This window comes from Mycetohabitans endofungorum, from assembly GCF_037477895.1.
Taxonomy (GTDB): Bacteria; Pseudomonadota; Gammaproteobacteria; order Burkholderiales; family Burkholderiaceae; genus Mycetohabitans.
The window spans coordinates 1787819-1845489 of the sequence record NZ_CP132744.1 but is presented as its reverse complement, the minus strand read 5'-3'; the positions used below and the strand labels follow the sequence as shown (position 1 = coordinate 1845489).

The following is a 57671-nucleotide window of genomic DNA, read 5'->3' as shown; positions in this document are numbered from 1 at the left end:
GCTTGTAACCATCGTAGCCTGCGCGTGGGCCACGCTCACAACTCGACTGCAACATACGCCCGTCCAGGACCACCGCACTGGGCTGACCTTGGCGACCCTGCGCAACACGCAGCACCGAACGCAAATCCTGAACTATCGCTTCGAAGCAGCCCGCTCGCAGCCAGCGTTGAGTTTGCTGATACACCGCCTCCCATGGCGGAAAGTTCGTCGGCAGCATGCACCACGCAGCGCCCGCACGAGCTAGCCAACGCAGTGCGTTGAACAACTCGCGCAATTCATACCGTCTTCGCGGTGCATCTGGCCCCATCAACGTTAAATACGCAGCAGCGAAGCGCCATTCTTCGTCCGTCACGTTGCTCGGATAGGGTCTGCGTTTCTCCATCTCGATTCGATTTTGAGCCTTGCTGAAAGTGCATAACACGCTCTAGGCGATGAGGTGGGGCGGCCTGTCGGCATCAAAAATCGTTTGGCGGAGAGCGAAATCGCGTCCACGCAATTAACTCGTGCAGTTTTTGCGGTTGCATCCTCTGGCGCAGAGTAGCAAACCAAAAGTGGTTGGTTGCTTGTGCGTTTGACAAATCTGCACGCGTTGCGCTGGGCTTTGCAAGGCGGGTGTTAGATGCAGCAATATATTTTGCGATCTGCTGAAATAAATTAGGCGGACGGGGCGCCCATTGGCTACTCGTTAAATTTTGTTCGGGCTCTCCTGTTTTTTGGGCAGTGGTAAACATGCCGGGTTTAAAATTGTCCACCTTACCCGATACTTGCATTTCAGGCATGCCATAATTATAGTTCGCTTCAAATAAACGTCGTCCGCGAGGTGTCGGTGTTGACTTCTCTGTGACCGGCATATCGAAACCCGTAGAGACTCGGCCATTTCCTTTGCCGTGACCGAGCCGGAGATTGCCGGTAGAGTCGAACGTATTAGCCATAAAATTTTTATAGGCTTGGAGTCGATCCGCCGGCGTTTTTCCCTCAAAAGCCCTTTGGATGTCGGCAGCCATCCGGTTGCGTTTTAGGATATTGGCATTGTAATCGGTGGCAACCCACACATCACGTAATTCAGTACCATAACCATGGCGAGTATATTCATCGGCCAAAATCGCACGGCCGAACCCGCGTAGCCGGCCCATCGCTGCCGCCTGCTTTGCCAGTCCCGCCCGTTTTTGTTTCCAGATAGATTTAGCCTCATCCTCTCCGATATTATCATCTTGCTGATTTTGCGCTTTTTCCGCTTCTTCGAACTGTTGCGCGCCCGCTCTGTACAGTAATGTCATTTGATTCATCAAATGCTGACCGGTTGCGCTCGCAATGAGGTGGTTAATGCTTGTTGATCCAGGGTCTTTGCCTTCATTCACTGCAGCTTCCTGGTGGGTTAGTGGGCGACCCGTTTGTTGTGCTGCCTCGGCATAAAAAGGTCGTTTCGAGTTATATTGAGTGTAGCGCTTACTAACATTTTCACCATAATATTGCTTAAGCCACTGCTTATCTGTGTCACTAATAGCGGCCGCAGGCCCATATTTTACCTGATAAACGATATCAGGCCTGTTAGCATCGTGCTGATCATCATAATAGAAGCTTTTTTCTTCCAGCTCGGGTAATCGACGCTGCGGTGGCTGGGCGAAACCCGCTAGGCTTTTGCGGACTAATTCGATGGTACGCTGATGAAAATCGCGCTGCTGCGCATCTTGTAGCGCATCTGATGCCAGCGTGGGCTCCGAAAGCTTGCGTTGCCGACTTCGCTCTGTCCAATGTCGAGCGCGTTTATTCGGCAAGGCGTGTATCGGTTCCGACTCTGAGTATGTCCGTTTCCGCTTCATTTCCCCTCCTAGTAGAGGCGACTATGTATCGCTTTTTCGCTGCCCGGCCGTGGCTTAAAAACTGCGCTCGCAAGTTTGTGTCAAATTTCTACGCTGATACCAAGTAAGATATCGTCGATGTACTTGACGATCAAGCGCTAAGCGGTGTTCGACGAAAAGAAGTGGCCGCGGTGTGCGGACAGTGTTTTAAGATTTTAAGTGGAACATCCGGGGCAGTCATGCTGCCGATTTGATCGCAGGCAGCGTCGCGAAGTATGCATCAACCGGCTAGATTTGAATCCAGCCGGCTCGTCGCATTGTCCACGTACACCAGCAGCGTGCACTGTAGCGCGCGCTCCTCAAACCACGAATGCTCGCTGCCGTCAATCTGGATCAGCTCGCCCAGGCATGCGTGCCGTACCCGCGGCTACTGAAGCGCCGGTTAACAAATTCGATCCCAATGCCTTTGACCTTGATTTCGCAAATCAGCGGTTCTTCGAGGCCAAGTTTTGATCGTCAATGCGGTCTCAAAATGCCGTTTACGCTTCTCCATGGTTGGAGCGCCTTTTTCGCAGGTCGACCATTGAGTTTAGGCTAAGTTGCTCAACAAGCGCTGGCGGTTCTACAACGGACCACGACCGCCTAACGCCCATCATTACCCAACCTTCTGCCATGGCCCGTCGAGCCTAGTTGGTGTCCGACCGTATCGACTTACGGTTCATTGCCCGAGTGATCATTAAATTCCGCCTTGGGTCACCCGCATCGTAGGCTGTTTCGCCGCGGGCGGAAACACTTGCCATGAGCCGTCGTCGTGCCTGAAAAAGAACACGGTCTGCACGCCTGTCGGCCTTAAGGCTTCTATGCATACGTAGCGCCGCTGATTGGAATGCATGCGGCTGAAGCGTGCAATTCGAATGGACGTCTCAAGAGTGGGCGAGAACCATTTATCGATAAGCAACCGCAATGACATCCCGGCGTTATTCACGATCTCTAGTTTTATTGAACGCTTATTGCATCATCGTTTTACGGTTTACTACAAACTCTTGGTGAACTCCGTCTTAAGCCATCCTCTGTATACGGGCGGGCGCCGCGTCCATCTTGAAATCGATGGGTACAGACACCCGATGGTAGAACATGTCGAAAAACATGCTTCTTTAGCACGGAGATAGCACGGCGCCCAAGGCCCGGTCCGTCAAAGTTCGCATGCAGCTTTTTTGTTCCTTGCAATTCCCTGTTGAAGGCGGGATTCGGTTTACATCGCGGCTTCGAAGATTGCGATGACTTGGGCGAGGGTTGCTTTGCGAGGATTGGTCAGCATGCATGCGTCCTTCTGCGCATTGCTAGCCATAACTTCATGATCGTGTGCCTTCACGCCCAGGCTAGCCAGGCCCGACGGGATACCGACGGACGCGGATAAGTTCCGGATCGCTGTTACAGCAGCCCGCGCAGCGTCGACTGTACTGAGCCCGGTGGTATTTACGCCGAGCAGCGCAGCGATGGTGGCAAAGCGCTCTGGCGCGGCGATAAGGTTAAACTCGCACACGTGCGGCAGCAGGATCGCATTGCAGACTCCGTGCGGCAGGTTGTAAAACCCGCCGAGCTGATGTGCCATCGCATGCACATAGCCGAGCGACGCATTGTTGAACGCCATGCCGGCGAGGTACTGCGCATAGCACATTGCGGCACGTGCTTCCATGGATTCGCCGTTCGCCACTGCCTTCGGCAGCCATGCGCCGATCAGAGCGATTGCCTTTTCGGCGCACGCGTCGGTAATCGGTGTGGCTGCGGTGGAGACGTAGGCTTCCACTGCGTGGGTCAACGCGTCCATGCCGGTCGCAGCGGTCAATGCCGGTGGCATCGCCACCATCAGGCGCGGATCGTCGATCGCAATGAGCGGAGTACAGCGCCAATCGACGATGGCCATTTTGACGTGGTTGCTTGAGTTGGTGATGATGCAGAATCGCGTCATCTCTGCCGCAGTGCCGGCCGTCGTGTTAATAGAAATCAACGGCGTCATGGGCACCGTTGATTTGTCGATACCTTCGTAGTCGCGGATATGTCCGCCGCCGGCGGTGACCAGCCCGATGCCTTTTGCGCAGTCGTGCGACGAGCCGCCACCCAGCGAGACGATGAAGTCACAACCTTCTTGCTCGAACAGCTTGACACCGTCGTGGACATTGATGTCGGTCGGATTGGGTTCGGCACCTGGAAAGATCACGGCTTGAAGCCCAGCCTCACGAAGGTAGCCTGAGATGATCTCGGAGATCCCCATCTTGTGCAGGCCGGTATCCGTCACGATAAGCGCTTTTTTTGCGCCGAGCGACTTGGCTCGAGCACCGGTTTCGCGTGCACACCCCGGTCCGATGAGGGTCACGCAGGGAATGAAAAAGCTGTCGGTACGATCAGCGATGTTTAGGTAGCTCATTGCGTCTCCGAGTTTTTGGGGGGCTTACTATCTTGTGGCCAAAGGGTTGACGCACGAACCGTACCAGCGTCCGAATGGACGATTTTTCAAGCGCTCTCCTTGGGATGTGTCATGCGCATTGTTGTCATTTGAGGCAATGTGTTGCGTTATGGAGCAGTCCAATCCGCTTGTCCGCGCTGAGCATGAAACAATGGCCACTGCGGAAAACACGGCCACGCCCCAATAATCATTTTTATTTGAAATTGTCGACTTGGAACCAATCTGGCGAAAATCTCGCGAAGCTTGCCACCCGTCGTTCACGGCTTCCGGGGTATTACACGTCGGTGGTCGCGTGACCGTGAGCAAGCATCTGCCAGGCGAGCTTGCTCACCAGCGCTCACAGTGGTTCGAAATTGAGCGCAATCGCAATCTCCTGCTGGCCCTCGGTCCGGGTGGAACGTCTCTGGCTTGCGTATCAACTGGCTTCGTCGTCAGCCAGAGGGTATCAATGCGGGCCATCGCAGTGGGGTCGGCGCTGCCCACCGCCTGACTGCCTGACTACGTGCGCGGCCCGGCGTCGGTTGCCGCGGCCGGCATGACCACCACCGTGCAGGTCGTGCCGGCGGACAGAATCAAGCCGTCGGGCACCTGATCGATATGGATGCGTACTGGAACACGCTGCGCAAGACGGACCCAGTTGAAGGTTGGATTGACGTCGGCAAGCAGTTCGCGGCTCATCGGGTTATCGCGGTCGGCGATGCCGCGCGAGATCCCTTCGACATGGCCTTTCAATACCGCGCCGCTCATCAGTCGCATCTCGGCCGGGTCGCCGATTTTAAGCAGCGGGATCTTGGTTTCCTCAAAATAGCCGTAGACCCAGAACGAGTGGCTGTCAACGAGCGCCAGCTTAGGCTGCCCGGCGATGGCGTAATCGCCGCGATAGGCATTCAAGTTTGTCACATAGCCATCCACTGGCGCGACCACGGTCGTGCGCTCCAGGTTCAGCTTCGCCGCGGCGAGCTGCGCGAGCGCCTGTTCATATTGGGCCTGGGCGCTGGCGGCTTGGATCACAGCATTTTCGCGGTTTTCCTTCGAAACAACCAGTGCGTCCAGATCCCGGCGTCGGGCGGCATCGTCACGGCGCATCTGTAGATCCGCCTTGCGTGCCGCGACTAGTGCCTCGGCTTGCTGGACGGCGATGCGGTAATGGTTCGGATCGATGCGCATCAGGACGTCGCCGCGATGCACGAACTGATTGTCCCGCACCGGAAACTCGACAATCTGCCCCGATACGTCCGGCGCGATATTGATAATCTCCGCTCTGACACGTCCATCGCGGGTCCAGGGCGAATCCATGTAGTGGACCCACAACGCGCGACCGAGCAGCACGGCAATGGCGAAGATCGCGATAGTCGCAAAGAAGCTGAAGATACGGCGAAGTTTCATGTCCGACTCTTTTTGAGTTCAACGATAAACGGCGAGCCCGAACAGGCAGACGATACCGGTGAGCAGGCTCGCGCGGGCGAGCGACGGGTGCCAGAACAGACGATACACGCCAAAGTAGGCCAATACGCGATCAAGCACCCACGTCAACGCGGTGCCGGCCAGCGTAGTGAGCAGGAGCATGGGTACGTAGGCGTCGAACAATGCGATGTCACGCGGCATGGGTAGTCTCTCGTCGGTGAGGGCCATGCGGGCCGGGCGTCAGCTCGCTGAGCGGAGATTGAGCATCGAGCAGAGCGGTCCGGATGAAATGCAAATAGCTCAAAGTACGTTGCAGCCTGTGCCGGTCATCGCGCGACCTAACGACACTGCGCAGCATGGCCAGCGCTGCGTTAATACTGGCCGCGGTCGCCTCGCGTGCGTCGGCGAGCCGTCGATGGCTGGGTGCGGAGAACAAGGCAGCCAGTGTGTTCAGCATGTGCTGCGTGGCCTGCCGCCACGGCATGTTGGCCGAATAGCGGGGGTCGGCGGGGAGTCGGTCGAGTTCCGTGCGTAATTCGATTACGGCATGACCGACTTCGAGCACGGTAAAGGTCCACGATAGCATCCGCATTTGCAGGTCCGGACGATCCGCGGTGACTGCGTTGGCTTGGTGCAGCAAGTCACGCGTGCCGCTTTCCAAGTATTGGCGGGCCCGGCTCAGTCGAGCGTTGCATGCGTCCACGACCTGGTGCAGCAGGGTCCGCTGCAGTTGCTTATGCAGCCACGGACTGGCCGGCGGCAATAGTACGGCACTGATCAGCGCGACGACGAGCATCGCGGCAATTAGCGCGATGGCATCGTTTATGTACGAAGAAGGGTCGTAGCGCACGACGTTGTCGGGGCCAGCCAGGAAGCAAAAGAATACGCAATAGCCCATGCCAAACGCGGCCCAGCCTGGACGCGTGGACATCAATACGCCGAACATCAGCAAGGGGGCAAGGGCGGTGCACAACAACACGTAGCCGTCCAGGTGCGGGAAGAGGCCGAACACCGCGATGAAACCGGCGAGCACCGCGACCATCGTACCCATCGCCATCTGCGCGGCGCCCTTGGCGGGCTGCGGCATTGATGCGACCAGCGCGCTCGTGGCGGCTGCGTTCAACACCGCCATGCCGCCGCTGGGCCAGGCGGTCTCAATCCAGAATGCAGCGAACACCAACATCGCGATGGCCGATCGCACGCCAGCCACGCCCGCCGCCACGGTATGGGTGCGCGGGATGTAGCGTTGTGCATCGTACTCGCGCTCGTGAAGGTCCGTGCTCAGCGACGCGTACGTGAGCGCGTACGCGTGCATCTCTTCGACGAATCGGTACAGCAACTCGGCTGCGGTGTCGAAGTCCAGCAGCGCGATGCCTTCACGCTGTTCGAGCTGCGCTCGGGTATCCCGTATGCGGCGCGGCAACGTCTGCTTGAACGCCTGCAGCTGTGTCGCCACGTGCTGTGCATCCTCGGCGCTGCGCACGGGTTCGCCGCTTTCCTTCAGCAGTAGCGGCGCGACTTCGCGAAAATACGGTTCGATTGCCTCGACAATCTGAACCTGGCCGCCTGCCCGGATCCGGTTCATCAACTGGTGTAACGCATGAAAGCGTGTCGACGCATTCATGAACTCGGTGTTCAGCCTCGACAGCCGGCCACTGCGCATTCGGCTGCGCGGATCCTCGAACACTGCGAAGCTGCGCATCGCTTCTAAACCGACGACATCGGCGGCAAAACGTGCGTTGGTGCGTTCGGCGCGAGAGCGGTCAATCCGGCCCGCCAGCGTGTCCGATACAAATTCGACGAACGCGAGGTATCGCGCCTGGACCGTGGAGCGAAGCGCGTCAGCGGTGTGCTGGGGCAGCACCAGCGCGCTGACGGCGCCAGCGCACAAGATGCCCAGCGTAACCTCCGTGACCCTTGTCACGGCCGCCATGAACGCGCCGTCTGCATGCTGGGCGGCCGGAATGCCCACCAGCGCGGCGGTATAGCCGGCGAGCACAAACCCGTACGAGCGGAAGTTGCGGTTGCGTGCCGCGCCAAAGGTGCAAATGCCCACCCAGAGCGATACGGATAGCAAAAACAGTTCACGCTGTTGCGCAAATAGTGAAACCAGCGCGATCGTCACGACCGAGCCAACCACGGTCCCCACGATCCGGTAAAAGCTTTTGGCGAGCACCATCCCGCTTTGCGGCTGCATGACAATGAACACGGTCGTCATCGCGGTACGCGGTTGCGGTAAGTCCAGCTTCATGGCCACGCCCAGCGCAAGCAACGCGGCGCCAACGGTCTTGAATAGATAAATCCATACCCGGCCGTCGATGCGTAACCAGTCGCGCACCGTGTCGCGCCATGCGGACGATGACGTTAACCGAGCCAGCGCGGATGGGGTGCTGCTCATTGCGATGCCTGCCGGGCGACGGCCTTGGGCACGCGTGGATCCTCGTCGGACGGGCCGTCGCCCGGATCGACCCGTCCGCCACCCAGCGCGGCCGTCAACGACGCGCGCGCCGCCAACTTCGATGCGTGGATGATCTCGGCGTCCTGTTGTGCCTGCAATAATTGGGTTTGCGCGCTCAATACGGACAGGTAGTCGGTCAAGCCGCGCCGAAAGCCGGTGGAGGCCAGATCGTAGCTGCGCTGGGCGACGGCGACCGCGCGCTGCGCTGCATCCTGCTGGATATCGAGCGATTTCAACGTGACGATCTGGTCCGCGATGTCCTTTAATGCGTCAACCAGCGTTTGATTGTATTGATCGACGGCCAGGTCATAGCCGGCGCTGGCGGCATCCAGCTGGGCGCGCAGCCGCCCGCCGTTGAAGATCGGCAGGGATATTGCTGGCCCCACCGTGGCAGCATGCGCTTGGGACAGCAAAAAGGCCAGCGGCCCGCCGCCGACGAACATTGCGCCGACCGAGGCCAGCAGATTGACGTTCGGATAGAAGGCGGTCCTGGCAACGTCGACACCCGCGGCGTTGGCGGCCACGCGCCAGCGCGCGGCGACCACGTCCGGCCGATGACCGAGCAACTCGGCAGGCAAGTTTGATGGCAGGCTCACCGGCGTCTGGAGCGAGAGCGTCGGACGTTGCAGCGCGGCGCCCGCTCCCGGGCCTTTGCCGGCCAGCGCGGCAAGCTGGTTGCGTAGGAGCGCGATCTGTTCGTCGAATGCCGCGATCTGGCGTTCGCGTTGAGGCAGCGGAGCTTGTGCCTGCGTAAGTTCCAATTGGGTACCGATACCGCCTTGCAGCCGCCGTCGCGCAATGTCGACAATCGACTGCTCGTGCGCCAGCGTCTGCGCGGCGATGTCCCGTTGCGCGAACGCGAGCGACAGCTTGATGTAGGCGCGCACGATGTTGACCGCGAGTTCAAGTTGCGCCGCCCGGGCATCGACCGCCTGCATGCGCGCCGCGTCGAGTGCGCGTTCGGCGGCCTTCTCATCGTGTCCCCACAGGTCTAGGCTATACGACAACGACAGTCCGATCGTGTTGTTCCACGTATCGGCGTGCGCTAGCGGCCCAGGACCGTAATACACATTGTCGGGCCAGTGCTGCCGCGTTATCGACAGATTGCCGTTGAGTTGAGGCGAGAGATCGGCCTGCGCAACGCCGGCTATCGCCTGCGCCTGCCGTACGCGATCCCGAGTCATCGCCAAGCTGGGCGAGCCGGCCAGCGCGTCGGCGATCCACTGATCGAGCTGCGGATCAAGGTACATTTTCCACCATTGCTCGTTCGGCCACTGTGCATCGACGCTTGCCGCACGCACGGCCTGGGACACATCGAGCTGACCGGCGTCAACCGGCTTGGCATGAGGAGCAATGCCATGGGTACTCGCACAGCCCGCAATAATCAAGTAACTTGCAAAAATTACGGGAGTCAGCGTGGTGAAACGTCGGACGGATCGCACGGCTATCTCGAAACACCCCGAAATGACTGGTCAGTAAAATTATATTTTTGAAGCAATTTCTGAATAAGCGACCAATTTGAGATAATTCCTTACCAAAAAAGTAATAAACGCTCTTGCGAAATGTGCAACAATTTTTTGATCCGCACAGGAAGCCCGTTATGGATACGCTGCAAAACATGAGGGTGTTTGTCCGCGTTGTGGAGGCGAAGAGCTTCACGGCCGCGGCGCAGCAAATGAATACGACGACGGCGTACGCATCGCGGGCCATATCAGATCTGGAGGCGCATCTGCGCACCCGATTGCTGAACCGTACGACGCGGCGCATCGCGCTCACGGAGGCGGGGGAGCGATACTTGCAACGGTGCGAGCAGATCCTTGCCTACGTTGATCAGGCCGAAGCCGAAGCTGCCGACGCACACGCACGACCCTCGGGCCGGCTCAGAATCCATGCGACCACCAGTTTCGGTCAGTATTATGTGGTGCCTGTTGTCACGCGTTATCAGGAGCGTTATCCGTCTGTGTCGGTCGATCTGACGCTGTCGCAGCACGTGCCGGATCTACTCGATGAAGGCTACGATGTCACGCTGCAGGTCAGCGCAAACGAACTGCCCGATTCCGGATTGGTATCGCAGCGGCTTGGCGACTCGTATAGCGTGCTATGCGCCTCTCCGGCCTATTTGGAAAAGCGTGGCACGCCCCGCAACGTCCGGGATCTAGCCGGCCACACCTGCCTGCGCATCGTGACATCGATTTTTCCCGGTGATCATTGGCGCTTCGACGGGCCGGACGGCATGGAGACGATCGAGTTGCCGGCGCCGACGTTCCAGGTCAATGTGTCGGACGCGCTCGCGGTGGCACTGCGCGAAGGAATGGGCATTGGCGCGCTGCTCACGCCTTCAGCGTTGCCGGCGCTGCGCAATGGCACGCTGGTGCGCGTGTTGCCCGACCACAAGATGCAAAAGATGACGATTTACGCGATGTATGCGTCGCGGCAATATTTGGACGCGAAGATCCGGACCTGGGTCGAATTCCTGCGCGAGCATATTTCGAAGGCACTCGCGGCCGACGAGGCCGCGTTGCAGACCTTCGGGGTGCGCTAGTCATGGACCGCAGCGCAGCACTTTTCCGGGATTGAATACATTGCCGGGATCGAGTGTCGCCTTTAACGCACGCATCAATTCGAGTTCCACAGAAGATTTGTAGCGTGCCACGTCGTCGATCTTCAATTGCCCGACGCCATGTTCGGCGCTGATCGTGCCGTGGTGCGCATGGACGCTATCGTAGACAATCCGGTTCACGCGCGCCTGGTGCTCGGCCAGAAAGGCCTGCGGATCCACACCCGCGGGCGCCTGCACGTTGTAGTGCAGGTTGCCGTCGCCTAGATGCCCGAAGGTGACCATCCGCGCGCCGGGCACGGCTGCGGCGATCGCCGCGTCGGTGGTGTCGATGAACTCGCCGATGTGCGAGCTTGGCACCGCGATGTCGTGCTTGATATTGAGCCCTTCGTTGGCTTGCGCGAGCGGGATGTGCTCACGCAGTGCCCACAATGCGTTCGACTGCGCCAGGCTTTGCGCCACGAGCGCATCGTCGACGATACCGCGCTCGAACGCCCGCTCCATCAATCTCTCGGTGAGCTGGCTTGCGTGCGCCTCGCTTTCGCCGTCGGATAATTCGAGCAACACAATCTGCGCATGCGGGGCGGCGAACGGGTATCGCTGCGACGGGAAATGGTGGGTGACCAGCCGCAGGCAGAAGTCGGACATCAACTCGAAGCCGCTCAGCAGCGCGCCGGCGGTGTCGCGGGCCAGCGCCAAAAGCTGTAGCGCGGCGTGTGGCGAGGCAACGCCGGCCAGCGCGGTGATGCGCGCGGTCGGTTGCGGATAGAGTTTCATCACGGCTGCCGTGATGATGCCCAGCGTGCCCTCGGCACCGATAAAAATATCGCGCAGGTCGTATCCAGTGTTGTCCTTGCGCAGCCCGCGCAAGCCGTTCCAGACCTCGCCCTTCGCGGTCACGACTTCCAAGCCCAGGCACAGTTCGCGCGCGTTGCCGTAGCGCAGTACCGCGGTGCCGCCGGCGTTCGTCGCTAGGTTGCCGCCCAACGTGCAGCTGCCTTCGGCCGCCAGGCTGAGCGGGAATAAGCGGCCGGCGTCCGCCGCGCGAGCTTGCACCTGGGCGAGGATGCACCCGGCTTCTGCGGTGATCGTGTCGTTGATCGGGTCCACCGCGCGCACGCGGTCCAGTCGGCGCAGGTTGAGCACCGCCTGCCGTCCGCTGGCGTCCGGCGTGGCACCGCCGGCCAGCCCGGTGTTGCCGCCTTGCGGCACCAGCGCAACACCGAATTGGGTGGCCAATCGTACCAGCGTGGCGACTTCTGCCGTGCTTGCCGGACGCAGCACCGCGCAGGCGCGGCCGACGTACCGGCGGCGCCAATCTGTCATGTAGGGCGACATGTCGTCCGGGTCATCCAAGACCTGGTCTGCGCCAATGGCTTGCTGGCAAGCTTGCAGGAAGGCGGGCAGTGCGGCGGTGTCGTGAGGCATCGTCAGTGTTCGGCGGAAGAGTCAGCGGCAGCGGTGACGTGCCGGGCAGTGCGCTTGAATGGTGCGAGATAACCGAGCACGCTGACGAAGTAGACAAGGGCGAGCACGGCCTCGATCCAGCCTAGGGGCGCACTGGCGCCCGCATCACTGATTGCGCGCACGATTCCCTCCGCGAAATAGGCAAGAATCAGCATGGCCGACCATTGCATCGTGTACAGCCTGGCGCGCAGCAGCCCGGGCAAGACCAGCAGCAGCGGCAGCGCCTTGAGGGCTAGCGCTGAGCCGCCGGGATGCAACGGCGCGAGCCAGATTTCCCAGCTTACGGCCAATACCACCAGTGCGAGCAGCGTGGCGATCGCGATCATTAACAGCCGGTGCAACCGCTGCGCGTTCCGTAGCGCCAGGTTGCCAGGCTGCCGGGTCATTGCCCGCCTGCCAGCGCGAGCGCAGCGCGGGCGAGCCGCGCGCCGAGTGCGTGCGCCAACGTTTTCTCCTCCGACGACAGCGGGGCTGGATCGTTGCTGCCGCTCACCCCGGCGACGTGAGAGGCACCGTACGGCGTGCCGCCGCTTGTCGTGCTCATCAGCGCGGATTCGGTATAGGGTAGCCCGACGATCAGCATCCCGTGATGTAACAAGGGCAGCATCATGGACAGCAGTGTGGTTTCCTGACCGCCGTGCAGGCTGCCGGTGGACGTGAAGACGCAGGCGGGTTTGCCTGCCAGCGCGCCGCTAAGCCATTGCGGCGTTGTGCCGTCCAGGAAGTACTTCAGCGCCGCGGCCATATTGCCAAAGCGCGTTGGCGAGCCCAGTGCGAGCCCGGCGCACTCGGCTAGGTCGCGCAACTCTGCGTACGGCGGGCCATCGTCGGGAATATCCGGCCTGGTGGCCTCGCAGACCGTGGAGACGGGTGGCACGGTGCGTAGGCGTGCCTGTGCGCCAGGCACACTGTCCACGCCGCGGCCGATGGCCCGCGCGAGTTCCCGGGTGGCGCCGTTGCGGCTGTAGTAGAGAACGAGTATGTCTTTCATGACCTGGGAGGTGAACCGTTATTATAGAAGACGTAAGGAGGGTTAGCCTTTGACGAAGTTCGATATCGATCTGGATGCGCTGAAGCGGCTCGCGCGCTTTGCCGCGACCCGCAGCGCCGAGGACCGTATCCCGCAGGTGGCGGGTAGTCTCACGTTTACGACCGTACTGTCGCTGGTGCCGCTGGCGACGGTGGCCTTTGCGCTGTTCACTGCGTTTCCGATCTTCGCGTCATTCCAACAGTCGCTACAGGGCTTCCTGGCCGACCATCTGATGCCGGCGCAGATTAACAGCCAAATCTTCAAATATTTGAACCAGTTTGCGGAAAAGGCGAAAGGGCTGACGACGGTCGGGATGATTAGCCTCGTGGTCACGTCGGTTATGACGATGATGATCGTCGAATCGGCGTTCAACACGATCTGGCGCGTACGTAAGTCGCGGCCGCTTGCGCAGCGCATCCTAGTGTATTGGGCAGTGATCACGTTGGGGCCTCTGCTGATCGGCGTGAGCCTATCGGTGTCGTCCTACCTGTTCACGCACTCGATGCTTGCCAACACGGTCGCTAACGTGGCCGGCGCAGCCAGCGCGGCATCGGGCGCCGCGTCGCGCGTGATGCCGACGTTCGTCGAATGGGCGTTGACCGGCGCGGTGCTGCCGCTGTCGGTACTGGCGTTCACGCTATCTTACGTCTATTTACCGAACTGCCGCGTGGCGTGGCGCGACGCGTTTGTCGGCGGGCTGTGTGCGGCGATTGCGTTTGAGCTCGCCAAGCGAGGTTTCGGGTTCTATATTCGGCGTATTCCGACCTATACGGCCGTGTATGGCGCATTTGCGACGATCCCGATTTTTCTGCTGTGGGTCTACCTGAGCTGGCTAATCACGCTGTTCGGCGCGATGTTGACGTCCGCGTTGCCAGAGATCCGGCTCGGGCACTTTCATCGCGTCGATTACGCAGGCAGCGACCTGCTCGATGCGCTGGAGCTGATCGCGTGGCTCAACGACGCCCGCGATGCGGGCCGTGCCGGCTACACGCTGCATGAACTCGCGCGGTTGCAGCGTTGCGGGTTGCAGACGGCTGCCCGACTGCTGGACAAGCTCGAGGCGATCGAGTGGGTCGCCCGGATACAGCGCGAGCATGACTCAGACCGCTATGTGCTTCTAGTGAATCCGCGGCACGCGAGCCTGCGCCAACTCTATCAATTGTTCGTCATCGATCGCAACGAGCTCACTTATCAGCTCAATCTCGATACCACGCACGTCGATGGCCCGACGCTGCTCGCTGCGCTCGACCATCGCGGCCTGGATGTGTCGCTCGCCGCGTTGTTGGCCGTGCGCCGTCGTCGCGGCGCCCAAGCCGAGCGGGCCAACAGCAGGCGCGCCTCGCCGGTGGCGGCCGCTTAGCGCGCAACTGTCACCGGCGGCGTGGCGTCGTGACCGCCATCGCGACACAGCCGATCACGCCGAGCGAGCCGATGAAGTGCAGCCGCCGGCAGACCTGGTTAACGCGGCCGAGACTGTCATCGGATAGGCGGTGGCCCTGAGCGCCCATGCACGTCTCTGTGCGGCCCGCGAGGCGGCCTGCAGTACAATCAGCGAGCGCATGCTATGGCCGACCAGCACGACGGGGCAGGCCGACACGGCGTCCAGCAGCGTGTGTGCCGAGGCGGTGCGCCGGTATCGTAGCATCGAGGCGCGAGCGTGTGGCGCGCCGCTGCAGTATGCTTTCCTTTTACCGGTCTTTCCGCTACGATCGGTGCACAAAGCCGCGCAGTGCAAGGAGGAGGCCATGCGAGTCAGCGACATCCTGAAGGTTAAGGGCAATACGCTCTACACTGTTACGCCCGATACGCCGTTGCACGAAGCGATTCAGACGATGGCTGAGCACGACATCGGCTCGCTAGTCGTCATCGAATTCGGTGATCTGGTTGGCATGCTGACGTTCCGCGAGATCATCCTGACGTTGCGTGACCACGGCGGTTCAGTCGGTGCCGTGACGATTCGCAAGGTAATGGATGATCATCCGCTCATTTGTACGCCGGAGACAGATGTCAACGAGGTGCGGCGCATGATGCTCGAGCGCCACGCGCGTTATTTGCCCGTAATGGAAAAACGCATGCTGATGGGTGTGATCTCGTTCTATGACGTGGCTAAGGCGGTGGTCGAGGAACAGGGGTTCGAGAACCGGATGCTTAAAGCTTATATCCGCGATTGGCCGGAGGATGAAGGGGCGCGCGAAGCGCGCTAAAGCCGTGGTGGGGCCGGCGTCCGGCCAGCCGCCGAATCCTGCAACGAAGCCTCTGTCACGTGTGTTTTTTGATCCGCATGACAGAGGCTTCGTCGCACACCAAGTCATCCATCTGTGCACGGCCGTGCGAGGCCAGCGCGCCATCGTTGCAGTTCACGCTGTTGCGCGAGCGCTGCTTCGCCCCGTTTTTCTGCGCCCAGTTCCTCGAGATGGACACCTTTGTTGCCGCGGTGCGCGCCGTGACAGCACTGGCATAATAATAGTTTGAGCAATTTTCGGGCAACCAGCATGTCGGGCAACACTTTCGGTACGCTTTTCACGGTGACGACTTTCGGGGAGTCGCACGGTCCGGCCATCGGCTGCGTGATCGACGGCTGTCCGCCAGGACTGGCGCTGGCCGAGGCTGATATACAGATGGAGCTCGATCGCCGTAAGCCGGGCACGTCGCGCCACGTGACGCAACGCCAGGAGGACGACCGGGTAGAGATCCTATCAGGCGTGTTCGACGGCGTGACGACCGGCACGCCGATCGCGTTGCTGATCCGCAATACGGACCAGCGCAGCAAGGATTACGGCAACATCGCGGAAACTTTCCGGCCCGGCCATGCGGACTATACATATTGGCAAAAATATGGTGTGCGCGATTACCGTGGAGGCGGACGCGCGTCCGCGCGGCTGACTGCGCCGAATGTCGCGGCAGGGGCGGTGGCGAAGAAATGGCTGCGGGAGCGCTTCGGTGTCCAAGTGCGCGGCTACATGAGCGCGTTAGGCGAAATCGACATCCCGTTTGTCGATTGGGCGCACGTGGCCGACAATCCCTTTTTTGCACCGAATGCGCAAATCGTGCCGCAGCTCGAAGCCTATATGGATGGGTTGCGCAAGGACGGCGACTCGATCGGCGCCCGGATCTCGGTGACTGCCTCCGGCGTGCCGCTCGGATGGGGCGAGCCGTTGTTCGACAAGCTGGATGCGGACATCGCCTATGCAATGATGGGGATCAATGCGGTGAAGGGTGTAGAGATTGGCGCTGGATTTGACAGCGTGCGCCAGCGTGGCTCGCTGCATGGTGACGAGTTGACGCCTGCCGGCTTCGCGGGCAACAATGCCGGCGGCGTGCTCGGCGGCATTTCGACCGGCCAGGACATCGTCGTGTCGATCGCGATCAAGCCGACCTCGAGCATTCGCACGCCGCGTCGCTCGATCGACAAAGCCGGCGAGCCCGTGATGGTCGAGACGTTCGGACGCCATGACCCGTGTGTCGGGGTCCGAGCGACACCGATTGCCGAAGCGATGCTTGCGCTGGTGCTGATGGACCATGCGCTGCGGCACCGCGCACAGTGTGCAGACGTCAAGACGTCGACGCCGACGATCGCCGCGCGCGCCCCGGGCGCGTGATTTCGGAGTGTGCCCCGGCGGGCGACGGCGCCGCGTTGTGCACCGTCACATGTTCGGGTAGTTGGGGCCGTCGCCGCCCTCGGGCGTGACCCATACGATATTTTGCGTCGGATCCTTGATGTCGCAGCTCTTGCAGTGCACGCAGTTCTGCGCGTTGATTACCAGCCGCTCGCCGCCACTTTCCTCGCGCACGAACTCGTATACCGCCGCCGGACAGTAGCGGCTCTCCGGGCCCGCATACTCGTGCAGGTTGATGCGCACCGGCACGCTAGCGTCCTTGAGCGTCAGGTGCGCCGGCTGGTTTTCCTCATGATTTGTGTTCGAGATGAACACCGACGAAAGCCGGTCAAACGTGAGCTTGCCGTCCGGCTTCGGGTACGTGATCGGTTGGCACTGCGACGCCGGCTTGAGCCGCTCGTGATCCGCATGCCGGTGATGCAGCGTCCACGGCACGCGCCCGCCCAACAGCTTCTGCTCGATGAATACCATCGGCGAGCCTACGTACAGCCCCTTGCTCATCCACTGTTTGAAGTTGCGCGCCCGGTACAGTTCCTCGTGTAGCCACGAGCGCTTGAACGCCTGCGGGTACGCGAGTAGCTGATCGTGCGCACGGCCTGCTTGCAACGCCTCGAACGCCGCCTCGGCGGCCAGCTTCCCGGTCTTGATCGCCGCATGGCTGCCCTTGATGCGTGAGGCGTTCAGAAATCCCGCCTCGTCCCCCACTAGCGCCCCGCCTGCAAACGTGAGCTTGGGCAGCGACATCAGCCCGCCCGCGGTGATCGCGCGCGCGCCGTACGAGACCCGCTTGCCCCCTTCCAGGAACGCGCGGATCGCCGGATGCGTCTTGTAGCGCTGGAACTCCTCGAACGGTGACAGGTATGGGTTCTCATAGCCCAGCCCCACCACAAACCCTACTGCCACCTGATGGTTGTCCAGGTGGTACAGGAACGAGCCGCCGTAGGTCTTCGCATCCAGCGGCCAGCCCGCCGTGTGGATCACCAGCCCCGGCTTATGCCGCGCCGGCTCCACCTCCCACAGCTCCTTGATGCCGATGCCGTATACCTGCGGATCCACCCCCTCGCGCAGCCCAAAGCGCTCCTGCAACTGCCGCCCCAGGTGCCCGCGCGCGCCTTCGCAAAACAGCGTGTACTTCGCGTGCAGCGCCATGCCCAACTGGAAGTGCTCTGTGGGCTGGCCATCCTTGCCAACCCCCAGGTTGCCGGTGGCCACCCCGCGCACCGCGCCGCGCTCGTCGTACAGTACCTCGGCCGCGGCAAAGCCCGGGAAGATCTCCACCCCTAGCGCCTCGGCCTGCTGGCCCAGCCAGCGCGTCACGTTGCCCAGGCTCACCACGTAGTTGCCGTGGTTCTTGAAGTTCTCTGGCAGCGCCCAGTTCGGCGTCTTCAGCGCCCCCGTGCGGTTCAGAAACAAGAACCGGTCCTCTACCACTGGCACCGTTAGCGGCGCACCGCGCTCACGCCACTGCGGAATCAGCTCGTCCAGCGCGCGTGGGTCCATCACCGCTCCCGACACAATGTGCGCGCCAATCTCCGAGCCCTTTTCCAGCACGCACACCGCCAGCTCCACCCCTTGCTCCACCGCCCGCTGCTTAAGTCTGATCGCCGCCGACAGCCCCGCCGGCCCGCCGCCCACCACCACCACGTCGTACTCCATCGATTCGCGTGGTCCGTACTGCTCGATCCAGCTTTGCGGGGTCATGGATGTCCTCTCCGTTAGAATGCGTTTTAGTCGGGTGCCATTGTCCGGGAAGCGACCGGGGGCCGCAACCAAAGGACGGTGAATTAGCACGATCGTTCTATTTATGAGAACGTATCGCGCATCGCGTGATACGTTCTGTACTATTCACCTGAACAAGGAATTTCAATGGGTCGTTCGATCAATCTTGAAGGCAAGGTCGCGCTGATCACCGGTGCGTCGAGCGGTCTGGGCAAGCGTTTCGCGCAGGTGCTGTCGGGCGCGGGCGCGAAAGTGGTGCTGGCGAGCCGCCGCACCGAACGTCTAAAGGAGCTGCGCGCCGAGATCGAGGCGTCAGGAGGCGCGGCGCACGTGGTCACGCTGGACGTGACCGACTATGGCAGCATCAAGGCCGCGGTCGCGCACGCCGAAACCGAAGCGGGCACGATTGATATTCTGGTCAACAATTCCGGCGTATCGACGACGCAGAAGCTGGCTGATGTGACACCAACCGACTTCGAATACGTGTTTGGCACCAACACGCGCGGCGCATTTTTCGTGGCGCAAGAGGTCGCCAAGCGCATGATCATGCGGGGTAATGGCGCAGCGGGCGCGAAGCCATGCTACCGGATTATCAACATTGCTTCGGTTGCCGGCCTGCGTGCGTCGCCGCAAATTGGACTGTACGCAATGAGTAAGGCCGCCGTCGTGCATATGACCAAGGCGATGGCGCTCGAGTGGGGACGTCATGGCATCAATGTCAATGCGATCTGCCCCGGCTACATCGATACCGAGCCCAACCATCATCAGTGGTCCACGGAGCACGGGCAGAAGCTGCTCGCGATGCTGCCGCGCAAGCGGATCGGCATGCCAGAAGACTTGGACGGGTTGTTGTTGTTGCTCGCGGCCGACGAGTCGCAATTCATCAACGGCTCAGTGATGGCCGCCGATGACGGATTGGGGTTGATCTGATGTCTTCCAACGAGTATCGCCACGCGTTCGAGATGGTGTTGCCGATCCGCTGGGGGGACATGGACGCGTTTCAGCACGTGAACAATGTCGTCTATTTTCGCTATATGGAACAGGTGCGAGTTTCGTGGTTCGAGACGTTACGCTTGCCTGTGCCGGATGAGAACGGGTGTGGCCCAGTGATCGTCAGCGCGCATATGAATTTTCTGCGCCAGCTGCGTTATCCAGGCGACGTACGCGGTACGATGTGGGTCGGTAAGCCGGGACGCAGCAGCCTGGACTCGCGCTTCGAATTGACGCGCACCGACGCGCCCAACGAGCTTATCGCGCAAGGGGGCGCAAAGATCGTTTGGGTCGATTACGACGCAGGCAAGTCGGTGCCATTGCCCAAGGCGCTGCTCGCAGCGCTCGAGTAGTCGCGTTGGGCAGGGCGAGCCCCGCGCGTTACCTGTGTTCACGGGACGCGCGCTACTCAGCCGGCTTCCGGCCCATGGAGCAATCGGCAATCCGCCCGGCGTGCGCAGCCGAGCAACCGCTGGGCTTGTGCCGTAACATCCGCTCAGCGTAACCGTAACCTTTGCGCACCCGATTGGGCGTCGTGCCGCGGCCGTAGCACCGGACCCGGCGTAGCACTCGCACCGAAGCGGGACATCCATAGAGGAAGGGACAGCGACATGAACAAGCTTTATCCGAGCGGCCAGGCGGCGCTGGCGGACATCGTCAAGGACGGCCAGACGTTCGCGGTCGGCGGTTTCGGCCTGTGCGGGATCCCCGAGGCACTTATCGCCGCGCTGCGCGATTCGGGCGTCAGGGACATCACCTGTATCAGCAACAATGCGGGCGTGGATGGGTTCGGACTGGGCCTGCTGCTTGAAACGCGACAGATCAAGAAGATGATCTCGTCGTACGTGGGCGAGAACAAAGAGTTCGAGCGCCAATACTTGGCAGGCGAATTGGAACTGGAGTTCACGCCGCAAGGCACGCTGGCCGAGAAGTTGCGCGCCGGTGGCGCCGGCATTCCGGCCTTCTTCACCCATACCGGTTACGGCACGGTGATCGCCGAAGGCAAAGAGACGCGGCAGTTCGGCGACAACCACTACGTGCTCGAGCGTTCATTGACTGCCGATGTCGCGCTCGTCAAGGCTTGGAAGGCCGACAAGGCGGGCAATTTGATTTATCACCGTACCGCGCGCAACTTCAATCCGCTGTGTGCGATGGCGGGCCGAATCACGCTCGCTGAAGTCGAGGAGATCGTCGAGACTGGCGAACTCGATCCGGATGCGATCCATACGCCCGGCATCTTCGTGCAACGGTTGGTGCTCAATGCCCACCCGGAAAAGCGCATCGAACAACGCGTCGTGCGCCAGAAATAAGCGCGCAAAGGAGACTGAAATGGCCTGGAATCGAGATGAAATGGCGGCGCGCGCTGCGCAGGAACTGCAAGACGGCTTCTATGTGAACCTGGGGATCGGGCTGCCGACGCTGGTTGCCAACCATGTACCGGACGGCATCGAAGTGTGGCTCCAATCCGAGAATGGATTGCTTGGCATCGGTCCGTCGCCGACCGAGGACGAAGTCGATGCGGATCTGATCAACGCCGGCAAGCAGACGGTGACGACATTGCCCGGCTCTTCGATCTTTTCGTCTGCCGACTCGTTTGCGATGATTCGCGGCGGGCACATCAACCTGGCGATCCTGGGCGCGATGCAGGTCAGCAAGGGCGGCGACCTCGCCAATTGGATGATCCCCGGCAAGATGATCAAGGGCATGGGCGGCGCGATGGACCTGGTGGCCGGCGTCAAGCGGGTGGTCGTGCTAATGGAGCACGTGGCTAAGGGCGACCAGCACAAGATCCTCGAACAATGCACGCTGCCATTGACCGGCGTCGGTGTTGTGGACCGCATCGTCACCGACCTGGGCGTGATCGACGTGACCGACGCCGGCCTGAAACTGGTCGAGATCGCGCCTGGCGTAAGCATCGAGGAAATCCAGCGCAAGACCGGTGCGCCGCTCGACGTGAGCATGCTCACATAGTCTGGACGACAGCCGCGGCGCGCCTGCGCCGCCGTACCGCGGTGGATCGCGGCCGCGTGGGCGTCGGCCGATCGGCCATTATGCACGGAGCCGGCAGGCTCTGCGTGCACAAAGCACGCTAAAATTGAACTGTTACGTTTCAGGATACGTCGATGTCGGCTCCGTCTGCTTTGCCCGACCCGCATACGCCGCGTCAGGGCTTCGTGCGCTGTATCAGTCCCACCGGTCTGCACCGGATCGCCTACACCGAATGGGGCGACCCGTCCAATCCGCGCGTGCTGGTTTGCGTGCATGGCCTGACCCGTACCGGCAGGGATTTCGATGTGCTGGCCAGCCGCCTCGCGGACCGTTTTCGCGTCGTGTGCCCCGATGTCGCTGGTCGTGGGTTATCCGACTGGCTCGACAATGCGCAGCAGTACGCACTGTCGCAGTACGTGTCGGATATGGTGACGCTGATTGCTCGGCTGAATGTCGAGACCGTGGATTGGTTCGGCACGTCGATGGGCGGCATGATCGGTATGGTGCTGGCCGGGCTGCCGAACAGTCCGGTGCGCAAGCTGCTGCTCAACGACGTCGGGCCGACGCTGGAGCCGGAGGCGTTGCACCGGATTGGCGAGTACGTCGGCAACGCGCCGAAGTTCGACACCGAGCAGCAGGCGTACGATTATCTGGCCTCGATCTTGCCGGGGTTCGGTCCGCATACGCCAGACGAGTGGCGTGTGTTGAACCGGCCGTTACTGCGGCATCATGCCGGCTCGTGGGTGCTGCACTATGACCCGCGCATCGCGGTGCCGTTCGAGGCCAGCAAGGCGGAACTCGCGAGTAGCGGCCAAACGTTGCTGTGGCGCGCCTTTGAGGCGATTTCAGGGCCTACGCTGGTGGTGCGGGGCGAGCAGTCCGACCTGTTGTCGCGCGAGACCGTCGAGACAATGCAGCAGCGTGGCCGCCAAGTGTCGGCCGCCGAGATTGCCGGCGTTGGCCATGCACCCACGTTCGTGCACGATGAGCAGATCGCGATCGCCGAAGCATTCTTTTGCGGCGGCGAGCCGGCGCTCGCGCATCGGCCGGCGCCGACGCTGCAATGAGCCGCGCGATGGCGCGCCTGATTTCATCGACTTCACAGGATATTGACTATGGCAGTGCAACGTTTTCATGTCGGTCCCCGTTTATCCGAAATTGCCGTGCACAATGGCACCGTCTACCTGGCTGGTCAGATCGCCGAGGATACGAAGCAAGACATTACCGGACAGATGCGCGAGGTGCTTGGCCACGTCGACCGGCTGCTCGCGCAGGCCGGCAGCGACAAGTCGCTGATTTTGTCGACGCAGATCTATCTCTCCGACATGGCGAATTTCGCTGCAATGAATGACGTGTGGGATGAATGGGTGCCCAGTGGCAATACACCGCCGCGCGCCACTGTGCAGGCCAAGCTCGCCAATTCGGAATGCCTGGTCGAAGTCGTGGTGTTTGCCGCGCAGCGAAGCTGAGCGTTTCCCGTGTTATCGCGCTGTGCGGTAGCCGCCGGCGTCGTACTGGCTTGACAGATGAGTCCCGAATCCGAAACCCGCGCCCAGTCGCCGACAGCGACGCTTGACGACGCGCTTGCTTTTGTGCAGGAGCACGCCAGTGGGGTGCGCCTTGGGTCGGGCGAGATGCTCGTGGATCACGCGCAGGGCACCGCGCAGATCGTCAATACGCTGAACGTCGATCTTCCGTCATCCGTGGCGGCGGCACTCTTCCCGGTGATTCCCTACCTGAGCGAACCGGAACGTTTGCTGCGCGAGCGTTTCGGCGAAGACGTACTGCAACTGGTCACGGATGTGCGCAAGCTGCTGCGGCTCAGCGTGATTGGCATGCAGGCGACGAGACCCGATAGCGACATGGGCCGCGACGCGCAGGCGCATCGTCGCGCGCAGGTTGAGGCACTGCGCAAGATGCTGGTGGCGTTTGCGCAGGATATCCGCGTTGTGCTAATCCGGCTCGCGTCGCGGCTGCAGACGCTGCGCTTTTATGCGGCGCACAAGCTGACGCCGCCGGCAGGGTTGCCGCGCGAGACGCTGGAGATCTATGCGCCGCTTGCGAACCGCCTCGGCATCTGGCAACTGAAATGGGAGCTGGAGGACCTCGCGTTCCGTTTCGAGGAGCCGGCGACCTACAAGCGTATCGCGAAGTTGCTCGACGAGCGGCGGGTCGAGCGTGAATCGTACGTGCGCGATGCGATCGCGCGCCTGAAGCGTGAACTCGCGGCGGCGAACATCGAGGCGGACGTGAGCGGACGTCCTAAGCACATTTACAGCATCTGGCGCAAGATGCGCGGCAAAAAACTCGAGTTCTCCGAGCTCAACGATGTACGCGCGTTCCGCGTGATCGTGCCGGACGTCAAGGACTGTTATACAGTGCTTGGTATCGTGCACAACATCTGGCAGCCGGTGCCTCGCGAGTTCGATGACTATATATCCCGGCCGAAGCCCAATGGCTACAAGTCGTTGCATACGGTGGTGATCGGCGATGACGGCCGGGCATTTGAAGTGCAGATCCGCACGCACGACATGCATCATTTTGCCGAATATGGCATTGCCGCGCATTGGCGCTACAAAGAGGCGGGAACCCGCGGATACGACGGCCAGTTTGCCGCCAGCGACAAGTACGACGAGAAGATCGCGTGGCTGCGGCAGCTGCTTGCGTGGAAGGATGAAGTGTCGGGCAGCGACTCGTCGTCGCAACCGTGGGAGCAACTGCGACAGACGCCGCTAGACGACCATATCTACGTGCTGACGCCTCAGGCGCGTGTGGTGGCGCTGCCGCAGGGGGCGACGCCGGTCGATTTTGCCTATTACGTGCACAGCGAACTCGGGCATCGATGCCGGGGTGCTCGCGTGGACGGGGCGATGGTGCCGTTGAACACGCCGCTGCGGAACGGGCAGACGGTCGAGATCGTCGCGGTTAAGCAGGGGGGGCCGTCGCGTGACTGGCTCAATCCCCAACTGGGCTATCTGCATAGCGCACGCGCCAAGCAAAAGGTGCGGGCGTGGTTCAACGCAATCGAGTTGCAGGAGACCGTCGCATCGGGCCGGGCCGCTGTCGAAAAGACGCTGCAACGCGAGGGGCGCACGTCGGTCAATCTCGAGGAGCTTGCTGCGAAGCTCGGCTTCAAGACGACGGACGAGCTGTTCCTACAGGTTGGCAAAGACGAACTTAGCCTACGCTCGGTTGAGCAGGCGCTTCGCGATGCGCCCGCCGCGGAGCCGTCTGGGCTAGAGCCCGCGAACTTTAAGTGGCGCAGCAGCGGCGCCAGTGTTGCGTCCGGGGCATCGACCGGCGTGCTGGTCGTGGGCGTCGACGCGTTGCTCACGCAACTGGCGAAATGTTGCCGGCCGGCGCCTCCCGACGAGATCGCCGGCTTTGTGACGCGCGGCAAAGGGGTATCAATCCATCGCAGTGATTGCGCCAGTTTTTTGCGCATGGCCGCGCGCGTGCCGGAGCGTGTGTTGCATACGGCTTGGTCCAACGACGTGCTCAGCGGCCGCGGCCAAAGCGTCTACCCAATCGACTTGGCGGTCGAAGCCGTCGATCGCCAGGGGTTGTTGCGCGACATCACCGAGGTATTCGCACGCGAGAAGATTAATCTAGTTGGCGTGAAGACCCAGACGCACCGCAACGTTGCGTATATGCAATTCACTGTGGAAGTGTCCAACAGCGCGCAGGTGCAGCGTGCCGCCACGCTGCTCGGTGACGTGCAAGGCGTGGTCCGGGCAAAGCGGCGTCAATGAACGCAGACGAAGGGGATGGCTCGCCGCGTCGGCGTAGGGATCGTGTCGGTCCAAGCCATCGCATCGAATAGGCGGAGCGACGCGGCGTAGGACGTAGCCCGAAGCCGATCTGCGCTGCCGGACGGCCGTCTGGCGGACGATCAGGTGGCCCATTGAACTGAGATACTGATGAGCACACCGCTCGCATCATAGCGGCTCAATAGATCCTATGTAGCGAGAGACCAACCGAATTAATCGAGGCCGTTCTTCAAGAATGAAATGATCCAAAAAATCAGGCAGGTTATCCCGAAGCAGCTCACACAATTAATCTCGCTGCATTGGCTCGAATGCGCGTGGACGAGTTCCGTCGGCAGAGCCATTGTCAGAATCATCGTCGGATTCTGGCCCAATCGACTCTAGTAGCTCATCAAATTTTCTCGTAATACGCGTAACATTCTCCTTTTTCATTGCTGCGCTCAACGGTAAGCCGAAAGCACGATTGACTTGTACAGCGGCAACCTCAAGTTGCAACTCCTCGAGTGGAGCATGCCCCGTGATACGAGGGCTATTGTCTACCTTATTAACGTAGCTATCTTCATATTCATCGTTGATCGAAGGAGGTTCTCCATAGAATTGAGAAGGATTTGGAAGCTGCTGCTGGTGCTGAAAATATAACGTGTAAAAATCCAGTTTTATACTTTCGCTGTTATTCATTGCCATTTCTACTTCCCACGCAAGTTGATCCACTATCGGTGGAATGTAGCTTAACTTAAACTCCTCTGGCTTAGCCGATGCGTACCGTGAGTCCTCTCTAAACACTGGCGGGCCATTCACCCATGCGTCTACTATAACGTCATCGTTTTGGGGAGAAAAGACATTGTTTTCTGGGAGAAATGCCAAACCATCTCTGGGTTGAGGGCGGGTACGTATTTCAGACCATGCATGATCTAATTTTTCTGGCGGGGCTTCTACAAGAAGTGCAGTTTGATTTATTTTGCTGTTTAAGATAAAAGCGTCTTTTCCGCCGATCGCCGCCGCCTCTTGTGCATGCTCACCACAATTACCGGCTCCAACAAAGCGAGAAACCGCCAACGAGCATATCTGTTTTATATGGTTGGCTAAATATTGATTTTCATCTGTCAACAAGCTAGTTTGTAGCCGAGATGAAAAATCGGCAGGAATGCAATTAAGATAATGGGTTTTATCGTCTGTGGGAAACTTATTATGTATTAGTGCGTCAACTAAAACTGATCCCATTATATTTGCCATTGTACGCGAAACCTGGGTGCGCACATAAGGATCAAAACCCTTGCTGTCATAATCTTCATGTATATTGCCTCGGCCAAATGCGAGACGCTGACGTGTCTTATCAATAATAGTCTGACCTATTCTGAGTTTTTGGACCTGCTCGTCAGCTGCAGGTGTTCCATTTATTCTGTTTCGCCCGACTATATAAGCTGCAACTGCAAGCTCATTGTCAGCAATTCTGGCCGGGCGGGAGGGTGCTCGGGATGCACGAAGCTCCGTCAGTGACGGCGAGGCTATAGTCGAGGCGCGGCGCGGCGCGGCGCAGTGCGATGCGGTATCCGGCCGTATTTCATGCGGTTGTGCCGGTGTCGAGCACAATCCGTCATCAATTTGAAAATGACCTTGCAGTCTAGGCGATGACATGACTTATCTTCCGCATAATAGGGTAGATGGGGCGGTGGCGCTACAACGTAGCGCCACGTATCTACAGACAAGCCTATACAATCTGCCGGACTTGGTGCTCTTGACGCGAATACAGCTGCCGTAAAACGAAGCACAATATTGACCAGAGCCGGTGATTGGGTGCGCAGACTTCGAGTACCATGCTACCGCAAGGCTTGATACACGTCTTAGTCGCCCAATTATCCTGCAATATAGGCGAGGAGCGCGGCGCGGGTCTCCTGGCTGAACCGGTTGCGCTCAACGAAGGCCCTAACCTCGGTTTTGACTTCTTCCCATTGCTGCTCAGGCAGCTGTACTCGCATAGACAAGCTTTCTAATTTGGAGAACATATGGAGTATGTCCGCTTCGCTGCCGTTATCAAGCAGGTGCAGTGCACGCTGCCATCCCTGTTTCAGATGCGGGGTGCCGTAGAGTAGTCCAAACGCCGCCTGTACACGCTGCTCGGGCAGCACACGCTGAATAACGGGCTCCAGCAGTGAAAGCTCGTGCGTATGCTGAGCCAGTGGCAGCGTTGCCAATGCGGATGGCAAATACTCTAGCGCGCTACCTAATTGATGATCGGGCAGTGACAACGTTAAGCGCGATAGATTGGCGTAGTGTACGGGTCTTTGTGCCTTCGGTAACGATCGCATTTTTTGGGCCAATGCGCCGATCGGCGCACCACGGTAAGACTCAGGTAGGCGCTGCACCCCTTGGAACAATGCTTCGTAGAATTCAACGATCGTTTTGCGGGAGCGAAAGTCGCTTATCTGTCCAGCTAGTTCCATGAGCAAATCAAACTGATCTTCCACGTTTAGCGTGGAGAGTCGGGCCAAAAAATCGCTTAATGGCTTGGGAGAAAATGAACAGTACCTTCGCAGCGATAAGAGGGTAGCCCAGGTGCTACCCTGTTCAAGACTCCGTCGTTCGGCGTCTGCATATGCAATTTGGTACAAATTGGGTCGCTGCCAATACGGAAAATCGCATATAGACACAATCATGTCTTTTTGTAACTGCAGACCGTGTTTTGGCACACGGCCCGCTGCCTCAAAAATTTGTTGAAATGCCGCTGGATGTTGCGTGTCGGGCAAATCTTTCATTACTCGACGCCACAGTGCCTGAAGAGGCTGAATACGCAGCATTGGTTTGGCGCGAATATCTTCAAGTTTGGTGAGCAACTGTTGCACCGACGGGAGATCCAGCGCCGCGGCATTCTCGGCGCGTTGACGACAAAGCCAGCTGAGCCGCCATTCCTGCAGCGCTTGGTAGGTACCCTTATCCACACCTGATAAGCTGCCAACGTCGTCAAATGGCGTGTAGCTCGCCACTTGTTGAAGGATTTCTGGCGGCAGTTCGCGGTAAGTCGTCGAGCGGCTTGCCACTAGACTATTCATCGCACCGCGGGTTGAAAGACCTGCCACCGGGAGGTGCTGCACGCTGGCGCGCGCCGGTGCGAGTAGACACGGCGAGCGGGGCGGCGTAGCTGCCGCAGGACGGCTGGCTTGATTCTCTATAGCGTATAGCGCTACGTGAGTGTTGCTGAATGCAAAGTTTGGATCGAATTCCATGAGTCAGTACCCCAAATGTGGTATTGCGAATTGTTCCGAAAATTCGAAAACTGTTTTGCTTGGGTCTCTCCTCGATGGCAGCCCCAGCAAGTTGCTTATCGTAAGCAACTTCGATTTGCGTGGGCGAAGTATTGCCGAAAGTGCCGAGTGACCTGCGGCAAATTTTGTAACCAATCAGACAGTGCGTTTTGCGTCGATATAGCGCAATCGATTCACTTAGCGAGGCACCCGCACTCGCCGCTTGACGTAATGAGCCCGTGTGCGCTCGGCCGGGCTCTGCAATTTGAGCTGCCCGAACGTCACGTAGTTGTCGTTGCCCACGACGCGCTCGTGGCGTTCGCACAAAATGTCCGCTAAGCTGTTGCCGGTAGGACACGAAGACGCTGCCTGGCTCAGCGGTCGGCACGGCGAACTCGGCGTTGTGACGTGGCATGTAGAGCGGTGCCAGATAGGCGCTGGCTTGCTGCATGTCGGTGATGCTGGCCTTGGCCAATTCGCGAGGTAAGCGCTGCTGTTGCGTACCGAAGGCCTGCTCTGAACGCCCATGAGCTTGCGGCCAATAGGCCGCAATGTGCTTCAATGTACTCGATACCCAGTTGTGCCAGCGCTCGGCCGAACTGCGTCACTGTGTTCGCATCGACCTTTTCGCCGGCTTTAGACATATGGAAATAGTGGCTGCTGCGGTCGGTATAAAGCGCGCAAAATAGGCCATGGCGGGCAATCGTCTGCCCCACGCCGTGGAAGCTGGAGGCCGTGCTTTCCTCGTTGCAGAAGAACATCGACAGATGCTCGCCAGTCGCATCGTCCATCGTGACCACCCAGTCCCACTCGTTCCCTGGCACCCATTTACGAGTACTGGCGAGCATCCCGCGCAGTGGCGCGCGATCGTCTTGCCACGGGCCTTGGCGCGTTTGACCTCGCCCGCTTGTTGGAGTTGGTTCTTCACCCATGTGTAGCTGCGCATGCCACTGTGCTCGCCTCGGTACCCGCTGTGAAAGTGCCGCACGTTCCAGCCAGTGTAGTCGCGCCGGTACAGCTGCACGAGTTTGACCACTTCGTCCACCAGCGCTCGCTTGTGCGAGAACTGATCCAGCCGCTTGTCGAGCAGCCCTTGCAGAGCGTCGGCCTCATAGCGTCCAATCTGCCGCCGAAATGTGCGCTCGTAAACGCCCAATAGCCGCGCCGCCTCGGCCTGCGTGAGCCGCTTGTCCTGCCAGTCGCTGTAGACCTCTTCAAATCTCATCCTCTGGGTTTCCTGTAACCAACGCGCCCGGCTCACGGGTGGTTCCATACAACACCCAAAAACCGGACACATGACGTGCTACAAACCCGGACAATTCATGTGCTCGCGACACACCCCTGCAGAAACCACTTGGCAACAGATGAAAACTTCCCTATAATCACGGTTTCTTCAGGCTCGTAGCTCAGCTGGTTAGAGCACCACCTTGACATGGTGGGGGTCGTTGGTTCGAGTCCAATCGAGCCTACCAACGAATATGGATTCTTAGTGGGATCCAATGCAAGACAAAAGGCCGCTCATCGGCGGCCATCGGGCGAAATGGTGATGACATCGCGAACGTTGACCGGGACTTTTTCGGGGCGGCGCTAGTCGAGGATCTGTTTCGACCTTTGTTTTGTGTTGAATTTGAAATGCGGCCTCGATAGGGCCGCATTTTTTTTGGCCTTGTTTCCGGCCCCCGACTTAACCGTACATGGCACGGCGCCAGGAGAGAACGCAATGATTTCGGTACGACTGCCCGATGGCTCTATCCGGCAATACGATCATCCGGTGACGGTGGCCGAAGTGGCCGCGTCGATCGGTCCGGGTCTGGCGAAGGCGGCGCTTGGTGGCAAGGTCGATGGCGAACTCGTGGACACGTCGGCCGTGATCCAGCGCGACGCCAATGTCTCGATCGTCACGGATAAGGACCCGGAGGGGCTTGAGATCATCCGCCACTCGACGGCGCACTTGCTCGCGTATGCGGTCAAGGAGCTGTTTCCGCAGGCCCAGGTGACGATCGGGCCGGTCGTGGACAACGGGTTCTACTACGATTTCGCTTATCATCGCGCGTTTACGCCCGAAGACCTGCAAAACATCGAGCAGCACATGCATGAGCTTGCCAAGAAGGACGAGCCGGTGTCGCGGCGCGTGGTGTCGCGCGATGAGGCAGTCGAGTACTTCAAGCGCATCGGCGAGCGCTACAAGGCTGAGATCATCGAGTCGATTCCGCAAGGCGAGCAGATCAAGCTATATTCGCATGGCGGCTTTACGGACCTGTGCCGCGGACCCCATGTGCCGTCCACGGGCAAGCTCAAGGTGTTCAAACTGATGAAGCTGGCCGGCGCGTATTGGCGTGGCGATTCGAACAACGAGCAACTGCAGCGGATCTATGGCACGGCGTGGGCGCGCAAAGAAGACCAGGACGCGTACCTTCACATGCTCGAAGAGGCTGAGAAGCGCGACCATCGCAAGCTGGGCAAGCAACTAGACTTGTTCCACTTGCAAGAGGAAGCGCCCGGGCTCGTGTTTTGGCACCCGAAGGGCTGGACGCTGTGGCAGCAGGTCGAGCAATATCTGAGACGCCGGCTCGGCGAGGCCGGCTACCTCGAAGTGAAGACGCCGATGATTATGGATCGCTCGCTGTGGGAGCGCTCCGGCCACTGGCAGAACTATCGAGACAACATGTTCACGACGGAATCGGAGAAACGCGACTACGCGATCAAGCCGATGAACTGTCCGGGACATGTGCAATTGTTCAATCACGGCCTTCGTTCGTATCGCGACCTGCCGCTGCGTTTGGCCGAGTTCGGTTCTTGCCACCGCAACGAGGCCTCGGGCGCGCTGCATGGCCTAATGCGGGTGCGCGGTTTCGTGCAGGACGACGCGCACATCTTCTGCACGGAAGATCAGGTGATTGCCGAGTCGATCGCGTTCAATTCGCTGGCGATGAGCGTGTACAAGGACTTTGGCTTCGAGCACATCGACATCAAGCTGTCGCTGCGGCCGCAGCAGCGCGCGGGCACGGACGATACGTGGGACCGTGCAGAACAGGGTCTGCGTGAAGCGCTGGCCGCGTGTGGTCTGTCGTGGCAGGAGCTCGATGGCGAGGGGGCGTTCTATGGTCCGAAGGTCGAATACCACATCAAGGATGCGCTCGGGCGATCGTGGCAGTGCGGCACGCTGCAATTGGACTTCGTGTTGCCGGAGCGCCTTGGCGCGGAATATGTGGCCGAAGACAATAACCGCCGCCGGCCGGTGATGTTGCACCGGGCGATTGTCGGTTCGATGGAGCGCTTCCTGGGCATCCTAATCGAGCACCATGCTGGTGCCATGCCGCTGTGGCTGGCGCCGTCGCAGGTTGTGGTGATGAATATTGCAGAAAGTTCTGCCAATTACGCAAACCTTGTTGCCCAAACATTGAAAAAACAAGGGTTTAGGACGAGCGCCGATTTGCGTAACGAAAAGATTAGCTATAAAATACGGGAACACGCGCTCGAAAAAGTCCCGTATTTGGCAGTCGTCGGCGACAAGGAGCGTGATGCGCAAACGGTAGCCGTGCGCGCCCGTGGCGGCGTCGATCTGGGCGTGATGCCGGTCGAAGCCTTCCTCGACCGCCTGCACAATGAAGTGCGGGTGTTTGGGTGAGCCATCAGCAGCGCGGCTAGTTTTTTGATTTTTAAAGGAAACGTAACATCGCTACTGATAAGTCGTCGCATCGCATCAACGGTGAAATTAGCGTGCCGGAGGTGCGTCTAGTTGGGGTCGATGGAGAACCCATCGGCATCGTGAAGCTGGCCGAGGCGTTCCGTTTGTCGGAGCAGCACGATGTCGACCTTGTCGAGATTGCTCCGCATGCCCAGCCGCCGGTGTGCCGCCTGATGGACTATGGCAAGTTCAAGTATCAGGAAGCCAAGAAGCAGCACGAGGCGAAGCTCAAGCAGAAGGTGATCCAGGTGAAGGAAGTCAAATTCCGCCCGGGCACCGACGACGGGGATTACAACGTCAAGCTGCGCAACCTGACGCGATTCCTTGAGGAAGGCGACAGGACGAAGATCACGTTGCGTTTCCGTGGGCGCGAGATGGCGCACCAGGAAATCGGCATGCGGATGCTGGATCGTCTGCGCCAAGATCTAGACGAATACGGTCAGGTCGAGCAAATGCCGAAGATGGAAGGCCGCCAGATGGTGATGGTGCTGGCGCCGAAAAAGAAGAAGTGATGGGCGTGCGTTGCGCGCGCGGCACGCTGCCGCGTGCGATGCAACGCGCGATGTAGGTTTCGAAGGCGGCCGGTACGGCGTCTTCCGAAAAGACGGCGCGTGACGCGATTGCAACGCGCGCCGATGACAAGTGGCCCCCGGGTCTCGCAAGGGCGGAGTGCTCAGCCGCACACCCGTGGCCATAAAAACTGGAGTGGTAGCAATGCCTAAGATGAAGACCAAGAAAAGCGCGTCTAAGCGCTTTGTCGTGCGTCCGGGCGGTACCGTCAAGCGCGGTCAGGCCTTCAAGCGTCACATCCTGACGAAGAAAACGACGAAGAACAAGCGTCACCTGCGTGGCAGCACGGATGTCCATGCGTCGGACGTCAATTCCGTTCGCGCGATGATGCCGTTCGCGTAACCCTGAATCGAACTCATAGGAGAGAAACATGCCTCGAGTCAAACGTGGGGTTACTGCACGGGCCCGTCACAAGAAGATCATTAACCTTGCGAAGGGCTATCGTGGCCGTCGCAATAATGTGTTCCGGATCGCGAAGCAGGCGGTTATGCGTGCCGGTCAGTACGCATACCGCGATCGCCGCAACAAGAAGCGGGTGTTCCGACGCCTGTGGATTGCGCGTATCAATGCAGCGGCGCGGCAACACGATATCACCTACAGCGTGTTTATGAACGGCTTGAAAAAGGCGTCGATCGAACTCGATCGCAAGGTACTTGCCGACATGGCCGTGTTCGACAAGGCCGCTTTTGCCGCCATCGTGGCGCAGGTGAAAGCCGCCGTTGCCCGCTGAGCGCAAGGACAGTCGGTGCTGGGTCGGTCGTACCGTGCCCATGGGGCCGTACGCCGACCCGCAGACTTGAACGGGGGCTCTTGCTGGAGCCCCCGTTTTTTTGTTGGCCGCAAGCTTTTTGATCCACTGACAGACGTTGAAATGATGGGATCTTCCGATCTTGAGCAGATCGTCGCCGACGCGCAGCGCGCCTTTGCGGATGCTGCGGACACCGTGACGCTCGAAAACGAAAAGGCGCGTTTCCTCGGCAAGGCCGGTGCGTTAACCGAATTGCTGAAGGGCTTGGGCAAGCTGGACCCGGAGGTGCGCAAGAGCGAGGGTGCTCGCATCAACGTCGCAAAACAGCAGGTCGAGGCGGCATTGAATGCGCGTCGACAGGCACTCGCCGATGCGTTGATGAATCAGCGGCTGGCGGCCGAGGCGATCGACGTGACGCTGCCCGGGCGCGGCATGGGGGGGGGCAGTCTGCATCCGGTGATGCAGACGTGGGAGCGCGTCGAGCAGATTTTTCATTCGATTGGCTTTGATGTGGCCGACGGTCCGGAGATCGAAACCGACTGGTACAACTTTACCGCGTTAAACAGCCCCGAGAACCATCCGGCGCGCTCGATGCAGGACACGTTTTATCTCGACGCGAACGACGCGCAAGGCAGGCCATTGTTGCTGCGCACGCATACGAGTCCGATGCAAGTGCGGTATGCGCGGATGAACAAGCCGCCGATCAAGGTCATCGTCCCTGGGCGCACCTATCGTGTCGACAGCGACGCGACGCATTCGCCGATGTTTAACCAGGTCGAGGGGCTGTGGATCGACGAGAATATTAGCTTTGCAGACTTGAAGGGCGTCTACACAGACTTTCTGAAGAAGTTTTTCGAGCGCAACGATATCCTCGTGCGTTTTCGTCCATCGTACTTTCCGTTTACCGAACCGTCCGCCGAGATCGACATGAAATTTGAGCACGGCAGAAACGCCGGGCGCTGGCTCGAAATTTCCGGCTCGGGGCAGGTGCATCCGAACGTGGTACGCAACATGGGGCTCGACCCGCAGCGCTATATTGGCTTTGCCTTTGGCAGTGGCCTTGAGCGACTGACGATGCTGCGCTACGGCGTGGACGACTTGCGCGCGTTCTTTGAGAACGATCTGCGTTTCCTGCGCCAGTTTGCGTGACCCGACTTTCCTTATCGACACCCCATGCAATTTGCTGAATCCTGGTTAAGAAGCTTTGTTGATCCGCCATTGTCGACTGAGGCGCTGTCGCATGCGCTGACGATGGCGGGGCTCGAGGTCGAGACGTTGGCGCCGGTGGCGCCGCCGACATCGAAGATCGTTGTCGGCAAGGTGCTCGAGGTTGTCAAGCATCCGAATGCCGATAAGCTGAACGTGTGTCAGGTTGACGTGGGCACGGGACAGACGTTGACGATCGTGTGCGGTGCGCCGAATGTGGTACCTGGCATCAAGGTGCCGACCGCGCTGGTCGGCGCGACGCTGCCGCCCGCGGAAGCGGGCGGTGCGCCGTTCAAGATTAAGCTGTCGAAACTGCGCGGCGTTGAAAGCCAGGGCATGCTGTGTTCGGCTCGTGAACTGAAGTTGTCGGACGACCACAGCGGACTGTTGGTGTTGCCGGACGATACGCAGATCGGACGCGACATCCGCGACGTGCTGCAGCTCGACGACATGATTTTCGAGATCAAGCTGACGCCGAACAAGGCCGATTGCTTATCGGTGTTCGGTATCGCACGCGAGACGGCTGCAATTACCGGTGCGCCGCTCAATGCGCTATCCTACCACCCTGTGCCGGTCACCTGCGACGCGCGGTTGCCGGTGTGTATCGAGGCGCCGCAGCTTTGCGGACGGTTCTCCGGCCGCGTGATCCGCAATGTCGATGCGCGGGCCAGCACGCCTGCATGGATGGTTCAGCGGCTTGAGCGAGCGGGCCAGCGCAGCATTTCGGCGCTCGTCGACATTTCAAACTATGTGATGCTCGAGCTCGGACGTCCATCGCACCTATTCGATCTGGACAAGATTAGCGGCGGCTTGCACGTGCGCTGGGGCAAGCGCGGTGAGACGCTGAAGCTGCTCAACGGCAATACGATCGAACTGGACGAAACGGTTGGCGTGATCGCGGATGATCAGGGACGTGTCGAAAGCCTGGCCGGTATCATGGGCGGTGACCGTACCGCGGTGACGCTCGATACGCGGCATATCTATTTGGAGGCGGCATTTTGGTGGCCGGACAGCATCCGTGGACGTGCCCGCCAATACAACTTCTCGACCGATGCTGCGCATCGCTTCGAGCGAGGCGTGGACTACGCGACCACCGTTGAGCACATCGAGTACCTGACGCACTTGATCACGACGATTTGCGGTGGCGACGCCGGTCCGGTGGACGACCATATCGTCAACCTACCGCAGCGCAAGCCCGTTTCGATGCGCGTGTCGCGGGCAAACCGGATCATTGGCGTGCCGATCGATGCGAACGAGATTGCCAGTATCTTCACGCGTTTGAATCTGTCGTTCGAGCGTGCGGCGGACGGCGATACGTTCATTGTGACGCCGCCAACCTACCGTTTCGACATCGAGATCGAGGAGGACTTGATCGAGGAGGTCGCTCGCATCCACGGATTCGAAAAGATCCCGGTGCGTGCGCCGATCGCGACGAGTGAGATGCGAGTGACGAACGAGACGCGGCGCTCAATTCATGCGTTGCGTCGTGCGCTAGCGGCACGCGACTACGCGGAAACGGTCAATTTCAGCTTTGTCGATGCCGAGTGGGAACGAGATTTCGCCGGTAACGAGCGGCCTGTCGCGCTGCTCAACCCGATCGCGAGCCAGCTGTCGGCGATGCGTTCGACACTGTTCGGCAGCTTGATCGGCGTGCTGCAGCATAACCTAAATCGGCGTGCGGAGCGCGTGCGCGTGTTCGAGGCTGGGCGGGTCTTTCGCGCGGATCCGACGGTAAAGGAAGGTGAATTGACGGTAGAAGGTTTTGTCCAACCAAAGATGATCGGTGCGCTGGCCTATGGTCCGGTCGTCGACGAACAATGGGGGGTATCGGCGCGGCATGTTGATTTCTTCGATGTGAAGGGCGACGTGCAGGCGCTGTTTGCACCGACGGTGCCTCGCTTCACACGGGCTTCGCATCCGGCATTGCACCCGGGGCGCAGTGCGCGGATCGAGATCGATGGTCGCATTGTCGGTTGGATCGGCGAGCTACATCCGCGTTGGATGCGAAAATACGACCTTCCACATGCACCCGTACTGTTCGAGGTCGAGGCTGATGCGGTGGCGGGGCGTGCACTACCGAGCGTGACTGAGATCTCGAAATTCCCGCCGGTGCGCCGTGACATCGCGTTGGTCGTACCGCAGCATGTCGAAGTCCAAGCGATACTCGATGAGTTCGCGCAGGCTCGGGTCGGCAACGATGCACTCCGGTTCGTGCAAAAAATGATGCTATTTGACGAATTTCGGCCGAAATTCGACGCGAAGCAAACCGGTTCTGGTGCTGTTTCAGGAGGGCTCTCGGCTGACGAGAAAAGCCTTGCGTTCCGGGTAACCTTGCAAGATACTGGCGGGACCCTCCAGGACGAGACGGTTGATCTCGCCGTCAAAACCCTGGTGGAACGCTTGGCTCGAGTCTTTGGTGCGAGGTTGCGCGGCTAAATCAAATCCGATTTGCCCAAAAAAACCAGAGGCTATTGTTATATGATAAGCATCCAATGAACTCGAGTGAATTCGAAGCACTTCTGTCTGCGCAACGCAGTGCGATGAGTCGCGATAATCCGGCTTACAGCAATCCGGTTTCATCCGAGACGCCGACGTTGACAAAAGCCGAGTTGGCCGAGTTGTTGTTCGATCAGGTCGGTCTGAACAAGCGCGAGGCAAAGGACATGGTCGAAGCGTTCTTTGAGGCAATCCGCGATGCGCTCGAAAACGGTGAGAGCGTCAAGCTCTCGGGGTTTGGCAACTTCCAGTTGCGCGACAAGCCGCAACGTCCGGGACGCAATCCGAAGACCGGCGAGGCTATCCCAATCGCGGCACGGCGCGTGGTGACTTTCCATGCGAGCCAAAAGCTGAAGGCGCAGGTCGAGTCCGGCGCTGCGAACCTGCAGTCACGCTGAACGTAGCCACGTCAGGGTCCGCTTGTGCTTAGCCCCCCGCGACGCATCCAAGACCGACATGACGAGCGTGTGACGATGGACAAAGTCACGTTGCCCCCGATACCCGCGAAGCGGTATTTCACGATCGGTGAAGTCAGCGAACTGTGCGGCGTCAAGCCGCACGTGCTCAGATATTGGGAGCAGGAATTTACGCAGTTAAGGCCGGTCAAGCGCCGCGGAAACCGGCGCTATTATCAGCATCATGAAGTACTGTTGATCAGGCGGATCCGTGAGCTGTTGTATGAGCAAGGATTCACGATCAACGGTGCGCGCAACCGGCTCGATTCACGCGGTGCGCTGTTGCCGGACGAGCCGGGCGGTGCAGTCCCGCCGCCAGGCGACGCGGGCGTGTCGCCAGCGGATCCTCGGCTTGTTGCCGTCGATGTGGATGCACTGCGTGACGAAATCCGACAGGTGATCGTTTTACTGACGGACGGCAAGCGATCGTGACGTATCGACGGGTGCGTGCTTCCCTGATGATTCGCCTGGTATGTGTGACCCATTCGGTTATCCGTCTAGAAAGCGCGTGAGCTGTTCATGACGCAGTTTGGCCAGCTATCAACCTTCGGACGTTGGGAAACGGGGGAGAGCTTCAATCGCTTCGTATGAGAATGATCAGGCGCGTCCCGCGCGTCGTCCAGCAGCTGCTGTGACTTTGTCATTATCGTAAGTTAGTTCTGAAGTGACGGCGGCGGCATCTGTTTGCACGGCCTTCTAAATGTATAGCCAGCGCAGCAACCTTCCATAATTTGCAGTACTTTCTTCCTGCCGTCTTATTTTTGAGGGGAGTCGCCATGCCCAGATACTCACGTCTCCCCCAATGCGTCAGTGTTCGCGATAGCCTATACAAAACTGGACTGTTTCATCGGCGCGTTGCGCGGAAGAAACATATGAATCTGACAAACTGGCGACGTTGGAAGGGGAGCGTAGTTTGATGACTATTCCTATAACGTAACTATCTCTCTAATTACAGCATCGCATTGTTTCCAGGACCGGTCAACCGTTGGTGCCGTCATTACGGTCATGGTTGATAAGACGATTTACTAACGGACAAAAAGTACAAAAACGAAATTATTGTCATAAATAGACAAACCGCTTGCCTTTTAGACAATTGGGGCATTGCATACTTTTGCTGAATCTCTTATTAAAGCAATGGTGGATAACACACTTTGAAGAGCCTGGAAGCAGAACGATGTAACAACGTACAGTGCACGCTGTGTAAATAGAGGTGGCTGACAGAGTTGTGCACGGTAATGCAACATTCTCGTTAATAAACGTGGAGCGGCTATGAAGAATAAAATAGTGGGGCTTGAATTTTCGATCGAAAAAAACGCAATTCACTCGCTTTCATCCAGTACGGCCATCGGTGCACAGCCCGCTCCACACCAACCGGTTCCATCTCGTTCCTGCGCAATCGTGGGCAGCGGCACATTAGCCGTCTACTGTGCGCGGCAGCTGATGGCCGCAGGGCATATTATTCAGGTGGTACTGTTTACCGATGCAGTGTTGCAGACATGGGCACTTGACGAAGGGATTCATTGTGTCGACACGATTGAGAGATTGAATACCTATGTTGAACAGCATCCAGTTGATTGGCTGTTCTCAGTTGTCAATCCACTGATCCTGCCCTCGTCGCTGATTGAAAAAATCCGCGAAGGCGCGTTCAATTACCATGACGCGCCCCTGCCTCGTTACGCGGGGCATTACGCCACATCATGGGCATTGCTGGCTCATGAATCAGATTATGCGATCACTTGGCACCGCCTTGCCGCTGCGGTGGATGCCGGACATATTGCCGTCCAACATCCTGTTGTCATTGATGCCAACGAGACCGCGCTAACCTTAAATTTAAAGTGTTATCAGGCAGCGCGGGAAGGGTTTAATGAATTATTGTCGCACCTAGGGCAATGCTCATTGACAGTGCGTCCGCAAGACCTAACCCATCGCAGCTTTTATGCCAAGCATCGTCGCCCTCCAGCTGGCGCCTATTTGCGTTGGACGAGTTCGGCTCGGGATTTATCCGCATTGGCTCGCGCGTTGACGTTCGGTGAACTTTATCCAAATCCGTTGGGTTGTCTCAAGCTTTGGCTTCAGCAGGGAACGGTGCAAGTGGCTCGGGTTGAACGACTAGATCAGCGCTCGGGCGCTGCGGCTGGCACGGTGATTCGCATTACGCCCCATGCATGGCAAATCGCCACAGGCAGCGAAGATGTGTTGATCAGTGGTTTTGCGACACTGGAAGGCGAGCCGCTGTCAGCTCAAACGTTGGCAGTGCAGTCAGGTCTTGCTCAAGGCACGAAACTGCCTGAGCTTACCCAGCAACAGTCCGATGCCGTCACAAAGATTCATAAAACGCTGGCCCCTCATGAATTGTTTTGGCAGCAGCGCTTGGCGCGTTGGCAGTTTTGGACACTGCCCTTCGAGCATGGCGAGCGTGACACTGAACCTAATTGGGCCACCAGTGCATGGTGTCCACCATTGCAGGAGAAAAGCGAGGCAAATCAGCCCGTAATGACATTACTAACGGTATTGGCGATTTATCTGGCTCGTCTGACAGAGCAGAGTCAGTTTCAAATCGGCTGGCGCGTGAACGACGCTGACGACCCATTGAAAGCGCTCGCTTGCTTGGCGCCAGTGGTGCCGATAGACATCACGGTAGAATTGGACCAGCCCTTTGCGAGGAACTTAGCCCATATCGACGCAGAGTACGCCCGCGTCCAACACCACCACACATTCGTGCGCGATCTAATCGCGCGTTGCCCAGCGCTGCGTAGTCTGCCCGACTTACGTACCACACACTCTTGGTCAGTGGCAGTGTCGGTATTACCTGATCAAACGCAGCCAGATCTTGTTGCGTATGGTGAGGCGGTCGGTGCTCTGCTAACACTTCAAATCGATACGCGCGGCGCATTTCGCTGGTTGTATGATGCCAAGCGCTTAGATGCCGATCAGGTTCAGCGCATCAGCGAGCATTTACGTGAGTTGGGTCATGCGTCGCTGATGGCAGAGGGCGCTGAAGTGCCAGCTGGAAAATTAAACTTATTGCCGGCAGCCGAGCGAGAATTGCTGTTGAGCACCTGGAACGCGACGGAACGAGACTACCCAGCACATTTGTGTATCCACCAGCTGTTCGAGGCGCAGGTGGCACGCACGCCAGACGCGATTGCGCTGGTGGATAAAGCGCAGACACTGAGTTATGCCCAACTCAATGCGCAGGCTAATGGTCTTGCGCATCGACTCGTTGAGTGGGGCGTCCAGCCAGGCGACTATGTCGCTACATTACTTGAACGTTCGATCGAGCTAGTCGTCGCGCAATTGGCGATTCTCAAAGCGGGCGCAGTTTATGTCCCAATCGATCCTCGAGCTCCGGCAGAACGGCAAGTTTGGGTCGTTACCGATTGCATGGCCCGGTTAGTACTGACCGATACGCATATCGAGGTACCCGACACGTTGCCTACAGCCGTGTTGTATTTATCTCAGACGGATGTCAATGGAATAGCAGATATACCGGCGAGCGATTTGCAACAATCAGTCCGCACTAGTCTCGATACGGCCTATATGATGTACACCTCAGGCTCGACTGGTACTCCTAAGGGTGTGCTTGTGCCGCACCATGCTATTGCCCGTCTAACCATCAACAATGGCTATGTTGACATCGGGGGCGCTGATCGCGTCGCGTTTGCCGCCAATCCTGCTTTCGACGCGAGTACCTTTGAAGTGTGGGCGCCGTTGCTCAATGGTGGCGGTGTTGCGATATTCGATTCGGACACCGTGCTTAATCCCTCCCGTTTCGAAGAAGCGCTTTCGCGATATCAGGTGACTACGCTTTTTTTAACGACCGCGTTGTTTAATCAGCTGGTTCCGGTCATGGCTCCAGCTTTGTCACGCTTAAAATATCTGCTCTGTGGAGGAGAGCAAGAAAACCTGGATTCTTTCAAGCAGCTGCTAAGGCAGTCCGGGCCGACGCATTTGATTCACTGCTACGGGCCAACCGAGAGTACGACTTTTTCAACGACCTATGAGGTAACTGAGCTTAGCGATCGGTCTGAACGTTTACCGATCGGCCGGCCGATTGCGAATACGCGCGTTTATTTGCTCGATGCGCACGGCCAGCCTGTGCCACTCGGTGCAGTCGGCGAGCTATACATTGGCGGCGCCGGGGTCGCACGCGGCTATTGGAACCGACCAGAGCTAAGCGCCGAGCGCTTTATGCCCGATCCATTCTCCGATTGTGCCGATGCACGCATGTATAAGACGGGCGATTTGGCGCGTTATTTGCCTGATGGCAATTTAGAGTATTTAAGGCGCAACGATGAGCAGGTCAAAATTCGCGGCTTCCGCATCGAGCCGGGCGAGATCGCGGCACGCCTGGCTGGTCATTCGCAGGTGCGTGAAGCGGTCGTGCTGGCAACAGGCGCCGGCGCGGATAAGCGCCTGGTCGCGTATGTGGTCGCTGAGCCCGATGAACAGCTTGCCAGCACGCTGCGCGCGCACGTGGCCGCGGCACTGCCCGAGTATATGGTGCCGGCCGCGTTCATGAGGCTTGACGCGTTCCCATTGACCCCAAACGGCAAGCTAGATCGGCGTGCGTTGCCCGCACCGGATGACGAGGCGCTTGCGCATCAAGCCTATGAGGCGCCGCAAGGCAAGCTTGAGACGACGCTCGCGACGATCTGGGCCGAATTGCTGGGTGTAGCGCGCGTGGGCCGGCACGACAGCTTTTTCGCACTTGGCGGTCATTCACTGCTCGCGGTGCAACTGATCGAGCGTTTGCGGCGCCAGGACTTGAGTCTGTCGGTGCGTGCGTTATTTGAAACGCCGATACTCAGCGAGTTAGCCAGATCGCTAGGTCAACACCGTGAAGTGGCTGTGCCACCCAATCTCATTACCTCCGACACTACAACGCTGACCCCCCAGTTACTGCCACTGGCCAACCTTAATCAGGCCGACATTGATCGGATTGTCGAACAGGTCCCGGGGGGCGTCGCGAACATCCAGGACATTTATGCATTGTCGCCGATGCAGGACGGTATTTTATTTCACCATCTACTGTCGACCAAAGGCGATCCATATCTGCTGATCGTCCAAATGGCTTTTGATGACCGGGCGCTGCTCGACCGTTACCTGAATGCGGTTCAACAAGTTGTCAATCGACATGATATTCTGCGTACCGCGTTTTTCTGGGAGGGCCTATCCAAACCCGTGCAGGTTGTTTGGCGTCACGCGCTGCTGTCGATCACCGAAATCGCGGTCGATCCGGCCGCCGGACAGGTCACTGAACAATTGGCCCAACGGTTCGATCCCCGACATCACTGTCTTAATCTGACACAAGCTCCGTTGTTGCGCTTTGTGATTACGCAGAATGGTGATGGTCGCTGGTTGCTTGTTCAGTTGCTGCACCATTTAATCCACGATCACTCGACGTTAGAAGTGATGCAGGCAGAGGTCCAAGCTTTTATCGAAGGTCGAGGCGAGACGTTGCCACCTGCACAGCCGTTTCGTAACTTGGTTGCGCAAGCGTACCTGGGCGTGTCACAAGTCGAGCACGAGCGCTTTTTTACCGAAATGCTCGCCGACGTGGAAGAACCGACGCTGCCGTTCGGGCTGGCCGACGTGCATCATGACGGCACTCGAATTACCGAGGTACGCCAGAGGCTGCCGCAGGCTTTAAACGATCGGCTGCGCGCCCAAGCCAAACGGTTAAACGTAAGCTTAGCCAGTTTGTGTCATTTGGCCTGGGCGCAGGTGCTCGCACGCGCGAGCGGGCAGCAGCGTGTGGTATTCGGCACCGTGTTGTTCGGACGAATGCACGCGGGCGACGGCGCGGACAGTGCAATGGGGCTATTTGTCAATACTTTACCGTTGCGCGTGGACCTGGACGGCAGTGTGCAGGCGAGTGTGCGTGCCACGCATGCGCGGCTAGCTGCGCTGCTCGAACATGAGCATGCGTCGCTGGCGCTTGCGCAACGCTGCAGTAGTGTACCGGCTGGCACACCGCTCTTTAGTGCACTGTTGAATTACCGACACAATGCAATACAGACAGTTGAAAGCGAAACGGTATCCGGCATTGAGTCCCTTAGTTTTGAGGAACGCACGAACTACCCTCTTATACTGTCGGTGGACGACTTCGGCACCGCGCTGGGATTGACAACTCAAATTGCGCAACCGTTTGATCCGGCTCGCGTGTGCGGTTATATGCAACAGGCGTTGGAGGGATTGGCCGAAGCGCTCGAGCACACGCCCGACATGCCAGTTTGGCAACTAGAGATATTATCCAGTGAAGAGCGCGAACGTTTACTCGAAACGTGGAACGCGACTACGGAGCCGTATCCGCAACACACTTGTATTCACCAGGTGTTCGAAGCCCAGGCTGAACGCACGCCACAGGCCACCGCACTGGTGTACGAACAGCAGACACTCAGCTATGCGCAATTGAATGCGCAGGCCAACCATCTTGCACATCGTCTGATCGAGCTCGGTGTTCGACCGGACACGCGTGTTGCAATCTGCATGGAGCGCAGCCCCGCGATGGTCGTAGGACTGCTCGCGATTTTAAAGGCGGGCGGCGCCTATGTGCCGCTCGACCCAGTGTATCCGTTTGAGCGCCTCGCCTATTGCCTCACCGATGCTGCGCCAGCGATTCTACTGGCCGATGCGGCCGGTCGTGCTGCGCTGGGCGGGACACTCCTCGATTCGCTGACCGTGCTCGATCCAGCTGTGTTACCAGAAACCACCAGCACCAATCCCAATGTGCCTGAGCTTACTGCTCACCATCTCGCGTATGTCATTTATACGTCCGGCTCAACCGGCACCCCAAAGGGTGTGATGGTCGAGCATGCTCAAATTGTTCGCCTGTTTGAAACCACGCCATTAACCAGCCTGCAAAAAGGAAACCAGGTACCGAACCGCTCGCAACGAGCCTATAGCTTGACGCCTGACGATCGCGTCTTGCAAAAAACGTCTTTTAGTTTTGACGTTTCACTGTGGGAAATATTTTGGACATTGATGAACGGCGCCACCCTTGTGGTAGCGGCTCCGGACGCGCACAAAGATCCCTTTGCGCTTATGGATTTAATTATCCGGCAGCGTATCACTACCGTTCACTTCGTGCCGTCTATGCTTCGTACTTTTTTACACAGCGGAAGCATCCAGCACTGTACGTCCTTAAAACATTTAATTTGCAGTGGCGAAGCGTTGTCGGGTGCGAGCGTCCGACTTTGCCAAACGCTGCTTCCCCAAGTGCAACTGCATAATTTATATGGGCCCACAGAAACTTCTATTGGTACGACAGTCTGGACTTGTCCAGCAGAATGCACAGAGGAAAATGTTTCGATTGGTCGGCCGATTGCGAACACGCGGCTTTACCTACTTGATGTACATGGCCAGCCGGTACCTCAGGGTGCGGTTGGCGAATTGTATATTGGCGGAACAGGGGTGACACGCGGCTATCTCAATCGCCCCGAACTCACGGCCGAGCGTTTTGTGCCCGATCCGTTCTCAGGCGCATCTGACGCGCGGATGTACAAGAGTGGCGATCTGGCTCGCTACCGGCCCGACGGCAATATAGAGTACCTGGGACGCAACGATTACCAGGTCAAAATTCGTGGTTTTCGAATTGAACCTGGTGAAATCGAAGCGCACCTGATTAAGCACCCACAAGTGCGCGACGTTTTGGTGCTCGCACTCGGTGAGGATAACGACAAGCGGCTTATTGCCTATGTGATAGCTGTTGAGCCCGACGAACAACTCGCTAGCATGCTGCGCGCTCATGTGGCAGCTGCGCTGCCTGAGTACATGGTGCCGGCTGCATTCGTGCGGCTGGACGCATTCCCGGTTACGCCCAATGGCAAACTGGACCGGCGTGCATTGCCTGCGCCGGAAGGCGATGCCTTCGCACGGCAAATATATGAAGCACCACAAGGCGAGATTGAGGATGCGCTCGCGACAATCTGGGCCGAGTTGCTTGGCGTCAAGCATATTAGTCGTCACGACAGCTTCTTTGCGCTCGGGGGGCATTCGCTGCTCGCTGTGCAAATGATTGAGCGCATTCGCGCCACGTTGGGTGCCGAGATCACTATTCTCTCACTATTTGAAGCGCCTACTGTCGCTGCGCTGGCCCAACGCCTACTGCCGCGGGAGTGCATCCAAGACGATGCATTTGCCATTTTGCTTCCTATTCAGCCCAACGGCACCCGGCCGCCTCTTTTTTGTGTTCATCCTGTCAGTGGTTTAAGCTGGCTTTATAGGAATTTGGTCAATCATTTAGATACTGATCAACCCGTTTATGGCTTACAAGCCCGAGGATTGAACGGCGTGCCGCCACTTGCGGACACAATTGACGCAATGGCTTCGGACTACATCAAGCAAATCCGCCGCATTCAGCCAGGCGGGCCTTACCATCTATTGGGGTGGTCTTTTGGCGGCAATGTAGCTCATAGCATGGCGGCACAGCTTGAGCAACAGGGCGAAAAGGTGGCACTGTTGGCTTTGCTGGATAGTTATCCAGACTATGCTCAGCGAGCCGAGGATCCGGAGATGATCCAAAAGGACTTTTATATCAAGCTGCTTGCCCGATATGGAGATGAAAGCATTCCAAATGTGGGGGAATATTTATGGGAAAAAACCCGAGATGTTATAAAGAACAATCATCGTCTTTTAAAGGAGGCTGCTCCGCCTATTTATTGCGGTGACGTGCTGTTTTTTTACGCAACGATGGCGGAAGACGAAGCTACTCCTCTTGCTTCTCCTAATTTATGGAAGCCTTATGTTCTTAAAAATATTGAAACATATCATATTCATTGCAAACATAGAGACATGGGAGGGCCAGGGCCAGCCATTGAAATAGGCCGTATTTTGGCGCAAAAGCTGGATGAATTACAGCAGCGTCAATTAGCCTGACAAGCGCATCGTAAGCGTTGATCGCATACCGTCTTGATGACTGCGGCAACGCTCAAGACGGGCTTATTTGGACTTGTTGACGTGGATTCTGTACGATTTGATGATCCAGCTTCTCCGATTTGCGGCCAAACTTCATACGATGAAGCTTGGTAATGAGTAGCTTCAGTTGCTCGAGTTTGGCAGTGCGCGAAGCCAGCGCCACTTTTTTGCGAATCCACCCTCTCTTGGGGGTTGGCGACTTGGGCGTCATGCTCGCGAAGCCGCCGCTGCCTGCTCGAGCAGCATGGTCTTGAGCGTATCAATGTCTTCGGGAAATGGGATCGCGCGTGTCCTGGGCGCAGAAACTGCGCCCAGGACGCTTACAATGCCGATAATATAGGTTATCCTGGCGTTGCCAGCTTCGCACTAGCGAGTTGGTTCAGGCTTACGACTTCTTCAGCGGCTTGCAACGCCAGCATACGATGTAGCTGCGGCGGAATACGGACTCGAAACTTCTCCACTATAATGCCAATCGGCAATAGGCCCGGGGATACGTTCGCCGCTGGCCTGCATATCAGCTACAGTAGAAGCGACCCGTTTGACGAATCCCGGTGAGTGCCTCTTCAGAGGTAGCGGGCGGCAAGCCACGAAAGCGAAGGGAATTTTACGCACAGTCCCACGTGTTCGCCATCTTCAGATGATCATGTGATGCGGTAAGTGTAGTGGTCGGTCTGCATATTAGGCCGCGTGAGAGGGGCGATGAGTCATATCTCCGCGTCCGGCCAATAGACCATCGATGGAAATGTCCTCATCAATCGCTTCCCAGTGTAGGCCGTATCGGCCAATTTCATATGAGGCCCGCTGTTCGGGCGTGGCGTTTAACAAACGCGGAAACCATGCCAGCGGCACGCCGAGTGTGCGGCCGTCTGACAATTCAACCCACATTGTGCAATCATCAAAGCGAAGCTCTTTAGCCGAGGTGCTCATCCCAAGCCCTCTCGATTTCGTCTCGACGCGCCTGAACGACGCGGATTAAATCCAACTGCTCCTGACGGTTGAAGCCGTCGCTGTAGGCAATTCGCACATCACGATACAATCAGAATTTCGCATCATTGCCATTGCTCCGCGCATGGATGTGCAGCGGCTCACGCGGCGTGCCTTCGTTCAAATAGAAGAAAAACCGGATGCCTTTGTACCTGAAAACAGTCGGCATTGAATATGCCCATTCACGGATTGCTTTGCAAAGATGCCAAGATCATGGTGGTAATATTGACACCTATTGTCAAGCTAATTTCCGGACGGCGTCCTGCCGGAGATGCTGACCCGAGGGTCTCTCCAGTGCCCGGCTTCTATTCCGCAATGTCAAAAGCACCCAAGCTGGACAAGGGTTTTCAGAATGCGAATCGATCTTAATTATCGGTTCTTCGTGTAAAAGAATCGCTATCTATGCAAACTCCAACTTAACGGTTGGGCCACGCGTTTTGCCGTCGCGGCCGACGACCAGTGCGAATAGACAAGCTTCGCGCGCGTGTGTGGTGGGTCGGAGATCCTGCCGATGACGCGCCGCTCGTTAGCTCGACGTGGTGCCGGGCGGTAGGCCAGTGCGCGTCGCACTAGCGGACGTCGAAAGGGCCGAGCGGTACTGAAGGCATGAGACGTATTAGAAATTTTCTAATTGCCTCCCCATTGCATAAAAAACAGGCACTAACGAGAAAACCCGCGAAAGCCTTAGCTGACGCGGGTTTGAGGCTGGTCGGGGCGAGAGGATTTGAACCTCCGACCACCTGCACCCCATGCAGGTACGCTACCAGGCTGCGCTACGCCCCGAAAGCGATGAAGTATAGCAGAGATGTGCACGATTGCGAACCGCATCCAGCTGACTGATGCGCGGTGTCGTCGGATGCATTGATCCGCTACGCGCATTGGGCGGTCGGGATACCGGATTTCGTTGCGCAAAGTCAGCATCACCGGGCGAAGGCGAACAGCCCTGCGCCGTCCTGGGACGGCACGCCGCCGCGGGGCTTGCGCACGAACAGCGCCTGCCGAGCGGTACCTCCAGAGCCTTCAGCTCGATTAATGACGGTCTGTAGCGTCAGGCGTGGCTTGTGGGCAGTGTGGCTTGCATGGCCGGTTGGTTGGCGCGCCAGTGGGCTGGCGTAATAGTGGACTGGTGGCGTAATGGGACTGTTGGACCGGTGGGCGGCCGGCGCAGCGAGTGTGGGGGATTTGCAGCCAGCATGGCGGGAGCAGGTAGTAGCGATTTCGGTCACGGCAACAGATGCGAAGCAGTAGAGCGCGTGGCGCACTTGCGATCATGGCGGCCCGAACGGCGGGGCTATAGTCACAACTGCGGCTGTCCCGACAAGTCGACTATCGCAGCTTTCCTCTTTTCAAGTGACCCCTACCCATGTCTGGCAAACAAAATCGGCGCCTGGTCGACAGGCGCCTTTATTTAATCATGTTAGCTGCCTGCGTAAATCAAGCGTACGCACAGAGCAGTGTAACGCTGTACGGTGAATTGGACACTGGCGTCGCATGGTTGAGCAATGTCGCCGACCATGCGCAGTACAAGGCGACCAGTGGCTTGATCGACGGCAGCTATTGGGGAGTGCAAGGCTCGGAAGACCTCGGTGGCGGAAACAAATCGGTGTTCCGGCTCGAACACGGCTTCGCGGTGACCAACGGGCAATCACTGAATGACCATCCGTATTACGTCGGTTTAGGCAACGAGCGATACGGCACGATCACGTTGGGTCACCAGTACGATGCGGTTCATGACTATTTTTCCCCCTTCACGCTGACGGGCGGGGCGGGAGGCACTGCGTTTGCCCATCCGTTTGACAACGATAACGCGAACAACTCGTACCTCGCGCGCAATTCGATCAAGTACACCAGTGCCCAGTTCGCGGGTTTCAGCGCGGGCGGCATGTATGCGTTCTCGAACGCGGCGGGACAATTCGCAAATAACCGTGCGTACAGCGTTGGGGCGAACTACCAAAACGGCCCGTTTAATGCGGGCGCCGCATACCTTCACGTGGGCGGCCGTGGCAGGACGGCAGCCGGCGCCTACGATATTGCGGCGCTGCCCGGCTCAAACCGCGACGTGCTCAACGCCGCCGTCGGCGTGCAGAATACCTACGGCGTCGGCGCGAACTATTCGCTGGGAGACCTGACGCTGGGTGCCGCGTGGTCCCGTGCGACCTATACGGGTGTCGTGGATGCCGACATGGGCGCTAGTGCCCGTTCGATCGGATTGAGTAACTACGAGGTCAATGGCGTATATCAACTCATGCCCACGTTGACGCTGGCCGGCCTATACACGTATACGAAAGCGTCCGATGCTCACTGGCACCAGGGTGCCGCGCAACTCGATTATGCACTTTCCAAGCGTACCGACACCTACGTGGAGGCAATTTATCAGCGAGCATCAGCCGGCATGCCAGCCATGATCAATACCGCCGATCCCGCATCTGGTGGGAGCCAGCTATTGATCGCCGCAGGCGTTCGCCACCGTTTTTAATTTACCAGCATCACTCGTCAGTCGCCCAGTTGAACTGATGCGCCGATGACAGATGCGCTGACCACCGACCACCGACCACCGACCACCGACCACCGACCACCGACCACCGAACACCGAACACCGAACACCGAACACCGAACACCGAACACCGAAGCACGGTGCACGGTACATCGAGACGCGAGGCGTCAGCGTTGCACGGAGTCCTTGCCGGCTTGCCGCATGCTGTGCTCGAGCAGCTTGTCCAACTGGGTCGGTTCGATCGGCTTGACCAAGTGCGCGTCGAAACCGCTGGCCAACGATCGAGCCCGGTCTCCCGGCTGGCCGAAGCCAGACATCGCAACAAGTGTCGAGCCGGACAGGTCCACGTTCGAACGCAGTACGCCCGCCACGCCGAACCCGTCGACATTGGGCATGGCCAGGTCAGTCAGCACGAGATCCGGCAGGAACACGCGTGCGATCTCGATTGCGTGCGCGCCGTCGTAGGCCACGCGGGCCATGTGGCCCTTGAGTTCGAGCAGGATGGCGAGGCTGTCGGCGGAATCGCGATTGTCGTCCACGACGAGCACCCGTAGGGGTATTGACGGCGTAGACATGATGACGCTGGACGATGCCGGCGGATCCGCGAGTGCCTGATGTCGGGCGATCGGCAAACGTATCGTGAACGTGCTGCCGCAGCCGAGCCCATCACTGGACGCGTCGATCATTCCGCCGTGAAGTTCGATCAGCGAACGGCACAGCGTGAGACCAATCCCCAGGCCAGTATCGGTTGGATTCTGTGCGTGGTTTTCTTGCACGAACAGGTTGAAGATCGACTTCAGTCCCTGCTGCGAGATGCCCCGGCCCTGGTCGATCACACGCAGTAAGAGCATGCGCTTTTCGACGGTGACTTCGATGCTGATCCCGGCGCCGCTGGGCGAGAACTTGGAGGCATTGTCCAGCAAGTTCTGCACCACCTGGACCAATCGCGTCATGTCGCCACGGACCCAGGCCGGCCTGTGCGGCAATTGTACATGCAAGGTCTGCCAACGCTCGTCGATGAAGGGGCGGGCCGCTTCTACGCTACGGGCGACGACTTCCGCTATGTCGACGCAGGCCAGGCGCAGCTCCAACTTGCCGGTGGTGATCCGCCCGATGTCCAACAGATCGTCGACAAGTCGCGTCAAATGGCTGACCTGCCGATCGATCACGTCACGGCAATGACGCATCGTCGCATCGACGTTCGGGACCAACTGCATGACGCTGACTGCATTACGCACGGGAGCGAGCGGATTGCGCAATTCATGAGCAAGCATCGCGAGAAACTCGCTCATGCGGCGGCTGGACAGCTCTAGTTCCTCTAGACGTTTGTGCTCGGTCATATCGCGCGTCACCATGGTGAAGCCGAGCAGTGTGCCGGCGGCGTCGCGTACCGCCGTGATCACGACATTAGCCCAAAACAATGTGCCGTCCTTGCGTACGCGCCATGCATTGTCTTCGACACGTTCCGTGTTCGCCGCGGCTTGCAACTGCTGCTCGGGCATGCCGTTGGTGTCATCGTCGTCGCGATAGAAGATAGACATATGGCGACCCATCACCTCTTCTGAACGATACCCGTTGATCTGCATGGCGCCGGCATTCCAGCTCACCACGCGGCCTTGCGGATCCAGCGTGACGATCGCGTAGTCCTTGACTGATTCGACCATCAGTCTGAACCGTTCTTCGCTCTGGCGAAGCTTATCCTCCTCCGCACGTTGCTCGGTCAAGTCTCGGGTGACTTTCGCGAAGCCGCACAGTTCGCCCGATGGCGCGCGCAGCGCTGTGATCACGACATTGGCCCAGAATCTCGACCCATCCTGACGGACGCGCCAACCCTCATCCTCAACGCGGCCGAATTCAGCGGCATGCTGCAATTCATACTCGGGTTTGCCGTCCGCGATGTCCGCCGGATTGTAGAACACCGAAAAGTGGCGCCCAATGATTTCATCGGCACGGTATCCCTTAATGTACTGAGCACCGGTATTCCAACTCGCGACATGGCCTTGTGGGTCAAGCATGAAAATCGCGTAGTCCTTGATATTCTGGACCATCATTTCGAAAGTGGCGGGATCATGCAGCACGGCTCGCCCTGGCATCGTGGTCACCTTTGTTTCCACAGGTTGGCTAGTGGCACTGGAGGTCTGTCTTGCATAGCGGTATGAATTCCCAATTTGGCGCTTTATTAATAAGCCTGTCGCCATTGCTGATACCAGTTAATCAACGGCGTAGCGGAAATGCCGTGGACCACAACCGATGCGGTGACGGTGAACAATACAATGGATACAATTGTCGTGCTGGCCTGTACACCGTGCTCAATCGCGCAGGCGGTGTAGTAAAACGAACCGATTCCACGGATGCCAAACCAGCTCATCAGGCGACGCTGCGCCGGTGATGCGCGGGAGCCGGCCAGCGAAATACCCACCGCGAGTGGGCGAACAAGCAGGAACAGCGCAGCCGCCACCATCGCATTGCGCGGGCTGAACAACGGCATCGGCAAGGTGGTCAGTACATTGCCGATGACGATCATGGTGGCCATTTCCGCGATCCTTTCCAGTTCGATCGTGAAGCCGAGAATGGACTCGGCCATGTAGGCATGAGCCTTGTCTGGATGTGCTGCGGTAGCTTGAACGTCCTGTGGGTTGAGTGTGCCGATCGCCGCTTGCGCCGTGCGCTCGCCACTGGCGCGATGCTCGACGCGGCGCATCGCGACACCGGCGGCAAATACTGCAAGGAATCCGTAGGTATGGGCAAGCTCTGCAGCGCCGTACGACAACCCGATCAGCCCGAGGGCGAAAAAGCCCTCCAGGTCCAGTGCCTGTGCATGCCGTGTACGCAGCCATGTCACTACGTGGGTCGTTGCCCATCCGAGGGCGCCGCCGATGCCGATTGCACCGATGCAGCCCCAGAGCGCATGAGCAACGAAGACCGGGGACAGCGCCGCGGCGACTGACCTATCCGGTTGGGTGCATAACGCAATGCCTAGGAGCACGAACGGCATGGTCGCTCCGTCGTTCAATCCGCCTTCGCCGGACAGCGCAAAACGCATCCGGTCTTGATCGCGCGAGTCTTGTACTTGAACGTCGTGGGCCAGCACGGGATCGGTCGGAGCCAGAATGGCGGCTATCAACAGTGCGGGACCGACTGGCAGACCGAGTACTACCATGCCGAACGCAGTCAGTAACGGTATCGTGACTAGCATTGCCAGCACGCCGAGTCTTAGCGGCAAGCCCCAAAGCGGATCGGCCAGCGGCACCCGCAACCGTAAGCCAATGGCGAACAGTGACACGAGCAGGGCCACTTCGGTCAACATTCGCAGCAAATGCGCGTCGCGAAAAATATCGAGTGCGAGCATTCCGGCCCCGGGCGTGCCGAGCGCAGCGCCTATTGCCAGATACAGCATCGCGCTGCTGCAAGGCAGGCGCTTGAGCATCGAGCCGGTGATGCCCATCACGACGAAGACGCCGCCCACGATGAAGAACCAGGTTGTTTCACGCATGATGCATAAGCGCGCTCTGTCGGATAGACGCTCGGGCGCGCATCGTCACGATCCCCGGCGCCGGCCGAATGCGTGCCGCAATGCCTGTTTGGACCGTTCCAGGACCTGGCGGCGCGACGCAGGTAAGTGCTTTCCAGCGCGGTTGATGTAGAAATTCAGCATCGACATGGCTGATTGAAACGGTGTGCCGCGACGCCGCGTGCTGCGCATCGACGAGCGCTTAAGCGATTCAGCGATTTGCTGCGCCGTGCCCAGCGTGAAAACGTTCGACTCCAGGTCCAATGCGTGGCTGTGCTGAGTCACGTCGCGTGACCAGTGCTTTGCACGGTTGCTGCGATGGGCGGCGCGCGCTGCCGCGTGACGCTGGCGCGGCGGACGGCCATTACGGTGCCGGATAGACGGGTGGGAACGGGTGCTGCTTGTCATGGTGGTCTCCCGGTATGCGACAACGCGCTATTGCAAGGTTCATGCCCATGCGTCACCGACTTGGCTGTCCGGGATGGAGGCGGCAGAGCAACCAGGCATGATTGATGCTGTGCTGAAGGAAGCTGAGACGCCGGGTCCGCCACGTCCGGCGGTATGACTCACACTGTCCAAACTCGAGGTACGCCATGTCACGGATGTCGACGCTGAGGGACATACGGGCGATCCACAAGCTTGCCGTCGAACGGCTCGTGCAAGGTATGGTGACTGTCGGTTACGGCGCCAACCGGCAAACGGTCGCTGAGTTGTTCAACGACGCGTTTGAGCAGAACCTAGTGGCGGTCGAAAGCTACCGTGAGATCGTCGAGTACATTGGCATGGCGACATCCCGGCGTACCATGGAAGCGGCGTTGGTCATGCACGAAAAGCTATGCGTCCCATTATCTGACGGGTTCCATCTGCATGCATGACTGGCACGCGCGCAAGGGGTTGAGTCATGTGCCGATGGCCATTGTCGGTCTTTGATCTGGGGGAGAAAGCCATGCTTCGTTACGCTGTTATTTTTTTCATCATTGCCATTATCGCCGCCGTGTTCGGCTTTGGCGGGATCGCTACGGGCGCAGCTGAAATCGCGAAAATACTGTTTTTTATCTTCCTCGTGATTTTTTTGGCGACGTTGTTGCTTGGCCTGATTAGGCGATAACCCCTACTGTATGAAAGTGAAAGACTCGGAGCAACGTAACCTATATGAGACGGTGGCGGGTGTTCGGATTTCGCATCCTAATCGGGTGATGGATCCGCACACCGGCACCCGCAAAATTGACCTGGTTCGCTATTTCGAATGGGTGGCCCCGGTGTTGCTGCCTCATCTGCGCGCACGGCCCGTCGGGTTATTGCGCGCGCCGGGCGGGATCGATGCAGAGTTGTTCTTCCAAAGGCATAGCGACCGGCTTGCGATACCGCATGTCACGCAGCACGAAGGTCTGGACCCCGAACACAAGCCACTGATTACCATCGACGATACGGCGGCGCTGGTGGGGGCCGCCCAGATGGACGCGATCGAGCTCCATACATGGAACGCACAGATCCCTGCCATTGAACATCCCGACCGAGTCGTCTTTGATCTCGATCCCGACCCAACGTTGCCGTGGCGCGCTATGCTCGAGGCCGCCGAACGTCTGCGTACTGTGTTGGCTGACCTTGGCTTGCGGTGCTGGTGCAAGACCAGCGGCGGAAAGGGATTGCACGTAGTCGTCCCGTTAGGCTCACACGTCGGTTGGGACGACGCCAAGGCGTTCTCGCAGCGCGTTTCCTGCCATATGGCTACCGTCTGGCCAGAGCAGTTTGGCGCGAAAATGGGCGAGCAGAACCGCCGTGGCAAGATCTTCATTGATTACCTGCGCAATAGCCGCGGTGCGACCACGATCGCCGCCTACGCGCCGCGCGCCCGCCCAGGGGTTGCTGTGTCGATGCCGCTCACGTGGGACGAGGTGCCCCGTACGAGCAGCGCGACGCAATGGACATTGCGCAACGTCGCCGAACGGCTCGACCAATTAGGCGCAGACCCTTGGGCCGACTATTGGAACACGCGCCAGCGCGTCACAGCGGCAATGCTTGAACGCTTGGAGCCGGGCGGCGAGGAGGCCTGAGCACACTGCTGACCTGGCCCGGTATCCGACGGTGAATGTCTTCCCGAAGCGTTGTAAAAAGGGCACGGGCAGGCGTAGCCACAGCGCGCCGGGATCGGCATGTGCTCGCCGCATAGTGGCCCATCATGCAGTTGGTACGAGTGTTGCTTGCTAATGAAACAGCGCTCCACGCCGCATTGCGCGTGCGCGGTCGCGCTTGTTACTCAAATTGAAGGATTACCGAAAATGCCCCAACTACTGGAACAACGCATGCGTCAGTCGCTGGCATTGACGCCGCGACTGCAGCAGTCGGTACGCCTTTTGCAGCTGTCTTCCGTCGAGTTCCAGCAAGAACTGCGCGCGGCGCTGGACTCCAATCCTTTTCTCGAAGACGACTCGTTGAGCGGAGCCGAAGACGCCGCACCGGATACGCTGGCCGGCGCCGACTGTGAGAGTGGGGACGGTGCGTTGCCGTCCTGCGCTGAACCCATCACCAGCGGCGCGGAGGCCGCCGGTGTGGTGGCGGAGACGCCCTATTCGGATACGGTCACCACGGATTTCGCTGGCGATCCGTATGATCACGGCCCAATTCGCGAACACAGTGGCGCGGACAACAGTGATCCGATCGCCTGGGTACGCACTCAGCCGTCGCTGCGCGAGCAATTGCAGGGTACGTTGTGCCTGTATCGCCTCGATGAGCGTGACCGGGAACTGGCTCAATTGGTGATCGAGGCGCTGGATGACGATGGTTACCTGCGACAATCGCTGTCGGAATTGGCCGCGCTTGCCGAGCTTGGCACGCCACCCACCGACGAGGAGCTATTGGTTGCGTTACGCTTTGTGCAATCGTTGGACAAGCCTGGTATCGGTGCCCGCTCATTGTCCGAGTGCCTGCTGTTGCAGTTGAACGCGATGCCGGATGACACGCCACGGCGCGACATTGCGCGTGAGATCATCGTGCATCATTTGGAGCGGCTGGCACGGCGCGAACTCGGTGAATTGCAGAAGCATATTGGTTGCAGCATGCGTGCGTTGCACGAGGCCTGTGCGCTCATCCGCAAGCTTGATCCGAAGCCCGGTAATGCATATGGACGGGCTGAGGACAACTATGTCGTGCCGGACGTGATCGTGCGGCAGGCTCGGGACAAGTTCGTCGTCACCGTGAATCCCGCAGTGCTACCGCGCGCTCGGATCAACCGGATGTACGCGGATTTGTTTGCGCAAGCATCGGGCACTAACCGTTCGCCGCTGGGGCAGCAATTGCAGGAAGCGCGCTGGCTGTTGCGTAACGCGCAACAGCGCTTCGATACGATCCAGCGGGTCGCCGAATGCATTGTGGCCCACCAAAAAGCGTTCTTCCTGTACGGTGAAATCGCACTAAAGCCGCTCGTGCTGCGCGACGTCGCGGACGAGCTGGGCCTGCACGAGTCGACGATCTCGCGCGCCACGGGCAACAAATACATGGCGACGCCGCGCGGCATATTCGAATTCAAGCACTTTTTCCCTCGTGAACTGTGCACCCAAAGCGGCGGAACGTGTTCCGCGGCGGCCGTGCGGGCATTGCTTAAGGAAATGATCGATGCCGAGGATGCGCACGATCCCTTGTCCGACGTCACGCTTGCGCGGATGCTAACGCAGCAGGGCATCCAGGTGGCCCGGCGTACCGTGACTAAGTACCGGCAGCAAATGAAGGTGCCGCCGGCAGAGTTGCGCCGGCAGATGTAAAGTCGTCGTTGGCGCTCTGGCAGCGCGGCGCTTGGCGCGGGCGTGCCCCCGCATCAACGTGGCCGCGCACCGCGTTGCTCAGCCCCCGTATATATCGAAATCGAAGTACTTCTGCGCAAGCTTTTTGTATGTACCATCGTTGAGCATGTCGGCGATGGCCTTATTGATTTTCACCTTCAGGTCGGTGTCTTCCTTGCGCAGGCCAATGCCCGCACCGATACCCAGGGTTTTTTCGTCTTGCAGGCCAGGGCCGACGAATGCGTATCCTTTGCCGCGCGGCGTCTTCAGAAAGCCGACGTCGGCTTGGACTGTGTCTTGCAGCGCCGCGTCCAGGCGGCCGGC

The 57671-nt window shown here is 59.0% G+C and carries 44 protein-coding genes, 2 tRNA genes and 4 pseudogenes (2 of these 50 running past the window's edge); 27 read left to right on the top strand and 23 right to left on the bottom strand.

Going from position 1 to position 57671, the window contains the following annotated elements; genetic code table 11:
* The 7 genes and pseudogenes from RA167_RS07975 to RA167_RS07940 all read right to left on the bottom strand — a co-directional run.
* A pseudogene (locus tag RA167_RS07975) lies at positions 1-382 on the bottom strand (IS5 family transposase); it reaches 425 nt to the left of the window's first position.
* Positions 383-455: 73 nt separating this feature from the next.
* The gene (locus RA167_RS07970; RefSeq protein ID WP_139336972.1) at positions 456-1820 is read right to left on the bottom strand and encodes a hypothetical protein; all 1365 of its coding nucleotides are present in this window, start codon (positions 1818-1820) and stop codon (positions 456-458) included.
* A 1231-nt stretch (positions 1821-3051) separates the two neighbouring features.
* Positions 3052-4224, bottom strand: a complete 1173-nt coding sequence (gene mdh / locus RA167_RS07960) for an iron-dependent methanol dehydrogenase (protein WP_076785140.1) — start codon at positions 4222-4224, stop codon at positions 3052-3054.
* Between the two features lie 537 nt (positions 4225-4761).
* Positions 4762-5649: an HlyD family secretion protein gene (locus RA167_RS07955; protein ID WP_076785139.1), complete on the bottom strand. Its 888-nt coding sequence runs from the start codon at positions 5647-5649 to the stop codon at positions 4762-4764.
* A gap of 18 nt (positions 5650-5667) precedes the next feature.
* The gene (locus RA167_RS07950; RefSeq protein ID WP_076785138.1) at positions 5668-5868 is read right to left on the bottom strand and encodes a DUF1656 domain-containing protein; all 201 of its coding nucleotides are present in this window, start codon (positions 5866-5868) and stop codon (positions 5668-5670) included.
* On the bottom strand, positions 5858-8065 hold the full coding sequence (locus RA167_RS07945; protein WP_076785137.1) for an FUSC family protein: 2208 nt from the start codon (positions 8063-8065) through the stop codon (positions 5858-5860). The genes RA167_RS07950 and RA167_RS07945 overlap by 11 nt, the downstream gene beginning before the upstream one ends.
* Entirely contained in the window at positions 8062-9567 is a 1506-nt protein-coding gene (locus tag RA167_RS07940; RefSeq protein WP_076785136.1) for an efflux transporter outer membrane subunit, read from the bottom strand. Before RA167_RS07940 ends, RA167_RS07945 begins: the two co-directional genes overlap by 4 nt.
* Before the next feature lie 158 nt (positions 9568-9725).
* Between RA167_RS07940 and RA167_RS07935 the strand changes: the two genes are divergently transcribed.
* Complete coding sequence (locus RA167_RS07935; RefSeq protein WP_076785135.1) at positions 9726-10667, top strand: LysR family transcriptional regulator; 942 nt, start codon at positions 9726-9728, stop codon at positions 10665-10667.
* On the opposite strand, the gene RA167_RS07930 is transcribed toward RA167_RS07935, so the two are convergent.
* Genes RA167_RS07930 through wrbA form a run of 3 tightly spaced genes read right to left on the bottom strand, consistent with a single transcriptional unit; the run spans position 10668 to position 13140 of the window.
* On the bottom strand, positions 10668-12110 hold the full coding sequence (locus RA167_RS07930) for an FAD-binding oxidoreductase (RefSeq protein ID WP_076785134.1): 1443 nt from the start codon (positions 12108-12110) through the stop codon (positions 10668-10670).
* A gap of 2 nt (positions 12111-12112) precedes the next feature.
* Complete coding sequence (locus tag RA167_RS07925; protein WP_076785133.1) at positions 12113-12535, bottom strand: DUF2069 domain-containing protein; 423 nt, start codon at positions 12533-12535, stop codon at positions 12113-12115.
* Positions 12532-13140 carry an NAD(P)H:quinone oxidoreductase gene (gene wrbA, locus RA167_RS07920; protein ID WP_076785132.1) on the bottom strand — a complete coding sequence of 203 codons (609 nt, stop codon included), beginning with the start codon at positions 13138-13140 and terminating at the stop codon, positions 12532-12534. The genes RA167_RS07925 and wrbA overlap by 4 nt, the downstream gene beginning before the upstream one ends.
* Before the next feature lie 49 nt (positions 13141-13189).
* Here wrbA and RA167_RS07915 point away from each other — a divergent pair, with 49 nt between their 5' ends.
* Entirely contained in the window at positions 13190-14539 is a 1350-nt protein-coding gene (locus RA167_RS07915) for a YihY family inner membrane protein (RefSeq protein WP_076785131.1), read from the top strand.
* A gap of 25 nt (positions 14540-14564) precedes the next feature.
* On the opposite strand, the pseudogene RA167_RS07910 reads toward RA167_RS07915, so the two are convergent.
* Positions 14565-14639: pseudogene (locus RA167_RS07910) on the bottom strand (DUF962 domain-containing protein); the annotation flags it as partial.
* Between the two features lie 285 nt (positions 14640-14924).
* Here RA167_RS07910 and RA167_RS07905 point away from each other — a divergent pair.
* The 3 genes from RA167_RS07905 to aroC all read left to right on the top strand — a co-directional run bounded on the left by RA167_RS07905 (position 14925) and on the right by aroC (position 16778).
* Complete coding sequence (locus tag RA167_RS07905) at positions 14925-15383, top strand: CBS domain-containing protein (RefSeq protein ID WP_076787260.1); 459 nt, start codon at positions 14925-14927, stop codon at positions 15381-15383.
* A gap of 77 nt (positions 15384-15460) precedes the next feature.
* A complete protein-coding gene (locus RA167_RS07900; protein ID WP_139336971.1) occupies positions 15461-15640 on the top strand; it encodes a hypothetical protein in 180 nt (59 codons plus the stop codon).
* A 31-nt stretch (positions 15641-15671) separates the two neighbouring features.
* A complete protein-coding gene (aroC, locus tag RA167_RS07895) occupies positions 15672-16778 on the top strand; it encodes a chorismate synthase (RefSeq protein WP_076785129.1) in 1107 nt (368 codons plus the stop codon).
* A gap of 45 nt (positions 16779-16823) precedes the next feature.
* Here the strand turns inward: aroC and RA167_RS07890 are convergent, their stop codons facing one another.
* Positions 16824-18497 (bottom strand): electron transfer flavoprotein-ubiquinone oxidoreductase, encoded by a 1674-nt coding sequence (locus RA167_RS07890; protein ID WP_076785128.1) that lies wholly within the window; start codon positions 18495-18497, stop codon positions 16824-16826.
* Positions 18498-18662: 165 nt separating this feature from the next.
* Here RA167_RS07890 and RA167_RS07885 point away from each other — a divergent pair, with 165 nt between their 5' ends.
* From RA167_RS07885 to RA167_RS07855, 7 genes are all read left to right on the top strand, one after another.
* Positions 18663-19445, top strand: coding sequence for an SDR family oxidoreductase (locus RA167_RS07885; RefSeq protein ID WP_076785127.1), 783 nt, complete (start codon positions 18663-18665; stop codon positions 19443-19445).
* On the top strand, positions 19445-19858 hold the full coding sequence (locus RA167_RS07880; protein WP_076785126.1) for an acyl-CoA thioesterase: 414 nt from the start codon (positions 19445-19447) through the stop codon (positions 19856-19858). Before RA167_RS07885 ends, RA167_RS07880 begins: the two co-directional genes overlap by 1 nt.
* Positions 19859-20116: 258 nt before the next feature.
* Positions 20117-20815 carry a CoA transferase subunit A gene (locus RA167_RS07875; protein ID WP_076785125.1) on the top strand — a complete coding sequence of 233 codons (699 nt, stop codon included), beginning with the start codon at positions 20117-20119 and terminating at the stop codon, positions 20813-20815.
* A gap of 19 nt (positions 20816-20834) precedes the next feature.
* Positions 20835-21476, top strand: coding sequence for a CoA transferase subunit B (locus RA167_RS07870; RefSeq protein ID WP_076785124.1), 642 nt, complete (start codon positions 20835-20837; stop codon positions 21474-21476).
* Positions 21477-21628: 152 nt separating this feature from the next.
* Positions 21629-22561: an alpha/beta fold hydrolase gene (locus RA167_RS07865; protein WP_076785123.1), complete on the top strand. Its 933-nt coding sequence runs from the start codon at positions 21629-21631 to the stop codon at positions 22559-22561.
* A 48-nt stretch (positions 22562-22609) separates the two neighbouring features.
* Positions 22610-22963, top strand: a complete 354-nt coding sequence (locus RA167_RS07860; protein ID WP_076785122.1) for a RidA family protein — start codon at positions 22610-22612, stop codon at positions 22961-22963.
* 57 nt (positions 22964-23020) lie between these two features.
* Positions 23021-25246, top strand: a complete 2226-nt coding sequence (locus RA167_RS07855; protein ID WP_076785121.1) for a RelA/SpoT family protein — start codon at positions 23021-23023, stop codon at positions 25244-25246.
* A gap of 303 nt (positions 25247-25549) precedes the next feature.
* On the opposite strand, the gene RA167_RS07850 is transcribed toward RA167_RS07855, so the two are convergent.
* The 3 genes from RA167_RS07850 to RA167_RS07840 all read right to left on the bottom strand — a co-directional run bounded on the left by RA167_RS07850 (position 25550) and on the right by RA167_RS07840 (position 29348).
* The gene (locus tag RA167_RS07850; protein WP_139336970.1) at positions 25550-26896 is read right to left on the bottom strand and encodes a hypothetical protein; all 1347 of its coding nucleotides are present in this window, start codon (positions 26894-26896) and stop codon (positions 25550-25552) included.
* A gap of 218 nt (positions 26897-27114) precedes the next feature.
* Positions 27115-28482, bottom strand: a complete 1368-nt coding sequence (locus RA167_RS07845; protein WP_076785120.1) for a hypothetical protein — start codon at positions 28480-28482, stop codon at positions 27115-27117.
* Between the two features lie 392 nt (positions 28483-28874).
* Positions 28875-29348, bottom strand: coding sequence for a hypothetical protein (locus tag RA167_RS07840; protein WP_175972400.1), 474 nt, complete (start codon positions 29346-29348; stop codon positions 28875-28877).
* A 547-nt stretch (positions 29349-29895) separates the two neighbouring features.
* Between RA167_RS07840 and RA167_RS07835 the strand changes: the two genes are divergently transcribed.
* The 10 genes from RA167_RS07835 (at position 29896) to RA167_RS07790 (ending at position 46543) form a co-directional block, all read left to right on the top strand.
* Positions 29896-29972, top strand: a tRNA-Val gene (locus RA167_RS07835).
* A 248-nt stretch (positions 29973-30220) separates the two neighbouring features.
* Positions 30221-32128 (top strand): threonine--tRNA ligase, encoded by a 1908-nt coding sequence (gene thrS / locus RA167_RS07830; RefSeq protein WP_076787259.1) that lies wholly within the window; start codon positions 30221-30223, stop codon positions 32126-32128.
* A gap of 47 nt (positions 32129-32175) precedes the next feature.
* Positions 32176-32700, top strand: a complete 525-nt coding sequence (gene infC / locus RA167_RS07825; RefSeq protein WP_076785117.1) for a translation initiation factor IF-3 — start codon at positions 32176-32178, stop codon at positions 32698-32700.
* Between the two features lie 202 nt (positions 32701-32902).
* Positions 32903-33100 carry a 50S ribosomal protein L35 gene (gene rpmI / locus RA167_RS07820; protein WP_076785116.1) on the top strand — a complete coding sequence of 66 codons (198 nt, stop codon included), beginning with the start codon at positions 32903-32905 and terminating at the stop codon, positions 33098-33100.
* 28 nt (positions 33101-33128) lie between these two features.
* Positions 33129-33488, top strand: a complete 360-nt coding sequence (gene rplT, locus RA167_RS07815) for a 50S ribosomal protein L20 (RefSeq protein ID WP_013434982.1) — start codon at positions 33129-33131, stop codon at positions 33486-33488.
* A gap of 144 nt (positions 33489-33632) precedes the next feature.
* Positions 33633-34655: a phenylalanine--tRNA ligase subunit alpha gene (gene pheS / locus RA167_RS07810; protein ID WP_076785115.1), complete on the top strand. Its 1023-nt coding sequence runs from the start codon at positions 33633-33635 to the stop codon at positions 34653-34655.
* Between the two features lie 24 nt (positions 34656-34679).
* Positions 34680-37148 (top strand): phenylalanine--tRNA ligase subunit beta, encoded by a 2469-nt coding sequence (pheT, locus tag RA167_RS07805; protein WP_076785114.1) that lies wholly within the window; start codon positions 34680-34682, stop codon positions 37146-37148.
* 56 nt (positions 37149-37204) lie between these two features.
* Complete coding sequence (locus RA167_RS07800) at positions 37205-37606, top strand: integration host factor subunit alpha (RefSeq protein WP_041753362.1); 402 nt, start codon at positions 37205-37207, stop codon at positions 37604-37606.
* Between the two features lie 75 nt (positions 37607-37681).
* Positions 37682-38095: a MerR family transcriptional regulator gene (locus tag RA167_RS07795; protein ID WP_076785113.1), complete on the top strand. Its 414-nt coding sequence runs from the start codon at positions 37682-37684 to the stop codon at positions 38093-38095.
* Positions 38096-39103: 1008 nt separating this feature from the next.
* A complete protein-coding gene (locus RA167_RS07790) occupies positions 39104-46543 on the top strand; it encodes a non-ribosomal peptide synthetase (RefSeq protein WP_083706073.1) in 7440 nt (2479 codons plus the stop codon).
* A gap of 380 nt (positions 46544-46923) precedes the next feature.
* On the opposite strand, the pseudogene RA167_RS07785 reads toward RA167_RS07790, so the two are convergent.
* The 4 genes and pseudogenes from RA167_RS07785 to RA167_RS07770 all read right to left on the bottom strand — a co-directional run bounded on the left by RA167_RS07785 (position 46924) and on the right by RA167_RS07770 (position 48349).
* Positions 46924-47202: pseudogene (locus RA167_RS07785) on the bottom strand (toxin-antitoxin system HicB family antitoxin).
* 58 nt (positions 47203-47260) lie between these two features.
* On the bottom strand, positions 47261-47509 hold the full coding sequence (locus RA167_RS07780) for a DUF2442 domain-containing protein (protein ID WP_076785112.1): 249 nt from the start codon (positions 47507-47509) through the stop codon (positions 47261-47263).
* 109 nt (positions 47510-47618) lie between these two features.
* A complete protein-coding gene (locus RA167_RS07775) occupies positions 47619-47735 on the bottom strand; it encodes a DUF4160 domain-containing protein (protein WP_237574250.1) in 117 nt (38 codons plus the stop codon).
* Between the two features lie 537 nt (positions 47736-48272).
* Positions 48273-48349, bottom strand: a tRNA-Pro gene (locus RA167_RS07770).
* A 631-nt stretch (positions 48350-48980) separates the two neighbouring features.
* Between RA167_RS07770 and RA167_RS07765 the strand changes: the two genes are divergently transcribed.
* A complete protein-coding gene (locus tag RA167_RS07765; protein WP_076787255.1) occupies positions 48981-50042 on the top strand; it encodes a porin in 1062 nt (353 codons plus the stop codon).
* Positions 50043-50227: 185 nt separating this feature from the next.
* Here the strand turns inward: RA167_RS07765 and RA167_RS07760 are convergent, their stop codons facing one another.
* The 3 genes from RA167_RS07760 to RA167_RS07750 all read right to left on the bottom strand — a co-directional run bounded on the left by RA167_RS07760 (position 50228) and on the right by RA167_RS07750 (position 53979).
* Positions 50228-52153 (bottom strand): PAS domain-containing hybrid sensor histidine kinase/response regulator, encoded by a 1926-nt coding sequence (locus RA167_RS07760; protein WP_076787253.1) that lies wholly within the window; start codon positions 52151-52153, stop codon positions 50228-50230.
* An 86-nt stretch (positions 52154-52239) separates the two neighbouring features.
* A complete protein-coding gene (locus RA167_RS07755; protein ID WP_076785111.1) occupies positions 52240-53553 on the bottom strand; it encodes a cation:proton antiporter in 1314 nt (437 codons plus the stop codon).
* Between the two features lie 45 nt (positions 53554-53598).
* A complete protein-coding gene (locus RA167_RS07750) occupies positions 53599-53979 on the bottom strand; it encodes a DUF3175 domain-containing protein (RefSeq protein ID WP_076785110.1) in 381 nt (126 codons plus the stop codon).
* 185 nt (positions 53980-54164) lie between these two features.
* Here RA167_RS07750 and RA167_RS07745 point away from each other — a divergent pair, with 185 nt between their 5' ends.
* The 4 genes and pseudogenes from RA167_RS07745 (at position 54165) to RA167_RS07730 (ending at position 57329) form a co-directional block, all read left to right on the top strand.
* Positions 54165-54446, top strand: coding sequence for a hypothetical protein (locus RA167_RS07745; protein WP_139336968.1), 282 nt, complete (start codon positions 54165-54167; stop codon positions 54444-54446).
* Between the two features lie 71 nt (positions 54447-54517).
* Positions 54518-54679 (top strand): DUF1328 domain-containing protein, encoded by a 162-nt coding sequence (locus RA167_RS07740; RefSeq protein ID WP_076785108.1) that lies wholly within the window; start codon positions 54518-54520, stop codon positions 54677-54679.
* 52 nt (positions 54680-54731) lie between these two features.
* Positions 54732-55625, top strand: a pseudogene (gene ligD, locus RA167_RS07735) (non-homologous end-joining DNA ligase); the annotation flags it as partial.
* A 225-nt stretch (positions 55626-55850) separates the two neighbouring features.
* Positions 55851-57329 (top strand): RNA polymerase factor sigma-54, encoded by a 1479-nt coding sequence (locus RA167_RS07730; RefSeq protein ID WP_076785107.1) that lies wholly within the window; start codon positions 55851-55853, stop codon positions 57327-57329.
* A gap of 78 nt (positions 57330-57407) precedes the next feature.
* On the opposite strand, the gene RA167_RS07725 is transcribed toward RA167_RS07730, so the two are convergent.
* A protein-coding gene (locus tag RA167_RS07725; protein WP_076787250.1) for an ABC transporter substrate-binding protein crosses the window boundary here: on the bottom strand, positions 57408-57671 show its 3' end. 522 nt of this gene lie beyond the right edge of the window; 264 of the gene's 786 nt are visible here — the last part of the coding sequence; its start codon lies beyond the right edge, outside the window — the gene reads right to left on this strand; it ends in the stop codon at positions 57408-57410.

Coding starts and splice junctions, on each gene's coding strand:
- RA167_RS07890 (WP_076785128.1), bottom strand. CDS start 18,497: ATGACCCCGCAAAGCTGGATCGAGCAGTACGGACCACGCGAATCGATG.
- RA167_RS07780 (WP_076785112.1), bottom strand. CDS start 47,509: ATGAGCACCTCGGCTAAAGAGCTTCGCTTTGATGATTGCACAATGTGG.
- RA167_RS07730 (WP_076785107.1), top strand. CDS start 55,851: ATGCCCCAACTACTGGAACAACGCATGCGTCAGTCGCTGGCATTGACG.
- RA167_RS07930 (WP_076785134.1), bottom strand. CDS start 12,110: ATGCCTCACGACACCGCCGCACTGCCCGCCTTCCTGCAAGCTTGCCAG.
- RA167_RS07970 (WP_139336972.1), bottom strand. CDS start 1,820: ATGAAGCGGAAACGGACATACTCAGAGTCGGAACCGATACACGCCTTG.
- aroC (WP_076785129.1), top strand. CDS start 15,672: ATGTCGGGCAACACTTTCGGTACGCTTTTCACGGTGACGACTTTCGGG.
- RA167_RS07755 (WP_076785111.1), bottom strand. CDS start 53,553: ATGCGTGAAACAACCTGGTTCTTCATCGTGGGCGGCGTCTTCGTCGTG.
- RA167_RS07865 (WP_076785123.1), top strand. CDS start 21,629: ATGTCGGCTCCGTCTGCTTTGCCCGACCCGCATACGCCGCGTCAGGGC.
- RA167_RS07845 (WP_076785120.1), bottom strand. CDS start 28,482: ATGGAATTCGATCCAAACTTTGCATTCAGCAACACTCACGTAGCGCTA.
- RA167_RS07885 (WP_076785127.1), top strand. CDS start 18,663: ATGGGTCGTTCGATCAATCTTGAAGGCAAGGTCGCGCTGATCACCGGT.
- RA167_RS07880 (WP_076785126.1), top strand. CDS start 19,445: ATGTCTTCCAACGAGTATCGCCACGCGTTCGAGATGGTGTTGCCGATC.
- RA167_RS07905 (WP_076787260.1), top strand. CDS start 14,925: ATGCGAGTCAGCGACATCCTGAAGGTTAAGGGCAATACGCTCTACACT.
- RA167_RS07740 (WP_076785108.1), top strand. CDS start 54,518: ATGCTTCGTTACGCTGTTATTTTTTTCATCATTGCCATTATCGCCGCC.
- RA167_RS07765 (WP_076787255.1), top strand. CDS start 48,981: ATGTTAGCTGCCTGCGTAAATCAAGCGTACGCACAGAGCAGTGTAACG.
- RA167_RS07860 (WP_076785122.1), top strand. CDS start 22,610: ATGGCAGTGCAACGTTTTCATGTCGGTCCCCGTTTATCCGAAATTGCC.
- RA167_RS07950 (WP_076785138.1), bottom strand. CDS start 5,868: ATGCCGCGTGACATCGCATTGTTCGACGCCTACGTACCCATGCTCCTG.
- RA167_RS07850 (WP_139336970.1), bottom strand. CDS start 26,896: ATGTCATCGCCTAGACTGCAAGGTCATTTTCAAATTGATGACGGATTG.
- rpmI (WP_076785116.1), top strand. CDS start 32,903: ATGCCTAAGATGAAGACCAAGAAAAGCGCGTCTAAGCGCTTTGTCGTG.
- RA167_RS07800 (WP_041753362.1), top strand. CDS start 37,205: ATGAACTCGAGTGAATTCGAAGCACTTCTGTCTGCGCAACGCAGTGCG.
- RA167_RS07745 (WP_139336968.1), top strand. CDS start 54,165: ATGTCACGGATGTCGACGCTGAGGGACATACGGGCGATCCACAAGCTT.
- thrS (WP_076787259.1), top strand. CDS start 30,221: ATGATTTCGGTACGACTGCCCGATGGCTCTATCCGGCAATACGATCAT.
- RA167_RS07935 (WP_076785135.1), top strand. CDS start 9,726: ATGGATACGCTGCAAAACATGAGGGTGTTTGTCCGCGTTGTGGAGGCG.
- pheS (WP_076785115.1), top strand. CDS start 33,633: ATGGGATCTTCCGATCTTGAGCAGATCGTCGCCGACGCGCAGCGCGCC.
- pheT (WP_076785114.1), top strand. CDS start 34,680: ATGCAATTTGCTGAATCCTGGTTAAGAAGCTTTGTTGATCCGCCATTG.
- RA167_RS07955 (WP_076785139.1), bottom strand. CDS start 5,649: ATGAAACTTCGCCGTATCTTCAGCTTCTTTGCGACTATCGCGATCTTC.
- RA167_RS07855 (WP_076785121.1), top strand. CDS start 23,021: ATGAGTCCCGAATCCGAAACCCGCGCCCAGTCGCCGACAGCGACGCTT.
- RA167_RS07795 (WP_076785113.1), top strand. CDS start 37,682: ATGGACAAAGTCACGTTGCCCCCGATACCCGCGAAGCGGTATTTCACG.
- RA167_RS07945 (WP_076785137.1), bottom strand. CDS start 8,065: ATGAGCAGCACCCCATCCGCGCTGGCTCGGTTAACGTCATCGTCCGCA.
- RA167_RS07840 (WP_175972400.1), bottom strand. CDS start 29,348: ATGCTCGCCAGTACTCGTAAATGGGTGCCAGGGAACGAGTGGGACTGG.
- RA167_RS07775 (WP_237574250.1), bottom strand. CDS start 47,735: ATGCCGACTGTTTTCAGGTACAAAGGCATCCGGTTTTTCTTCTATTTG.
- RA167_RS07875 (WP_076785125.1), top strand. CDS start 20,117: ATGAACAAGCTTTATCCGAGCGGCCAGGCGGCGCTGGCGGACATCGTC.
- rplT (WP_013434982.1), top strand. CDS start 33,129: ATGCCTCGAGTCAAACGTGGGGTTACTGCACGGGCCCGTCACAAGAAG.
- wrbA (WP_076785132.1), bottom strand. CDS start 13,140: ATGAAAGACATACTCGTTCTCTACTACAGCCGCAACGGCGCCACCCGG.
- RA167_RS07870 (WP_076785124.1), top strand. CDS start 20,835: ATGGCCTGGAATCGAGATGAAATGGCGGCGCGCGCTGCGCAGGAACTG.
- RA167_RS07790 (WP_083706073.1), top strand. CDS start 39,104: ATGGCCGCAGGGCATATTATTCAGGTGGTACTGTTTACCGATGCAGTG.
- RA167_RS07760 (WP_076787253.1), bottom strand. CDS start 52,153: ATGCCAGGGCGAGCCGTGCTGCATGATCCCGCCACTTTCGAAATGATG.
- RA167_RS07750 (WP_076785110.1), bottom strand. CDS start 53,979: ATGACAAGCAGCACCCGTTCCCACCCGTCTATCCGGCACCGTAATGGC.
- mdh (WP_076785140.1), bottom strand. CDS start 4,224: ATGAGCTACCTAAACATCGCTGATCGTACCGACAGCTTTTTCATTCCC.
- RA167_RS07925 (WP_076785133.1), bottom strand. CDS start 12,535: ATGACCCGGCAGCCTGGCAACCTGGCGCTACGGAACGCGCAGCGGTTG.
- RA167_RS07900 (WP_139336971.1), top strand. CDS start 15,461: ATGACAGAGGCTTCGTCGCACACCAAGTCATCCATCTGTGCACGGCCG.